56 protein-coding genes (1 of these 56 cut by a window edge) are annotated in these 54,697 nt (G+C 69.5%); 34 read left to right on the forward strand and 22 right to left on the reverse strand.

Features of this window, described 5'->3' with window-relative positions; genetic code table 11:
* A partial coding sequence (locus FMQ63_RS16265; protein WP_228556435.1) for a putative Ig domain-containing protein occupies positions 1-1,492 on the reverse strand: 1,492 nt, incomplete at its 3' end.
* Between the two features lie 216 nt (positions 1,493-1,708).
* Between FMQ63_RS16265 and FMQ63_RS16270 the strand changes: the two genes are divergently transcribed.
* The 5 genes from FMQ63_RS16270 (at position 1,709) to FMQ63_RS16290 (ending at position 6,941) form a co-directional block, all read left to right on the forward strand.
* A complete protein-coding gene (locus FMQ63_RS16270; protein WP_225909578.1) occupies positions 1,709-2,218 on the forward strand; it encodes a transcriptional regulator in 510 nt (169 codons plus the stop codon).
* A 92-nt stretch (positions 2,219-2,310) separates the two neighbouring features.
* A complete protein-coding gene (gene grpE / locus FMQ63_RS16275; protein WP_020478204.1) occupies positions 2,311-3,192 on the forward strand; it encodes a nucleotide exchange factor GrpE in 882 nt (293 codons plus the stop codon).
* A gap of 5 nt (positions 3,193-3,197) precedes the next feature.
* Complete coding sequence (dnaK, locus tag FMQ63_RS16280) at positions 3,198-5,021, forward strand: molecular chaperone DnaK (RefSeq protein ID WP_011556596.1); 1,824 nt, start codon at positions 3,198-3,200, stop codon at positions 5,019-5,021.
* A 70-nt stretch (positions 5,022-5,091) separates the two neighbouring features.
* Complete coding sequence (locus tag FMQ63_RS16285) at positions 5,092-5,388, forward strand: hypothetical protein (protein ID WP_011556595.1); 297 nt, start codon at positions 5,092-5,094, stop codon at positions 5,386-5,388.
* A 119-nt stretch (positions 5,389-5,507) separates the two neighbouring features.
* A complete protein-coding gene (locus FMQ63_RS16290) occupies positions 5,508-6,941 on the forward strand; it encodes a serine/threonine-protein kinase (RefSeq protein WP_216608709.1) in 1,434 nt (477 codons plus the stop codon).
* 58 nt (positions 6,942-6,999) lie between these two features.
* On the opposite strand, the gene FMQ63_RS16295 is transcribed toward FMQ63_RS16290, so the two are convergent.
* Positions 7,000-7,905 carry a YsnF/AvaK domain-containing protein gene (locus FMQ63_RS16295; protein WP_171452233.1) on the reverse strand — a complete coding sequence of 302 codons (906 nt, stop codon included), beginning with the start codon at positions 7,903-7,905 and terminating at the stop codon, positions 7,000-7,002.
* A gap of 338 nt (positions 7,906-8,243) precedes the next feature.
* Between FMQ63_RS16295 and FMQ63_RS16300 the strand changes: the two genes are divergently transcribed.
* The 9 genes from FMQ63_RS16300 (at position 8,244) to FMQ63_RS16340 (ending at position 16,096) form a co-directional block, all read left to right on the forward strand.
* A complete protein-coding gene (locus FMQ63_RS16300) occupies positions 8,244-8,630 on the forward strand; it encodes a hypothetical protein (RefSeq protein WP_216608708.1) in 387 nt (128 codons plus the stop codon).
* Between the two features lie 34 nt (positions 8,631-8,664).
* Positions 8,665-9,384 carry a YsnF/AvaK domain-containing protein gene (locus FMQ63_RS16305; protein ID WP_225909577.1) on the forward strand — a complete coding sequence of 240 codons (720 nt, stop codon included), beginning with the start codon at positions 8,665-8,667 and terminating at the stop codon, positions 9,382-9,384.
* Positions 9,385-9,507: 123 nt separating this feature from the next.
* The gene (locus FMQ63_RS16310) at positions 9,508-10,713 is read left to right on the forward strand and encodes an ABC transporter substrate-binding protein (protein WP_011556590.1); all 1,206 of its coding nucleotides are present in this window, start codon (positions 9,508-9,510) and stop codon (positions 10,711-10,713) included.
* Positions 10,713-11,633: a branched-chain amino acid ABC transporter permease gene (locus FMQ63_RS16315; protein ID WP_011556589.1), complete on the forward strand. Its 921-nt coding sequence runs from the start codon at positions 10,713-10,715 to the stop codon at positions 11,631-11,633. Before FMQ63_RS16310 ends, FMQ63_RS16315 begins: the two co-directional genes overlap by 1 nt.
* Positions 11,633-12,697: a branched-chain amino acid ABC transporter permease gene (locus FMQ63_RS16320; protein WP_020478201.1), complete on the forward strand. Its 1,065-nt coding sequence runs from the start codon at positions 11,633-11,635 to the stop codon at positions 12,695-12,697. The genes FMQ63_RS16315 and FMQ63_RS16320 overlap by 1 nt, the downstream gene beginning before the upstream one ends.
* Positions 12,694-13,578, forward strand: a complete 885-nt coding sequence (locus FMQ63_RS16325; RefSeq protein WP_011556587.1) for an ABC transporter ATP-binding protein — start codon at positions 12,694-12,696, stop codon at positions 13,576-13,578. Before FMQ63_RS16320 ends, FMQ63_RS16325 begins: the two co-directional genes overlap by 4 nt.
* The gene (locus FMQ63_RS16330; RefSeq protein WP_020478199.1) at positions 13,575-14,330 is read left to right on the forward strand and encodes an ABC transporter ATP-binding protein; all 756 of its coding nucleotides are present in this window, start codon (positions 13,575-13,577) and stop codon (positions 14,328-14,330) included. The genes FMQ63_RS16325 and FMQ63_RS16330 overlap by 4 nt, the downstream gene beginning before the upstream one ends.
* 151 nt (positions 14,331-14,481) lie before the next feature.
* Positions 14,482-15,228 carry a hypothetical protein gene (locus tag FMQ63_RS16335; protein WP_043611845.1) on the forward strand — a complete coding sequence of 249 codons (747 nt, stop codon included), beginning with the start codon at positions 14,482-14,484 and terminating at the stop codon, positions 15,226-15,228.
* Positions 15,229-15,328: 100 nt separating this feature from the next.
* Positions 15,329-16,096 carry a methyltransferase domain-containing protein gene (locus FMQ63_RS16340; protein WP_011556584.1) on the forward strand — a complete coding sequence of 256 codons (768 nt, stop codon included), beginning with the start codon at positions 15,329-15,331 and terminating at the stop codon, positions 16,094-16,096.
* A 6-nt stretch (positions 16,097-16,102) separates the two neighbouring features.
* Here FMQ63_RS16340 and FMQ63_RS16345 read toward each other — a convergent pair whose 3' ends face one another.
* The 4 genes from FMQ63_RS16345 to proS form a co-directional block, all read right to left on the reverse strand.
* On the reverse strand, positions 16,103-18,166 hold the full coding sequence (locus FMQ63_RS16345) for a putative metal-binding motif-containing protein (RefSeq protein WP_011556583.1): 2,064 nt from the start codon (positions 18,164-18,166) through the stop codon (positions 16,103-16,105).
* A gap of 53 nt (positions 18,167-18,219) precedes the next feature.
* The gene (locus tag FMQ63_RS16350) at positions 18,220-18,837 is read right to left on the reverse strand and encodes a YiiX family permuted papain-like enzyme (protein ID WP_011556582.1); all 618 of its coding nucleotides are present in this window, start codon (positions 18,835-18,837) and stop codon (positions 18,220-18,222) included.
* A 79-nt stretch (positions 18,838-18,916) separates the two neighbouring features.
* Positions 18,917-19,474 (reverse strand): RNA 2',3'-cyclic phosphodiesterase, encoded by a 558-nt coding sequence (gene thpR / locus FMQ63_RS16355; RefSeq protein ID WP_011556581.1) that lies wholly within the window; start codon positions 19,472-19,474, stop codon positions 18,917-18,919.
* Positions 19,475-19,654: 180 nt separating this feature from the next.
* Positions 19,655-21,106 (reverse strand): proline--tRNA ligase, encoded by a 1,452-nt coding sequence (gene proS / locus FMQ63_RS16360; protein ID WP_011556580.1) that lies wholly within the window; start codon positions 21,104-21,106, stop codon positions 19,655-19,657.
* A 159-nt stretch (positions 21,107-21,265) separates the two neighbouring features.
* Between proS and FMQ63_RS16365 the strand changes: the two genes are divergently transcribed.
* The 3 genes from FMQ63_RS16365 to FMQ63_RS16375 all read left to right on the forward strand — a co-directional run bounded on the left by FMQ63_RS16365 (position 21,266) and on the right by FMQ63_RS16375 (position 23,357).
* A complete protein-coding gene (locus FMQ63_RS16365) occupies positions 21,266-21,940 on the forward strand; it encodes a DUF4336 domain-containing protein (RefSeq protein ID WP_011556579.1) in 675 nt (224 codons plus the stop codon).
* Entirely contained in the window at positions 21,921-22,658 is a 738-nt protein-coding gene (locus tag FMQ63_RS38415) for a TetR/AcrR family transcriptional regulator (RefSeq protein ID WP_020478198.1), read from the forward strand. Before FMQ63_RS16365 ends, FMQ63_RS38415 begins: the two co-directional genes overlap by 20 nt.
* Positions 22,659-22,730: 72 nt before the next feature.
* Entirely contained in the window at positions 22,731-23,357 is a 627-nt protein-coding gene (locus FMQ63_RS16375) for an MXAN_6652 family MXYO-CTERM-anchored protein (RefSeq protein ID WP_011556577.1), read from the forward strand.
* A 38-nt stretch (positions 23,358-23,395) separates the two neighbouring features.
* Here the strand turns inward: FMQ63_RS16375 and FMQ63_RS16380 are convergent, their stop codons facing one another.
* Positions 23,396-23,677 carry a hypothetical protein gene (locus tag FMQ63_RS16380; RefSeq protein WP_228556436.1) on the reverse strand — a complete coding sequence of 94 codons (282 nt, stop codon included), beginning with the start codon at positions 23,675-23,677 and terminating at the stop codon, positions 23,396-23,398.
* 213 nt (positions 23,678-23,890) lie between these two features.
* Here FMQ63_RS16380 and FMQ63_RS16390 point away from each other — a divergent pair, with 213 nt between their 5' ends.
* Entirely contained in the window at positions 23,891-24,754 is an 864-nt protein-coding gene (locus FMQ63_RS16390; protein WP_011556576.1) for an endonuclease/exonuclease/phosphatase family protein, read from the forward strand.
* A 24-nt stretch (positions 24,755-24,778) separates the two neighbouring features.
* Here FMQ63_RS16390 and FMQ63_RS16395 read toward each other — a convergent pair whose 3' ends face one another.
* Both FMQ63_RS16395 and FMQ63_RS16400 read right to left on the reverse strand, forming a co-directional pair.
* Positions 24,779-25,330: a hypothetical protein gene (locus tag FMQ63_RS16395; protein WP_011556575.1), complete on the reverse strand. Its 552-nt coding sequence runs from the start codon at positions 25,328-25,330 to the stop codon at positions 24,779-24,781.
* Positions 25,331-25,446: 116 nt separating this feature from the next.
* Positions 25,447-25,833, reverse strand: coding sequence for a hypothetical protein (locus FMQ63_RS16400; protein WP_026113864.1), 387 nt, complete (start codon positions 25,831-25,833; stop codon positions 25,447-25,449).
* 292 nt (positions 25,834-26,125) lie between these two features.
* Here FMQ63_RS16400 and FMQ63_RS16405 point away from each other — a divergent pair, with 292 nt between their 5' ends.
* Complete coding sequence (locus FMQ63_RS16405; RefSeq protein WP_020478195.1) at positions 26,126-26,767, forward strand: YdcF family protein; 642 nt, start codon at positions 26,126-26,128, stop codon at positions 26,765-26,767.
* Here the strand turns inward: FMQ63_RS16405 and FMQ63_RS16410 are convergent.
* Together FMQ63_RS16410 and FMQ63_RS16415 are read right to left on the reverse strand one after the other, a co-directional pair.
* Entirely contained in the window at positions 26,748-28,286 is a 1,539-nt protein-coding gene (locus tag FMQ63_RS16410; protein WP_216608707.1) for a trypsin-like peptidase domain-containing protein, read from the reverse strand. The two genes, FMQ63_RS16405 and FMQ63_RS16410, sit on opposite strands and share 20 nt — an antisense overlap.
* A gap of 116 nt (positions 28,287-28,402) precedes the next feature.
* Complete coding sequence (locus FMQ63_RS16415; RefSeq protein ID WP_011556571.1) at positions 28,403-28,912, reverse strand: MarR family winged helix-turn-helix transcriptional regulator; 510 nt, start codon at positions 28,910-28,912, stop codon at positions 28,403-28,405.
* A 96-nt stretch (positions 28,913-29,008) separates the two neighbouring features.
* Here FMQ63_RS16415 and modA point away from each other — a divergent pair, with 96 nt between their 5' ends.
* The 3 genes from modA to modC are packed head-to-tail and all read left to right on the forward strand — an operon-like array spanning position 29,009 to position 31,508.
* Positions 29,009-29,767, forward strand: a complete 759-nt coding sequence (gene modA / locus FMQ63_RS16420) for a molybdate ABC transporter substrate-binding protein (RefSeq protein WP_011556570.1) — start codon at positions 29,009-29,011, stop codon at positions 29,765-29,767.
* Between the two features lie 20 nt (positions 29,768-29,787).
* Positions 29,788-30,441 carry a molybdate ABC transporter permease subunit gene (gene modB / locus FMQ63_RS16425; protein ID WP_225909576.1) on the forward strand — a complete coding sequence of 218 codons (654 nt, stop codon included), beginning with the start codon at positions 29,788-29,790 and terminating at the stop codon, positions 30,439-30,441.
* Positions 30,438-31,508 (forward strand): molybdenum ABC transporter ATP-binding protein, encoded by a 1,071-nt coding sequence (modC, locus tag FMQ63_RS16430; RefSeq protein ID WP_011556568.1) that lies wholly within the window; start codon positions 30,438-30,440, stop codon positions 31,506-31,508. Before modB ends, modC begins: the two co-directional genes overlap by 4 nt.
* Positions 31,509-32,107: 599 nt before the next feature.
* On the opposite strand, the gene FMQ63_RS38420 is transcribed toward modC, so the two are convergent.
* A complete protein-coding gene (locus tag FMQ63_RS38420) occupies positions 32,108-32,230 on the reverse strand; it encodes a hypothetical protein (RefSeq protein WP_020478194.1) in 123 nt (40 codons plus the stop codon).
* 415 nt (positions 32,231-32,645) lie between these two features.
* On the opposite strand from FMQ63_RS38420, the gene FMQ63_RS16435 reads away from it, so the two are divergent.
* The 8 genes from FMQ63_RS16435 (at position 32,646) to FMQ63_RS16470 (ending at position 41,509) form a co-directional block, all read left to right on the forward strand.
* The gene (locus tag FMQ63_RS16435; protein ID WP_225909575.1) at positions 32,646-33,566 is read left to right on the forward strand and encodes an HmuY family protein; all 921 of its coding nucleotides are present in this window, start codon (positions 32,646-32,648) and stop codon (positions 33,564-33,566) included.
* Positions 33,563-35,119, forward strand: a complete 1,557-nt coding sequence (locus tag FMQ63_RS16440) for an MXAN_6640 family putative metalloprotease (RefSeq protein WP_225909574.1) — start codon at positions 33,563-33,565, stop codon at positions 35,117-35,119. Before FMQ63_RS16435 ends, FMQ63_RS16440 begins: the two co-directional genes overlap by 4 nt.
* 239 nt (positions 35,120-35,358) lie before the next feature.
* The gene (locus tag FMQ63_RS16445; RefSeq protein WP_011556564.1) at positions 35,359-36,441 is read left to right on the forward strand and encodes a type III polyketide synthase; all 1,083 of its coding nucleotides are present in this window, start codon (positions 35,359-35,361) and stop codon (positions 36,439-36,441) included.
* Positions 36,435-37,010, forward strand: coding sequence for an isoprenylcysteine carboxyl methyltransferase family protein (locus FMQ63_RS16450; protein WP_020478193.1), 576 nt, complete (start codon positions 36,435-36,437; stop codon positions 37,008-37,010). The genes FMQ63_RS16445 and FMQ63_RS16450 overlap by 7 nt, the downstream gene beginning before the upstream one ends.
* Complete coding sequence (locus tag FMQ63_RS16455) at positions 37,003-37,284, forward strand: acyl carrier protein (RefSeq protein WP_020478192.1); 282 nt, start codon at positions 37,003-37,005, stop codon at positions 37,282-37,284. The genes FMQ63_RS16450 and FMQ63_RS16455 overlap by 8 nt, the downstream gene beginning before the upstream one ends.
* Positions 37,281-39,059 (forward strand): fatty acyl-AMP ligase, encoded by a 1,779-nt coding sequence (locus tag FMQ63_RS16460; RefSeq protein WP_011556561.1) that lies wholly within the window; start codon positions 37,281-37,283, stop codon positions 39,057-39,059. Before FMQ63_RS16455 ends, FMQ63_RS16460 begins: the two co-directional genes overlap by 4 nt.
* 81 nt (positions 39,060-39,140) lie before the next feature.
* Complete coding sequence (locus FMQ63_RS16465) at positions 39,141-40,238, forward strand: NAD(P)/FAD-dependent oxidoreductase (RefSeq protein WP_011556560.1); 1,098 nt, start codon at positions 39,141-39,143, stop codon at positions 40,236-40,238.
* A gap of 233 nt (positions 40,239-40,471) precedes the next feature.
* The gene (locus FMQ63_RS16470) at positions 40,472-41,509 is read left to right on the forward strand and encodes an MBL fold metallo-hydrolase (protein ID WP_225909573.1); all 1,038 of its coding nucleotides are present in this window, start codon (positions 40,472-40,474) and stop codon (positions 41,507-41,509) included.
* 1 nt (position 41,510) lies between these two features.
* Here the strand turns inward: FMQ63_RS16470 and FMQ63_RS16475 are convergent, their stop codons facing one another.
* From FMQ63_RS16475 to FMQ63_RS16500, 6 genes are all read right to left on the reverse strand, one after another.
* The gene (locus FMQ63_RS16475; RefSeq protein ID WP_011556558.1) at positions 41,511-42,866 is read right to left on the reverse strand and encodes a DoxX family membrane protein; all 1,356 of its coding nucleotides are present in this window, start codon (positions 42,864-42,866) and stop codon (positions 41,511-41,513) included.
* A 118-nt stretch (positions 42,867-42,984) separates the two neighbouring features.
* Positions 42,985-43,722, reverse strand: a complete 738-nt coding sequence (locus FMQ63_RS16480) for an SDR family oxidoreductase (RefSeq protein ID WP_011556557.1) — start codon at positions 43,720-43,722, stop codon at positions 42,985-42,987.
* A 24-nt stretch (positions 43,723-43,746) separates the two neighbouring features.
* Positions 43,747-45,141 carry an FAD-binding oxidoreductase gene (locus FMQ63_RS16485; protein ID WP_011556556.1) on the reverse strand — a complete coding sequence of 465 codons (1,395 nt, stop codon included), beginning with the start codon at positions 45,139-45,141 and terminating at the stop codon, positions 43,747-43,749.
* A 13-nt stretch (positions 45,142-45,154) separates the two neighbouring features.
* Complete coding sequence (locus FMQ63_RS16490) at positions 45,155-46,600, reverse strand: UbiA family prenyltransferase (protein WP_171452232.1); 1,446 nt, start codon at positions 46,598-46,600, stop codon at positions 45,155-45,157.
* A 111-nt stretch (positions 46,601-46,711) separates the two neighbouring features.
* Entirely contained in the window at positions 46,712-47,755 is a 1,044-nt protein-coding gene (locus tag FMQ63_RS16495; RefSeq protein WP_020480681.1) for a class I SAM-dependent methyltransferase, read from the reverse strand.
* A 10-nt stretch (positions 47,756-47,765) separates the two neighbouring features.
* On the reverse strand, positions 47,766-48,155 hold the full coding sequence (locus tag FMQ63_RS16500) for an MXAN_6627.5 family MYXO-CTERM protein (protein ID WP_338424002.1): 390 nt from the start codon (positions 48,153-48,155) through the stop codon (positions 47,766-47,768).
* Between the two features lie 75 nt (positions 48,156-48,230).
* Between FMQ63_RS16500 and FMQ63_RS16505 the strand changes: the two genes are divergently transcribed.
* On the forward strand, positions 48,231-49,550 hold the full coding sequence (locus FMQ63_RS16505; protein WP_026113861.1) for a response regulator: 1,320 nt from the start codon (positions 48,231-48,233) through the stop codon (positions 49,548-49,550).
* A gap of 51 nt (positions 49,551-49,601) precedes the next feature.
* Here the strand turns inward: FMQ63_RS16505 and FMQ63_RS16510 are convergent, their stop codons facing one another.
* Positions 49,602-50,249, reverse strand: coding sequence for a hypothetical protein (locus FMQ63_RS16510; protein ID WP_026113860.1), 648 nt, complete (start codon positions 50,247-50,249; stop codon positions 49,602-49,604).
* A 67-nt stretch (positions 50,250-50,316) separates the two neighbouring features.
* Here FMQ63_RS16510 and FMQ63_RS16515 point away from each other — a divergent pair, with 67 nt between their 5' ends.
* The 3 genes from FMQ63_RS16515 to FMQ63_RS16525 all read left to right on the forward strand — a co-directional run bounded on the left by FMQ63_RS16515 (position 50,317) and on the right by FMQ63_RS16525 (position 52,492).
* Positions 50,317-50,817: a hypothetical protein gene (locus FMQ63_RS16515; RefSeq protein WP_011556551.1), complete on the forward strand. Its 501-nt coding sequence runs from the start codon at positions 50,317-50,319 to the stop codon at positions 50,815-50,817.
* Positions 50,818-50,878: 61 nt separating this feature from the next.
* Complete coding sequence (gene bcp / locus FMQ63_RS16520; RefSeq protein ID WP_225909570.1) at positions 50,879-51,697, forward strand: thioredoxin-dependent thiol peroxidase; 819 nt, start codon at positions 50,879-50,881, stop codon at positions 51,695-51,697.
* Between the two features lie 303 nt (positions 51,698-52,000).
* Complete coding sequence (locus FMQ63_RS16525) at positions 52,001-52,492, forward strand: hypothetical protein (protein ID WP_011556548.1); 492 nt, start codon at positions 52,001-52,003, stop codon at positions 52,490-52,492.
* Positions 52,493-52,585: 93 nt separating this feature from the next.
* Here the strand turns inward: FMQ63_RS16525 and nagZ are convergent, their stop codons facing one another.
* From nagZ to FMQ63_RS16540, 3 genes are all read right to left on the reverse strand, one after another.
* A complete protein-coding gene (gene nagZ, locus FMQ63_RS16530; protein ID WP_011556547.1) occupies positions 52,586-53,695 on the reverse strand; it encodes a beta-N-acetylhexosaminidase in 1,110 nt (369 codons plus the stop codon).
* A 100-nt stretch (positions 53,696-53,795) separates the two neighbouring features.
* Positions 53,796-54,161, reverse strand: a complete 366-nt coding sequence (locus FMQ63_RS16535; protein ID WP_011556546.1) for a two-component system response regulator — start codon at positions 54,159-54,161, stop codon at positions 53,796-53,798.
* Positions 54,162-54,163: 2 nt separating this feature from the next.
* On the reverse strand, positions 54,164-54,697 hold the end of the coding sequence (locus tag FMQ63_RS16540; protein ID WP_011556545.1) for an ATPase domain-containing protein. The gene runs 969 nt beyond the window's last position; the window shows 534 of its 1,503 coding nt (coding positions 970-1,503); the start codon falls outside the window, past its right edge; its stop codon occupies positions 54,164-54,166.

Genomic DNA, 54,697 nt, shown 5'->3' on the forward strand with positions numbered 1-54,697 from the left:
TCCCCGTTCCCCCGCCTCCCGCATTGCCGAAGTTGAAGCGGCTGATGATGGGGTAGTGGTCGGACGTGTTGTCCCGGTAGCCCGTGATGCTCGGTCGGATCACCTGGGTCGAGTTGGGGACGTAGCTGGCCCAGAGTTCGTTGGTGACGAGCTGATGGTCGATGAACGTGCTGCGGCTCACCGTGCTGCCAATGCCTGCCTCGGACAGGGCCTGGGTGGTGAATCTGTAGTTGGCTGAGTCGCTCACGAAGTTGCGGTACGGCGTGTCGTACTTCACCCCAGTGCTGGGATTGGTCGCGATGGACACATCCACGTCGTCATTCCAGTCACCCACCACCATGGCCCGCTGTGTGGGCAGGCGAAGGTCCACGTAGTCCTTGATCCACCCGGAGGCCGACAGGCGCCGCGCGTATTCGTCCGGACCGGCGAACGCCTTCATGTGGATGACCAACGCCGTCACGTCCACGCTGGCACCACCGCGCTGGATGCGCAGGTCCACGCGCAGCGGAGGGCGCCCGCCGAAGTCGTACTCGTGGTTCCCCAGCACCACGTCCGCCCGCAGCACCTGCACCACGTCCGACTTGAACAGCACGCCCACCTTCTGTTCGTTGGCCGAGTAGTCGCTCGTTCCCGACGACACCCGCGAGCTGTCATCCGCCAGGAAGCCGTCGTAGCCCGGCAGCCGCGCCTTCAGCTCGTTGAACTGCGCCGTGCTGACAATCTCCGCCAGCCCCCAGAAGTCCACGCCCGCGTCGGCGATGACGGCCTGGGCATTGGTCAACTGCAACAGCTCGTCGTTGGGCCCATTGAGCGGGTCCCCGAACCACTCGATGTTCCAGTTCCCCACCGACAGCGGGAAGCTCCCATCCGGCGCTCCCCCGTCCGGCGTCTGCCCGGGACCCACCACTTCCAGCCCCAACTGGACCTCGGCCTCGGCGCCGTGGGCGTCGTGGACCCGCAGGGTGATGGGATAGGTCCCCTGTCCCTGGGCCTGCCCCGTCAGCAATCCTTCGGGGCTCAACGCGATGCCCGTGGGCAGCGAGCCCGCCACCAACTCCCATTGAAGGGGAGGGCGCCCACCGGTGGCGACCAGGACGTGCTCGTAGTTGTCCCCCGCCGTGGCGGCGGGGAGCCCGTCACTGGTGACCTCAGGGCGTGGATAGATTTTCAGCGCGTACGTGCGCACGTTCTCCAGGCCGTCCGCGTCCCGCACCGTCACGGTGATGGAGAAGTCACCGGCCTCGCTGCCCGGGCCCAGCAGCCGCCCCTCTCCCGTATAGAAGGAGAAACCCGCCGGCGGCGGTGACACCGTGTAGCGCAGGGGCGGCTCGCCCCCGGACGCGGTGAACATGGCTTCGTAGGCAAGGCCCACCGTCGTCGGAGACAGCTCGACCGCGGGCAGACGGGGCGCTCCGGAGGTTCCACGTCCATCGGAGCAGGCGCACAGCAGGGTGAGGACGGCGAGCATCCCCGCCATTCGGAAAAGCGGCATGTCGGCGGGCTCCAGCGCGGGCCTCGAGGAGTGGGGCACGCGACGCGCCCACTCTAGCCTCGACGGACGCCCGCATGCACGAGGCGCGTGGCACGAAAGGCAATGGCCGCCGACATCGTTCGTGTTTCAAGCAAGCGCTGGAAGGTTTTGCGCTCCGGGCAGCCGTGGAGTGGAATGGTTTTCGGGGGGATGACTGCCCCATGGAGGAGACAGCACATGGCCAGCAAGTGGGACAAGCAGCTGATGGACTTCCTCAAGCGCACCGGTGACGAGCTCAAGCGCACCACCGATGACCTGCGCGGCGAGGCTGAGCGCCTCCTCAAGGAAGTGAAGGACCCTCAGAACCAGGCCAAGGTGAAGGAAGGCCTGGAGCAGCTGCGCACCTGGGCCGCCAGCACCAGCAAGGTGGCGGCGGAGAAGATTGAAGTCGCTGTGCGTCAGGTCGAGGGCGCCGTCGAGCGCGCCTTCACGAACGAGGAGGGCGGCGAGCGGACCCCTCCCTCGCGCCCCGCCAAGGCGCCAGCCGAGCCCGCGGCCGAGGCCAAGGCCCCCAAGGCCAGCGCCTCCCGCCCCGCCGCGAAGAAGGCCGGGGGAAAGTCCATTGGCCGCAAGAAGCCCGCCGCCAAGGGCGCCGCCACGAAGACGGCGAAGAAGGCTGTTTCGGGTTCCAAGAAGACGATTGGCCGGCCCAAGAAGCCCGTCGCCAAGACCACCGCCGGAGCGTGAAGTTCCGCTGGGTGTGAAGCCTGCCTGCCCGGGGGCAGGCCGGTTTCCTTTGTCCTTCTCGCCATTTGGAAGGTCCCGCGGCGCGTGAGATAGTGCGCGCCGTGGCCGGCTCGAACGACAAGAGCAGAATCCAGACAGACATCGGGCAGGACGTCATTGACGCGGCGGTTCGCAGCGTCGAGCGTCACATGGACGAAGAGGACGAGGTGACCGTCATCGAGGTGGAGGCTTCAGGCCCGTCCACCCCGGTGGAGGCCGAAGCGTCCGCGTCCCCCGCCGACACGACTTCTCCGCCGTCTGACGCCGAGGCGACCCCGTCCGAGGACGTGGCGGCGCTCCGCCAGGAGGTGGAGTCCCTCAAGGCCCAGCTCGAATTCAGCCAGGCCAAGGGGCGCGAGACGATGGAGCGCCTGCGCGAGGCCCACGAGCGTGCGAAGGAGGCGCAGGAGCGCACCGTGCGTCACGCCGCGGACCTGGAGAACTACCGCAAGCGCGCGCAGAAGGAGAAGGAGGAGGTCCAGCGCTTCGGCTCGGAGAAGCTGCTCAAGGACCTGCTCCCGGTGATGGACAACCTGGACCGCGCGATTGACGCCGCGGCCAAGTCGCCGGACCTGGACAGCTTCGAGAAGGGCGTGGCCATGACGCGCAAGTCCTTCGAGGACGCGCTGGGCCGCCACGGGGTGAAGGGCTTCAGCGCCAAGGGGCAGGTGTTCGACCCGCGCGTGCACGAGGCCATCCAGCAGGTGGAGACGGCGGACGTCCCCGCCGGCCACGTTGCCTACGAAGTCGTGCGCGGCTTCTACCTCAATGAACGGCTGGTGCGTCCGGCCATGGTCGTCGTCGCGCGTGCACCCGCCGAGCCTGTGGCCGCCGCGGAGCCGCCGGCCGTCGCCGAGCCCGCCACCGCCACGACCGACACCGAGGCGCCCGCCGCGCCCGCGCAGTCCGAGAACTCTTCCGGGGGGAGTCAGTAACCAACATGGGCAAGGTGATTGGAATCGACCTTGGGACGACCAACTCGTGCGTCGCCGTCATGGAGGGCGGCGAGCCGGTGGTCATCCCCAACAGCGAAGGCAGCCGGACCACGCCTTCCATGGTGGGCTTCACTGACTCCGGCGAGCGCCTGGTGGGGCAGATTGCCAAGCGGCAGGCCATCACCAACCCGGAGAACACCGTCTTCGCGGCGAAGCGGCTCATCGGCCGCAAGTTCGACTCGCCCGAAGGCAAGAAGGCCATTGGCGTGTCGCCCTTCAAGGTGGCCTCCAGCCCCAACGGCGACGCGTGGGTGGAGATTCGCGGCAAGGGCTACAGCCCGCCGGAGGTCTCCGCCATCGTCCTGATGAAGATGAAGCAGACGGCGGAGGACTATCTCGGTGAGCAGGTCTCCGAGGCGGTCATCACCGTCCCCGCCTACTTCAACGACAGCCAGCGTCAGGCCACCAAGGACGCCGGCCGCATCGCCGGGCTCAGTGTCCTGCGCATCATCAACGAGCCCACCGCCGCGGCCCTGGCCTACGGCCTGGACAAGGTGCAGGACGGTGGCACCGAGCGCATCGCCGTCTACGACCTGGGCGGCGGCACCTTCGATATCTCCATCCTGGAGCTGAACGCCGGCGTGTTCGAAGTGAAGAGCACCAACGGCGACACGTTCCTGGGCGGCGAGGACTTCGACCAGCGCCTCATCGACTACCTGGCCAAGCGCTTCGCGGAATCCAACAACGGGCTGGACCTGCGCAAGGACCGCATGGCGCTGCAGCGCCTGAAGGAAGCCGCCGAGCGCGCCAAGCACGAGCTGTCCAGCGCGCCCGAGACGGAGGTGAACCTGCCGTTCATCACCGCCGATGCCTCCGGTCCCAAGCACCTCACGGAGACCGTGGACCGCGCCACCTTCGAGGCGCTGGTGACGGACCTCATCGACCGCACCATCGAGCCGTGCCGGATTGCCCTGAAGGACGCGGGCATTCCCGCGCAGCAGATCAACCAGGTGCTGCTGGTGGGCGGCATGACGCGCATGCCGCGCGTGCAGCAGAAGGTGAAGGAGTTCTTCGGCAGGGAGCCTCACAAGGGCATCAACCCGGACGAGGTCGTCGCCGTGGGCGCGGCCATCCAGGGCGGTGTGCTCAAGGGCGAGGTGAAGGACGTCCTCCTGCTGGACGTGACGCCGCTGTCGCTCGGTGTCGAGACGGCCGGCGGTGTCTTCACGAAAATCATCGACAAGAACACCACCATCCCCTGCAAGAAGAGCCAGGTGTTCTCCACCGCCGTGGACAACCAGCCGCTGGTGAGCGTGCACGTGCTCCAGGGCGAGCGTGAGATGGCGGCGGACAACAAGACGCTGGCGCGCTTCGAACTGGTGGGCATTCCCCCGGCGCCGCGCGGCGTGCCGCAAATCGAGGTGTCGTTCGACATCGACGCCAACGGCATCGTCCACGTCAGCGCCAAGGACCTGGGCACCGGCAAGGTTCAGCAGGTGCGCGTGGTGAGCAACTCCGGCCTGTCCGAGGCGGAAATCCAGGCGATGATTTCCGACGCCCAGTCGCACGCCTCCGACGACAAGAAGAAGAAGGAGCTGGCGGAGCTGCGCAACAACGCCGACGGCCTCATCTACACGACGGAGAAGAGCCTGGAGGAGTACGCGAGCCTCCTGTCGGAGAAGGACCGCGAGGAAATCAAGGCGGACCTGGAGCGCCTCAAGGAGGTGCTCAACACCTCCGACGCGGCGGTGCTCAAGGAATCCTTCCAGCGCCTGGAAGGCAGCGCCTACCGCATCGCGGACGCCATCTACACGGGCCAGGCGAGCTGAACGCTCGCAATCGCCTCCGCGCTCCAGCGTAGACTGCCTGCCGCGCAGTCAGTCCCCCTGGAGCGCATACATGGACGTCACCGAAGGCATCGTCATCTCCCTCATCACCGCCATGGTGGTGGGGGTGCCCCTGTTCGGGCTCACGCTTCGCTTCTCCCTCAAGCCCCTGGTGGAAGCCTTCATCCGGCTGAAGGAAACCCAGCACGGCGGCATGGAGGTGCGGCTGCTCCGCGAGCGCATCGCGCACCTGGAGCGCGTGCTGGAGGCGCACGGCCTCATGGATGACCACCTGTCCCTGTCCCTTCGCCCCGGCGCGCCCGAGCGCCTTCCGGCCGTGGCGCCGCTGAAGGATCGGGAGCGCGTGTAGTCGTCCCGGCGGCTCAGGGTTTCGTGAAAAGGGCGTCCCGGGTATTGAATGGGCCCGTGGATTTTCCCTCTTTAGAGGAAGAGGTCGTTTTTCTCCGGGGTCTGGTCTCCGTGCATCGGATGGCCGACGTCATCCTGGAGGACTGCCTGGAGCGGGGCCTGTCCCTGGACTCCGGGCTCGACGTGTTTCTCACGCAGTGTGCCCGGCTGGTGCATGCGCGCGCGGGCTTCGTGTCCCTGCGAGGGACGCGAGGCCCAGTGCTGACGCGGGTGCTGGGCGAGCCCGGGGTGGACGTCCTGGAGGCGGCGCACTGGCAAGGTGTCCGCAAGCTGGATGACGGCCGGACGCTCTTCTGCACGCGGCTGGCCCTGGGCAGCCTGGAGCTGGGGGGCCTGGGGCTGGTGGTGGAGGGCGCCTTCGACGGCGGCGGCGGGCTGGTGATGCAGCTGGTGGAGGCCATTGGCGAGCAGCTCGACAGCGCCGTGCTGGGCTTCCTCGCGCTGACGGACGGCAAGGGCGCGCTGGAGCGACTGGACGCGCTCAGCGGGGAGCCGCCTGCGGCCTCGCGGGGCCACATTGGCCGCTATGAGGTGGTGACGCCCCTGGGCACCGGGGGCATGGCGCAGGTGCTGGTGGCGCGGACCCGAGGCCCGGAGGGCCTGGGGCGGCTGGTGGCCCTCAAGCGCATCCTCCCGCACCTGTCCTCGGACCCTTCCATCGTCCAGCAGTTCCTGGACGAGGCCCGCATCGGCCTGCGGCTCTCCCACCCCAACCTGGTGCACTTCTACGACTTCGGCGAGGCGGAGGGCGCGTACTACATCGCCATGGAGTTGGTGCGCGGCGTGGACCTGGAGCGGCTCCTCCGCGCGGCCAAGGGCCCGCTGGAGACGGCGCACGCGGTGGCCATGGTGTGCCAGGGCCTGGCGGGGCTGCATGCGGCGCACGTGCTGCAGGGCGAGGACGGCGCGCCGCTCGAGCTGGTGCACCGGGATTTGTCCCCGCACAACCTCATGGTGGGGTTCGACGGGCGGGTGAAGGTGCTGGACTTCGGGGTGGCCAAGGCCCGCGCCCAGCGCACGGTGACGCTGCCGGGCATCGTGAAGGGCAAGCCGCTGTACATGTCCCCCGAGCAGGCGCGCGGCATGCGGCTGGATGCGCGCAGCGACCTGTTCGCCATGGGGCTCGTCCTCTACCAGTCGCTCATCGGCGCGCGGGCCTTCGAGAAACCCGAAGAACTGGCCACCATGCACGCCATCTGCGACGAGGCCCTTCCGCCGCGGCCTTCGCACATCTCCCGGGCGCTCTGGGACGTGCTGGAGACGGCACTGGCCAAGCGCCCCGAGGCACGCTTCGGCAGCGCGCGGGAGATGGCGGACCGGCTGGCGGATGCCTGCCGTCCGGCGAACGACTCGGAGCTGGTGCGGCTCATGGCGAAGCACTTCCCTGACCGGCATCGCGAGTTCATGCAGTTGGACCGCTCTGCCTCCGCGGGAGGGCGGGCCCTGGACGAAACGCCCATCATGCGACCGCGGCTCCGGAAGTCCTCACCCTGACGAAGCGGGGAGGAGACCCGGTCCCTCCCGGGAGGAGAGAGGGGCCGGGAAGGCGCGCTCAGTACCCGCGCTTGAGCGGGTCGTCGGAGGGCGCGTTCAGCGTACGCGCCCGCTCGTCGCTGCCCTCGGTGCGGATGTCCACCTCTTCCCGGCGTACGTGCTCGGAGATGTGGCGCTCCTCGTCCACCTCGTCCTTGTGGATGACGACCTCCTCGTCGACGACGGCGCGCTTCTGGACTTCGACTTCCTCGGCGCGCAGCGGGACGACGACGGTCTCCTCCTGGAACGAGGCATTCATCGCCGGGCGGCCCGGGCTCACGTCCCGGCGCTCCACGCGGACGCGCTCGCGGCGCACCGGCACGTCCATCTCCCGGTCCTCCTCCACCACGTCCTTGTGGACGCGGACCTCACCGGCCTGGACGTCCCGCTTGAGCACGTCCACCTCCTCCTTGTGCAGGGGGATGGTGATGTCCTCCTCGCGGCCGTGGATGTCCCGCGCGCCCACCGTGGTGTCCGTGGCTTTCAGTCCCGCGGTGTCCGTGTCCACGCCGGTGCCGTGGCGGGCGTCCGCGCCCAGGCGTGTGTCGTAGCCCGTGTCGTAGGTGCCCTTGCGGCCCACCGTGTCCGTGGTGGCGTCCATGCCCGTGCTGGCGCGGGCCGCGGCCTGGTCGGCGCCCAGTCCCACCGCGCCCGGACCCACGCCCGCGCCGCCACCCGTGCCGGCGACGGCGCCCGTGCGGTCCTCACCCGTCAGCCGGCTCAGCATCTCCTTGCCGTGGCTGAGGATGATTTCCGAGCCGTCGATGCGACTGATTTCCGAGTACCGGACCAGGTAGTCCTTCGGGAAGAAGAGGCCCTTCTCGATGTGGAATTCGCCGTCGCCGATGGCGAAGACCTTGCCGAGCTTCTCGCCGTCGATGCTGCGGACGACCATCCCTTCGTTGACGTCGCTGCGTTGGTACATGGCTGGCTCCTCGTGACCGGGGCGGGCTGACCTGCTGGCCACACCTTGGACCCCGGCGCTGGTGGAGGCCCCGCGTGCGAGCGCGAGGCCCTGGGGTTTCCACCCCGGTCATCATGGAAGGTGTGAGCGTTCGGTCTTGGTGTCAGGGGCCGAGGACGCAGTGCCAGTTGGCTTGGCACCGTGCCTGCCCGCCCGAACGCCCGCCTGTCCTTTCGCCTGCTCTGGCGACACCGCGCCGGCGGCCATGGTCCGGGGCTTCTCAGGGCGCGGCGGTCCACCCCATCTTCAAACGAGGTGCGTCCGGACCGCGTGCCGTGAGCACCCAACGGGAGACCGTCATGAGAAGCAGGCAGGGAACCTGGGAGCCGTGGCGCTGGAGTGACTCGTGGGTGGGCGGCGCGGCCGCGGGTGTGGGGGCGCACCTGGTGGTGCGTGGCATCCACCGGCTGCTCCGCCCGGACCTGCGAGGCCCCGTGGTGGGCGTGGCCTGCGCCTCCGGGATGCTGGGCGCCCTGGTGGCGGGCCGGCTCGCGCGCCATCGGCTCCGGCCGCTTCCTGGCCTGGCCCTGGTGCCCGCCCCGCCGCCCGCTGCCCGCGAGCCCGCGGCGCTGGAGACGGACACGGACCCGGAGCGCCCCAGCACGCCCCTGGAGCGGGTGCGCCGGCGCGGGCCGAATGGCCGGGAGCATCCCTGGAGCGAGCCCGGATTGCCCACGCTGGCGTGAGCCTCGAACCACACCACAGGAGAGGAGTCCTCCGATGCGCACGGACGTACGGGAAGGGATGCGGGTCTTCACGGCGGATGGGACCCGGTTGGGCACCGTGGTGGGGTGTGGCGGGGAGACCTTCGCCATCGAAGGAGGGCTGCTGCGGCTGAAGTCCTTCACCGCGCGCTACGGTGACGTGGTGGACGTGCGCGGAGAAGACGTGCACCTGGGGCTGACGCGGGACGAGGTGTCACCGGAGCACGACAGCCCGACGCAGGCGCGGTCAGGTCACCCCGAGTCCGTGCTCTCCGCCGGGTTCGCGACGCCCGGCGAACTCGTGGTGCCCCTGGCCCGCGAGGAGGCCCATCCTCACCTGGTGGTGCGCGAGGCGGGACAGGTGCGCATCCACAAGGTGGTGCGGACGGAGGTGCGGCACTTCTCCGTGCCCGTGCGCCGCGAGGAGCTGGTGGTGGAGCGGGTGTCCGAACAGACCGTGGACGCCGAGGGCCCGCCGGCGCCGGAGGCCATGGCCTCCGCCCGGCCGGTGCTGGAGGGGCTGGTACCCTTCGAGGCGGGCACCTTCGTCATCCCCCTGCGCGAGGAGCGGGTGGAGGTCACCAGGTCCGTGCATGTCTGGCAGGAGGTTGCGGTTTCCCGGTACACCGACGAGGTGCTCCGGCAGGTTCACGCCACCGTTCGGAAAGAGACGGCGGAGGTGGAGGAGCGGGGCGAGGTGCTCCACGACGGCCCGTTGGACGGGCTGCACTCCTGACTGACGCGCCGCACAGGGGGTGTGTGACGGGGGCTCGGGACGGCTGCACGCTTGACCCATGGAGAGGTGTCCCCTAGAAAACCAGGGCTTTGCCGTGTCAGTTTCCGAGAAGGGAAGCCCTGCATGCGACGACTTGCCCCGATGCTCCTCGCCGCGCTCGCCGTCATGGTGGCCGCTTGCGAGAAGAAGACGCAGCCAGCTCCTTCGGGTGAAGGAGGTACTCAGGCCGCGCAGGGGCAGGGGGCGGCGCCCGGGGGCGCTCCGGTGGACGCGAACACCATCCTGCTGGGCCAGGTGGGTTCGCTCACCGGTGGCCAGGCCACCTTCGGCATCTCCACGCGCAACGGCATCGAGCTGGCCCTCAAGGAGGCCAACGCCGCCGGCGGGGTGAAGGGCAAGAAGCTGTCCATCCGCGTCTACGACAACCAGAGCAAGCCCGAGGAGGCCGCCCAGGCCGCCACGCGGCTGATTACGCAGGACAAGGTCGCGCTCATCCTCGGGGACGTGGCGTCGTCCAACTCGCTGGCCATGGCGGAGAAGGCGCAGGCGGCGGGCGTGCCGATGATTACGCCGTCCTCCACCAACCCCACCGTCACCGACAAGGGTGACTACATCTTCCGCGTCTGCTTCATCGATCCGTTCCAGGGCTTCGTGATGGCGAAGTTCGCGCGGGAGAACCTGAAGCTGAACACGGTGGCGGTGCTCCAGGACAACAAGAGCGCGTACTCCATTGGCCTGGCGGACGTCTTCACGCGCAAGTTCACGGAGATGGGCGGCAAGGTGACGGCCGTGGAGAGCTACAGCCAGGGCGACACGGATTACCGCGCCCAGCTCACCGCCATCCGCAAGTCGCAGCCGGAAGGCATCTACGTGCCGGGCTACTACAGCGAGGTGGGCATCATCGCCCGCCAGGCGCGCGAGGTGGGCCTCAAGGTTCCGCTGATGGGCGGCGACGGCTGGGACTCCGAGAAGCTCTTCGAGCTGGGCGGCAGCGCCATCGAGGGCAGCTACTTCTCCAACCACTACTCGCCGGACAACCCGGATCCGCGCGTGCAGAAGTTCATCGCGGACTACAAGGCCGCGTACGGCGCGGTGCCGGACGCCCTGGCCGCGCTGGGCTACGATTCGGCCCGCGTGGCGGTGGACGCCCTGGAGCGCGCCAAGGACCTGAGCGGCCCGTCCGTGCGTGACGCCATTGCCCAGACGAAGGACTTCCCGGGCGTGGCGGGCACCGTGACACTGGATGCCCAGCGCAATGCCGTGAAGTCCGCCGTCGTCCTCAAGGTCGAGGATGGCAAGACGCAGTACGTCACGACCATCAATCCCTAATGGCGCAGCTCCTCCAGCACCTCATCAACGGCCTGGCCGCCGGCACCATCTACGCGCTCGTCGCGCTTGGCTACACGATGGTGTACGGCGTCCTGAAGCTCATCAACTTCGCCCACGGCGACGTCATGATGGTCGGCGTCTACATGGGCTACGCCACCGCGTTCGCGCTCGGGCGCGACATGCGCAGCTCCCTGCTGGGCGTGGCCGTCGTGTTCGCGGTGGCCATGCTGGGCTGCGCGCTGCTCGGGTTCCTCATCGAGCGCTTCGCGTACCGCCCCCTGCGGGAGAAGCCGCGCCTCACCGCGCTCATCACCGCCATCGGCATCTCCTTCGCGCTGTCCTACGGCTTCCAACTGGACCTCGGCTTCTTGCCGGGCGCGGCGCCGCGGGCCTTCCCGGAGGTCATCGAGCCGGTGGAGTGGCTCGTCATCGGTGACCGGGACGTGGTGGTGTGGAACTGGCAGGTCATCAGCTTCGGCATCGCCGTGGCGCTGATGGTGGGCCTGCAGTACCTGGTGTTCCGCACGCGCTTCGGCCGGGCCATGCGCGCGGTGTCCTGGGACCACCGCGTGGCGGCGCTGATGGGCATCCCCACCGACCGCGTCATCGCGCTGACGTTCATGCTGAGCAGCGCGCTGGCGGCGGGCGCCGGCCTGCTCTACGCCATCAAGGACACGTCGGTGAGCCCGCTGATGGGCCTGTACGTGGGCCTCAAGGCCTTCGTGGCGGCGGTGATTGGTGGCATCGGCCATGTGCCGGGCGCCGTGGTGGGCGGCCTGGTGCTGGGCCTGGTGGAGGAGTTCGTGGTGGGCTACGCGGCCAGCACCTGGCGTGACGCGGTGGCCTTCGGCTTCCTCATCCTGGTGCTGCTGGTGAAGCCGGGCGGCCTCTTCGGCCGCGTCGCCGCGGAGAAGGTCTGATGGAGACGCCGGCGATTCCCGCCCCCGAGGCCCGCTCCGCCGTCCCCGCGTCGCTGCGCGGCCTGCTGCCCGTGCTGCTGGCGCTGCCAGTGCTGGTGCTGTTCCAGTGGCTGATGAGCGACGCGCCCTTCGCCTCCTACCTGCTGTCGGTGGTGGGGGTGAACATCATCCTCGCGGTCAGCCTCAACATCGTGAACGGGATGACGGGGCAGTTCTCCATCGGCCATGCGGGCTTCATGGCGGTGGGGGCCTACATCTCCGGCGTCCTGTCGCTGAACCTCAAGGACGTGGCGCTCTCCTTCCTGCCGGTGGCGGTCAGCGACCAGGTGTTCTTCGTCGTGTCGCTGCTGGTGGGCGGCCTGGCGGCGGCGCTGTGCGGCTTCCTGGTGGGCCTGCCCTCGCTGCGGCTGCGCGGGGACTACCTGGCCATCGTCACGCTGGGCTTCGGCGAAATCATCCGCGTGGTGGTGCAGAACACGGACGCGTTCGGCCGGGCGCTGGGCCTGTCCGGCATCCCCCAGACGTCGTCGCCGGCCATGGTGTACTTCTTCGTGTTCCTCACGGTGCTGGTGGCCCGGCGCATCACCGGCTCCAGCCACGGCCGCAGCCTGTGGGCCATCCGCGAGGACGAGGTGGCCGCCGAGGCCATGGGCGTGGACACCACGGGCTACAAGGTCCGCGCCTTTGTCATCTCGTCGTTCTTCGCGGGCATCGCCGGCGCACTGTTTGCGCACTTCGTTCCCATCATCAACCCCGGCTCCTTCACCTTCGTGAAGTCGATGGAAATCGTCGTCATGGTGGTGCTGGGCGGCCTGGGCTCCACGACGGGCGCCATCGTCGCGGCCACGTTCCTCACGCTGCTGCCCGAAGGCATGCGCTCGCTGTTCACCCTGCTGGGGGCCGAAGGCAGCCTGGCGCAGAAGGTGGACCAGATTCGCATGCCCGTTTACGGCCTGCTGCTGGTGGCGCTGATGCTGGCGCGGCCCCAGGGCTTGTTCGGGACGAAGGAGATCTGGGACGTGCTGCCGCGGTGGATTCCGCGCAAGCGCAGGGGGCTGGCGTGAGCGCGGCCGTACAGGAGACGAAGGCGGAGGCCGGAGCGCCATTGCTCCAGGCGGACGGGGTGAGCATCCAGTTCGGCGGCCTCAAGGCGCTGACGGACTTCAACCTCTCCGTGCGGCAGGGCGACCTGCAGGGGCTCATCGGCCCCAACGGCGCCGGCAAGTCCACGGCGTTCAACGTGCTGACCGGCGTGTACCAGCCCACCCAGGGCGAGGTCCGCGTGGGCGGGCAGCGGGTGAACGGGTGGCTGCCGCATCAAATCAACCACCTGGGGCTGGCGCGCACCTTCCAGAACATCCGCCTGTTCCGCGCGCTCACCGCGTTGGACAACGTGAAGGTGGCGTGCCGGGCGCAAGGCGCGCTGCACCCTGAAGGCGTGGGGTTGGGCGCGAAGATGAAGGGCGCCTTCATCAACTACCGCGACTGGTGGCGCGCGCTGCTGCTGACGCCGCGCTTCCAGCAGGAGGAGCGGGAGTTGACGCAGCAGGCGGAGCACCTGCTGGAGGTCATGGGCCTGTCGCACCGCCGCGACGAGGAGGCTCGCAACCTGCCTTATGGTGAGCAGCGTCGGCTGGAAATCGCGCGCGCGCTGGGCACGCAGCCCAAGGTGCTGCTGCTGGACGAGCCCGCGGCGGGCATGAACACCCGTGAGAAGGCGGACCTGATGGTGCTCATCCGCAAGCTCCGGGACGACTTCAAGCTGGGGGTGCTCGTCATCGAGCACGACATGAAGCTGGTCATGGGCATCTGCGAATGCATCACCGTGCTGGACCACGGCGAGACGATTGCCCGGGGCGCGCCGGCGCAGGTGCGCAGCGACCGGAAGGTTATCGAGGCGTACCTGGGCGACAGCTATCTGGAGAGCCAGGGAGGGGCGGCGTGAGCGACGCGCAGGTGAAGACGCTGGGGGAGCGCCAGGCCTTCCCGCCGCTGCTGTCGGTGGACGGCATCAAGGTGCACTACGGCGCCATCCAGGCGCTGAAGGGTGTGTCGCTGACGGTGGGCAAGGGCGAGGTGGTGGCCCTCATCGGCGCCAACGGTGCGGGCAAGACGAGCACCCTGCGCGCGGTGAGCGGCATGCTCAAGCCCAGCGCCGGACGCATCCAGTTCAACGGGCACGACACCACGAGCATGAAGGCGCACCAGTTGGTGCCGCGCGGCATGGCGCACGCGCCGGAAGGCCGGGGCGTGTTCCCCAACATGTCCGTCCAGGAGAACCTGGAGCTGGGCGCGTACCTGCGCACGGACACCTCCGGCATCCAGCAGGACCTGGAGAAGAGCTTCACGCTCTTCCCGGTGCTCAAGGAGCGTCGCAAGCAGATGGCCGGGACGCTGTCGGGCGGCGAGCAGCAGATGCTGGCCATTGCTCGCGCGCTGCTGAGCAAGCCGCAGTTGCTGCTGTTGGATGAGCCTTCGCTGGGGCTGGCTCCGCAGGTGACGGAGGCCATCTTCCGCACCCTGCGCGAGGTGAATGCCACGGGCGTGAGCGTGCTGTTGGTGGAGCAGAACGCCCATCTGGCGCTCAACGCCGCGCACTACGGCTATGTGTTGGAGACGGGCGAGGTCGTGATGGCGGGGCCGGGCAAGGCGCTCCTGGAGAGCGCGGAGGTCCGGCGTGCGTATCTCGGCGAGTAGTGGAGGGTGCTACGTCCTCTCGCCGACGCTCCGGTAGAGTCCGGCGCGCAATGAAACTGGCTCCCCTCCCAAAGTCGGGTAGTCAGCAACCAGGAAGTTCGTCTAGCGTCCGTCGACGCACTGCGTTCAACCACACTCAGGAAGTGTGCCCATGTCCCCGTTGTCCCGTCTTGTCGCCAGCCTCGCCACCCTGTCGCTGATTGCCGCCGCGTGCGCCGGTCAGCAGAAGCCCGATAACCGGGAAGCCTCCTCGACCATCGAGGAGGTCGCCAACGAGGGTGGAGAGGAGACCCCCACCGTCGCGTTCAACGTCCTGGATGCTCCCGAGGGCTTCACCGTGAAGCTGCCGGGGCCCCCGCCGCAGGCGCAGCGCAGCGAGGCCGCCCTGCCGAAGCGGACGGACAAGGCCACGCTCGTCACGTACGCGGCCAATGAGGGCGGTGTCAGCTACATCGTCAACGCGGTGGACTACCCGGAGGCGTTCGTCGCCACGGTGCCCGCCGAGGCGCTCATCAACGGCGGCATCCAGGGCATTGCCGGGCAGGTGGGTGGCGAGCTGAAGAGCTCCGAGGACATCACCCTGGATGGCTACCCGGGCAAGGCGTACATGCTGGCGTCGCCCAGCGGCGAGGTGAAGGGCCGCAGCTTCCTGGTGGGGCCGCGCGTCTACAACCTCATCACCGTCTACAACGCGGGCATCGGCGCGCCGGGTGCGGACGAGTTCCTCACCTCGCTCACGCTGGTGAACCCGCCGCCGAAGATTGAGATCCCGGAGGCCGACGCGGGCACGGACGCCGGGACGGCCGGTGCGGCCGACGGCACCGCGGCCGCCGTGGAGGGTGGCGAGGACGCTGGGAGCGCGCCGGACGCGGGCGCCCGTCGCCGCCGCGCCAAGTAGACCGTTGTCCCTGGGACACGCTTCCTTCCTGGGGAGCGTGTCCCGCGATGCCGCGCTGAAGGACCCTGGGCGTTAGGCTCTCCCGTGACAGGAGGCCGCCATGTGGGACCCGGCGCAGTACTCACGCTTTCGCGACGAGCGAAAGCGTCCCTTTTTCGATTTGCTGTCGCGGGTGGACGCGGCGTCGCCCTCCCAGGTCGCGGACCTGGGGTGTGGCACCGGGGACCTCACGCGCGTGTTGGCCGAGCGCTGGCCGTCCGCCCAGGTGTCCGGTGTGGATGCGTCCTCGGAGATGATTGAGGCGGCCCGTCGCGGTGCGCCCGTGGGCTCGGTGCGCTTCGAGGTGGCGGACCTCGCGGACTGGGCGCCCTCCGCGCCGCTGGACGTGCTCGTGTCCAATGCGGCGCTGCATTGGCTGCCGGACCATGAGGTGTTGCTCGGGCGGTTGGTGGCGAAGCTGGCGCCCGGCGGGGTGCTGGCCTTCCAGGTGCCGGCCAACTTCGATGCGCCTTCGCATCGGCGTGTCGACGAGGTGCGAGCCTTGCCACGCTTCGCTTCTGTCCTGGCGCCCGTGCGGCGCAGGCCGGTGGAGTCCCTGCCTGTGTACGCGTCCTGGCTGTTCGGCCTGGGGCTGACGGTGGAGGCCTGGGAGACGACGTACCTGCACGTGCTCCCGGGCGAGGACGCGGTGCTGGAGTGGCTGCTGGGGACGACGCTGCGGCCCGTGCTCGCGGCGCTCGGGGAGGAGGAGGCGCGCGCCTTCGTTGAGACGCTGCGCCCGTTGCTGCGCGAGTCCTATCCCGCGCAGCCGTACGGGACGCCGTTCCCGTTCACCCGCCGCTTCGTGGTGGCGCGGCGGGTGGCGTGAGCCGGTTTACTGGGGCCAGTGGAGAATCTTGCCGTTGTCGCCCGCCACCCAGAGGTCCGCGGGACTGGTGCCGGCGATGTCGTTGAAGGCAAAGGCAGAGTTGTCGAAGAGGATCTGCCACCCCGTGCCGTCGTACCGGTAAATGCGACCGCTCTTCGCGGTGACGTAGACGGACCTGGCACCAAAGGCGACGACAGAAGTCAGCGTCTCACTGTTTGTGTTGGGGAAGGGCATCCTGCTCCAGGTGCTTCCGTTCCACTGGAGGACGGTGTTCGCACCGCCCATTCTTTCGCCCACGGCGAAGGCGACCTTGTCGTTCACTACCCAGACGCCGCGGAGGCGGCCCATGCCTGGGATGGAGGTTTCCACGCTTTCTGATTGCCACTGCCCGGAGGAGGGGTTGAACCGGTGGATGCGTCCCCTGTTGCCTCCATTGTCGGTGCCGCCTACCGCGAACATCACTGCACGGGAACGGCCGTGGATGTCGAATAGCGGCGCGACTGCTGCGGGGCCGAAGCTCAACGCGCTGGGGCCGATACCTCCAGTCCACTTGAACGTCAGTCCCTGATTTACCGTTCCGGAGTTCTGGGTGACTCCATGAAGCTCCAGGGTTCCTTCGTGTCGGAAACCGACGAGCCCTTGTGTAGAGCGGACCAGGTTGCCGTGGGTTTCGGTGCACGCAACCTGAGATCTGTCCACGAACGAGAGGTGGCCTCCGGAGGAGCCGAGATAGCCGCGGCCCTGGTTGGCCATGTCCGCCCAGACGGCGTTCCAGCCTCTGCTGAGGTCGCCGCAATTGGTCGCGTTGGTCTGGAATGTGGTTGAGCCCACGGTGAGTATCGCGACGCCTCCCTGATTGCCCACGACAGTCACATCACCGGGGACCTCAGTGAAGATGGAGCGCCACTCCTGATCCATTGCGCCCACGTCCTGCGCTACCCAGTTGGCACCGCCGCTCGGGCAGACCTCGGGGCCTTCGACATTCCCGTCGCAGTTGTTGTCCAGGCCGTCGCACAGCTCCGTCGCGCCAGGGTAGGTGAACGGGTTTCCGTCATTGCAGTCACCACCAGCCTGGACGTAGCCCGCGCCGGGCGAGACGCAGGACGTCACGGCCGTGCCATCACCAAAGGTGTCTCCGTCGCCGTCCAAGAACCAGTCGTTGGGCGTCGTCGTGGCCTGGCAGGTGGTGGCGATGCCCGAGGCGTCGCAGACGTAGACGCCGGCACACTGGGCCTCCGCGGTGCACGCCGTGCCGAGGTCGGTGAACGTCTCGTCAATCTCGTCGTTGCAGTTGTCGTCGACGCCGTTGCAGAGCTCCGTCGCACCTGGCCGGATGCTGGCGTTGTTGTCGTTGCAGTCGCTCGCGGGACCCGTGACATAGCCCTGCGGGATACCGGCGCAGAAGGCGACGGGAGCGGCGTTCCGGTCGCCGTGTCCGTCCTGGTCCACGTCAGGATAGGCATACACAGCCAGCGGCATGTTGCAGAGGACCTCGCCGTTCCCACCGCACGCACGGACGCCCTCGCAGCCTTCGCCCTCCGTGCAGCTCTGGCCCAGGCGCAGCTCCACCGTGTCCGACTGCCCGTTGCAGTTGTCGTCGACGTCGTTGCAGAGCTCCGTCGCGCCCGGGTGGATGTCCGGGTTGTTGTCTTGGCAGTCCGTGCCGCCCGTGAGCACGGAGACGTACCCGTCGCCGTCCCCATCCGTGGCCTGGAGGGACAGGGCCACCGGGACGGGGGTTCCTGGCGTCAGCGTCACCGACGTGGACCGCGTCACCACGGGGCTCGCAGCCTCACATGTCTGCTCGAAGGCGCGCGCCTCCACCTGGATGGTCGAGCCCCAGCCGCTGGGCGCAATCACCGCGACCGTCAGCGAGCCTCCGGTGCGCTCGCCCTTGCCGGCAACGGTGGTGGAGAGCTCCTTGCCGCTGCCCTCGTCGCGTGCGTTCACCTGCACGCAGCCAGGCAGAAAGCCCGAGTAGTCCACCGTGACTTTGGCCGCGCCAGGGCTTTCGTCCTTCTTACAACTGGCCAGCGCGAGGAGAGGGAGAAGCACCAGAACGCGTCGCATGCGGACATTCTATCGCGTCCGTGCCCCGCCGCTGCATCCTCTCGAGCCCGCACCTACCTCACGGACGGGAAGTCGGAGTGGACCACTTCCAGGCGTACATCCGCGGCGATGCTAGCGGGCGTCACCAGCTCCAAATCCAGGGGAACCCGCTTCCCGTAACGTTCGCGGAGCTGCTGCTCCAGGCCTTTCACGCGGAGCGAGTCCAGCCGCTCCATTTTCCCATATTCCAAGCCCGCACCCTGGGCGTAGGCCTTGCGCACCAGCTCCGAGCAGTACATCGCGTCGTCCCCCCAACCGAAGAGCCAGTCATACGGCTTGCCCAGATGCGCCTTGGCCGCCGCCACCGCCTGCTGGCGCTGCGCATCGCTCAGTTCACGAGGGCGTAGGACGAGGATGCCGCCCTTCGCGCCTCGGGCCTTCCACTTCGAGAACCGGATTCGCTGCACCGGCTGCACGGCCTCCACGACCCACGCGCCCTGTTCGGTCACCTCCACCATGCCCACATGGGACAGGGGGCTCTGCGTGGCCTTCTGGATGGCCTGTGACTGCGAGGAGCGCGAGGTGTGCAGGACGATGTCTCCCGTCTGCAACCGGGCCTCCAGTCCTTCATGCGGCGCCGCGACCGCGTTGTGGGCGCCGAACCACACCATCAGCATGACCATCCACCGCATTGACGAGTCCTTTCAGGTGCTTGGCTGCTTCCGGAGTGCGGAGAGTGCAGCCGGGATGCCAGCCGTCACGAGGGTGTCGCTACCCCAGCGTGCGGGTGAGGGGCACCTCCACTCGGGGCAGGTAATGGCCGCCCTTGCTCTCGAAAAGCACCAGTTGGTCCACGCGCCCCTCGCCCAGTGACGTGTCCTTCAGCGCCTGGACGCATGCGAGGAGGGCGGCGTCTCCGCGCGGGTGTTTCGCGCGGGCCAGCGTGAGGTGCGCGGTGTACTCGCGATGCTCGGGCTCGAAGCCGAGCGGCCGGAGCACCTGGGCGGCATCCGCCTGCAAGGCCTTCAGCGCGTCCGTGGCGCCGCACACATCCGCCCAGAGCACGCGTGGGTGGGTGGGCGCGCCAAAAGCGCCGCCACCAACGACAGACAGCACGAAGGGGGAGTGCCGAGCTCCAATCGGCGCCAGGGCTTCGCGAATGGCGGGCAGGCGTGCGTCATCCACGTCCCCCAGGAACACGAGCGTGAGGTGGAGGCCCTCCAGCTTCACCCAGCGGGCCTGAGGGGCCAGGGGGCGCAGCCGGTGCAACTCCTCGGTGGTGCGCGCTTCAATGGCGGGCCCCAGGGTGACGGCGGTGAACAGGCGCATGGCTCACGGCTCCTGACCTCATGAGGGAGACACAGTCCTTCGATTCCCTTCAGCATCGGAGCCGGTGGGTGTCGCCCTGCTCGTGACCGGTGCCACCAGGCGCGCTGCGGGGGCGCCTGCCAGTTCGAGCCGGCGGCGGGCGGTGTCGTGCCCTGCCGCCGGCCCTGACGTGACTGGGGCTCAGTACGCCTTGGAGAACACGATGCGGCCCGGCGAAGGCTCGCCGGTGACGACGCACTTGCCCGGCTCCTGCTTGAGGTCGAAGGGACGGCAGCGCGTCGTCAGGCCCGTCTCTTCCTTGATGCGCGCCTCCACCTTGGGGTCCAGGTTCCAGTGCGCCAGCAGGAAGCCCTGGTCCGCCTTCTCCTTCAGCTCCTCGTAGGAGTTGACCTCGAAGGTGTGCGAGTCGCGGAAGGACTTCGCTTTGGTGAACAGGTCCTTCTGCATCGCGTCCAGCATGGCCTGCGCCTTGGACACGGCCTCGTCCAGCGACACGAACTCCTTCTGGCGCACGTCACGGCGGACCATGACGCAGGAGTTCTTGGCCAGGTCCTTGGGTCCCAGCTCGATGCGCAGACACGTGCCGATGAGCTCGTGCTCGTTGTACTTGAAGCCCGGGCTCTTGGTGTCGTCGTCGTCCAGCACCACGCCCAGGCCCGCCTTGCGCAGGTCCGCGGCCAGCGCGTTCGTCTTCTCCAGCACCTGCGCCTTCTCCGCGTCGGAGGCCTTGCCGAAGATGGGGATGATGACCACGTGCGTGGCCGCCAGCTTCGGCGGGACGATGAGGCCGGCGTCATCCGAGTGGGTCATGATGAGGCCGCCGATGAGGCGCGTGGACACGCCCCAGGACGTCTGCCACACGTGGTGCATCTTGCCGTCGCGGCCCTGGAACTGGGTGTCGAAGGCCTTGGCGAAGTTCTGTCCCAGGTTGTGGCTGGTGCCCGCCTGGAGCGCCTTCTTGTCCTGCATCATCGCTTCGATGCTGTAGGTGCGCAGCGCGCCGGCGAAGCGCTCGGACTCCGACTTCTGGCCGGTCATCACCGGCATCGCCATGTAGTCCTCGGCGAAGGTCCGGTAGACCTCCAGCATCTGCCGGGTCTCCTTCTCCGCGTCCTCCTCCGTCTCGTGACAGGTGTGGCCCTCCTGCCAGAGGAACTCGGTGGTGCGCAGGAACAGGCGCGTGCGCATCTCCCAGCGCATCACGTTCGCCCACTGGTTCAGCAGCAGCGGGAGGTCCCGGTAGCTCTGGATCCACTTGGCGAAGCTGCGGTTGATGATGGTCTCACTGGTGGGCCGGATGACGTAGGGCTCCTCCAGCTTGGACCCACCCGCGTGGGTGACGACGGCCAGCTGCGGGTTGAAGCCCTCGACGTGCTCGGCTTCCTTCTTCAGGTAGCTCTCGGGGATGAGCAGCGGGAAGTAGGCGTTCTTGTGGCCCAGGTCCTTGAACATCTTGTCCAGGACGCGCTGCATGTTCTCCCACAGCGCATAGCCATTGGGCCGGATGACCATGCAGCCCTTCACGTCCGAGTAGTCGGCGAGCTTCGCCTTCTGGACCAGGTCGACGTACCACTCGGAAAAGCCCTTCTCGCGGGGCGTGAGCTTCTCGGCCATGTGCGGAGCACCCTTCAAAAGTCGTGGAAAGAGGACGGTTGCCTACGCCGGGCCCACCCGGAAATCAACGGCCCCGTCGCCCGGACGGGCGCTGGGTCCCTTCCTGGACGGGATTGTGTTTTTCGACCAACGGTCAGAATAATGAGCACCGGTTGAATCCGCATCCAGGAGGCAGTCATGTTTCGCCAGGTGGCTGACGACGTGCACGTGCTCGCGGTGGAGTTCCGCATCGGGGGAATGGATTTGGGGGGCCGGATGACGGCTGTCCGCCTGCCGGATGGGGGGCTATGGCTCCACTCGCCCGTCCGCTTCAGTCCGGAGGTACGGGCGGCGGTGGATGCGCTCGGGCCAGTGCGCTTCCTGGTGGCGCCCAACTTGATGCACCACCTGTACGTGCAGGAGTGGGCTGCGGCCTATCCCGACGCGAAGGTGGCCGCGCCCGCTGCGCTGCGGCGCAAGCGGCCGGACCTGCGCATCGACCTGGAGTTGGGTGACACGGCCGAGGCCGGCTGGGCCGGCGTCCTGGACCAGGTGCTCGTCCAGGGGATGCCCAAGGTGGACGAGCTGCTCTTCTTCCACCGCCCCAGTCAGACGCTGTTCGTCACCGACCTGGCGTTCAACGTGCACCGGACGGGTTCGTGGTTCACCCGCATGTACTTGAAGCTGAGCGGCGCGTGGCAGCGGCTCGCGCCGACCATGCTGGTTCGCTCCGTCATCAAGGACCGGGAGGCCGTGCGCGCGTCGCTGGCGCGGACCCAGGCCTGGGACGTGGAGCGAGTGGTGGTGTGCCACGGTGACGTGGTGGAGCAGGGCGGCCGGGAGGCGGTGCGGAATGCCTTCGCCCGGTTCTAGCGGCGGTGGCCGCAAGCCCGCGCCGGGCCGCCGTCGCGGCGCCGCGTCACTGGCCGCGCCCACCCCTGCGTCGGCTCCCACCGCGGAGCCCTCCGAGCGCGAGGCACGCAAGGCGCGGCGTCAGGAGGGGCGCCGTCAGGCCATCCTCGTCGCCGCACGGGCGGTGCTGGTTCGGGGCGGGGTGTTGGGACTGACCCTGGAGGCCGTAGCGGCGGAGGCGGACCTGAGCAAGCCTTCCTTGTTCTACTACTTCCGCTCCAAGGAGGACCTCGTGGGGGCGCTGGCGGTGGAGGGACTGGAGCGCGAGGTGAAGGTGCTGGAGGCGGCGGTGACGGCCGCGGCCAGCGGCGTGGAGGCCCTGGCCGCGCTGGTTCGTGCCCGGGTGGATTTGTACGCGGAGGACCTGGACGGCTTTCGCGTCGTCTATCTGTGGCCGCAGTTGACCGGGCGGCAATCCGAGGCGCACCAATCGCGGGTGCTGGCGCTGAGTGGACAGCTGAATGACGTGCTGGAGGCGCGGCTCCAGGCGGATGCGCGCGCGGGCCGGCTGGCCCCAGGGCTCCAGCCGCGTCGGCTGGCCAACCTGGCCTGGACCGTGGCGCACGGGGTGCTTTCCCTGGGGGCTGGGCTGGAGCACTCTGGTGTGGGAACGCGCTTCACCTTGTCTCAACTTCGTGACGAGGCCTGTGCGGTATTGCTGCGCAGTAGCGGCCGTTAGGGTGGCTGTGAAGGGTGGGAGGGGCGCGCTATGTAGAGAGCCTCCTTCCCGTCGTTCCTTTTTGGAGGCTTCATGCGGTCGTACCTTGCATCACTCGGAGTTGCCGGCGTTGTGTCGGCGTGCCTTGTCTCCGGTTCCGCGTTCGCCAATTCCATGGGCATCAGTGGCCGAAGCGGCAAGCAGGGCTCGGGCTTCACTTGTGCAGAGTGCCACTCCGGCGGCAGCACGCCCACGGTGACCATCGAAGGGCCCACCACGCTGGCGCCGGGCGCCACCGGCAACTACACGCTCGTCATCCGGGGCGGTCCGGCCGCCGGCGCGGGCTACAACGTGGCGGTGAGCGACAACGGCGGCACGCTCAACCCGGGTTCGGCCTCGTACAAGCTGAGCGGGGAAGTCACCCACAAGAACATCCAGGCGTTCTCCGGCGGCGCGGCCCGCTTCGACTTCACCCTGGTGGCGCCGTCCACTCCCGGCACTGTCACCCTGTACGGCGCGGGCAACTCGGTGAACGAGAACGGCACCGACCAGGGAGACGCCTCCGCGGCCACCACGCTCAACGTCACCGTGGCGACTGGCGGCGGCAACGGCGGTGACGGCGATGGTGATGACGGCGGTGGCTGCGCCGCCGCGGGCGGTATCCCGTTGCTGGGCGCGGCCCTGGTGCTGCTCGGCACCCGCCTGCGCCGTCGTCGCTAGGCCTCGTTGAAAGGAGGCCTCCGTGCGCGACAGCGCCGTCAGTGACCGGAGGCCACCGAGGCGGTGAACTCGTCGGGCAGGAAGGCGGAGAAGGACGGCACCCGTCGAACCTTCCGCCGGGAGTTGCCCGCCAGCCGCAGGATGGCCAGGGACACCAGCCCCAGGCCCACGGCGCTGCGCAGGGGCGCCGGACGACGTGACCGGCGCCGGGCGCGGTAGTGCAGGAGTCCCACGGGCAGCAGGGCGGCGGGAATGGCCATCAGCGCCCATGAGCGCCAGCGGGACCGGCCAGACGAATCGGATGCCAGTGTCGTTTTCATGAAGAAACAGGTTGGGCGTGGGATGGAGCAGGGGGAAGGGTGGCCCGAACCGGACGCAGGTCGGCCCCTGGGTCGGGCCCCTCCCGTGGAGGGCGGACACGGCCTCGCCAGGCTGCTTGCTGATGGCCCGCCAGGCCGGCCGCCTTCCGGACGAGCCTGGGGGGCAGGGCGACAGGTCCGCGGAGGGGGCTTAACATCGCGCCCCTTCCGCCCATGAGCCTTCGCCGCCTCCTCCCCATCCTGTTCCTGATGGGGCCGCTCGCGTGTGCGACCGGCCCTGGCTACCTCGCCTCCACCGAGTCCGTCGCCGCCGTGCGGCGCGCCCCGGGAGAGCTGCGGGTGATGACCTTCAACATTCAATCCGGCGCCCGCGGGTTGGAGCGCGTGGCGCACGTGATTCGCGCCGCGGTGCCGGACGTCGTCGCCTTGCAGGAGGTGGACGCGAAGTCCACCCGCGCGCGCGGCCTGGACCAGACGGAGGAGTTGTCCCGCCTCACCGGCCTGAAGTACCGCGCCCACTTTCGCACCACGGATTTGTTCGGCGGGGCCTACGGCATCGCCGTGCTGTCGCGTTTCCCGCTGGAGGCACTGGCGCAGTATCCGCTGCCGGGGCCGCGCGGCGCGGAGCCTCGCACCGTGGCGCATGCGGTGGTGGACGTGGATGGGCGCGAGGTGAGCGTCTACCTCACGCACCTCGTCCGCCGGCCCTTCAACAGCGACACCCGCGTGCGGCAGAGCGCGTACGTGGCGCGGCTGATGGCGCAGGATTCGCGGCCCAAGGTGTTGATGGGGGACCTCAACGACGGACCGGATTCACGCTCCACGCGGCTGCTGCGGCGGGCCCTGCATGACGTCGCCGCGGCGACCGGAGGCACGGGGGGCACGTATCCGCTGCCGCTCTTCCTGCCCACGCTGCGCATCGACTACGTGCTGGCGTGTGATGCCTTCACGTTCGTGGCGAGCCGGGTGCTGCGCGTGGACGTGTCCGACCACTACCCCGTGGTGGCGGACCTGCGGCTGAAGCCGGAAGCCGTGACCGTGGTCGCCGAGCGCGCGGCCACCGGCACCGCGCCTTGAACGAGGCGCGGGCCAGCGCGGGCATCAGCCGACGTTGAAGCGGTACAGCACTTCGTTGTCGTTGCGCGTGAAGCCCTTGAGTACCTGGTGCTTGAGGTTCTGCGCGCCCAGGTACGCCAGTCCGCCGGAGGCGAAGCCCATGACGGACAGCTCGAAGTAGGGGTGCGGCCGGGGAACGTGGGTGATGTGCAGGTCGGTGTGGTCCTGACCGGGGAGCACGTTGAGGTCGCCCTCGGTGAAGTAGCCCTTCCAGATGCCGGGGGTGAACAGCAGGAAGCGCCGGAAGTCACCCTGGCTGAACATCGCCTTGAGCTGGCCCTGGCCCAGGGCGTACTCGGCGGACTTCACGCCGAACTGCCAATAGGCGCTCGGGTTGTTGTTGTAGAAGCGCGCCAGCAGTTCGTCGTTGAGCCGGAGGAAAGCATCCGCCGGCATGCGCGACACCGGCATCACGGGCTTGGAGAAGAAGGGCTCCTTCTTCGCGAAGTCGGTGAGGAACGCCTTCCAGGCCGCCTCCCCATGAGTCTGCACCATCAACTGTTGCCGGGCCAGGAAAGCGACGCCTTTGACTTCCATTCACGCTCTCCGCGGGGGCGCGGACGCCCCGTGTTTGGGTTTGCAGGCAACAGTGTGCTGTAGATGTTTCATGAGACGAAGCGGTGATGTGACAACCGCTCGCGTCCGCCCGTCCCTCAATCGAGCTGGAGTCCGCAGTCGCTACAGGCGCCTTCCAGCAGCGGCGCGGCGGTGCCACAGGCCGGGCAGGGCGGCTCGCCGTCCTCGGAGAGGGGGGCTGCCGGAGCGGCGGTGCGTCCCATGGGCACCAGGCCTTCGCGCTCGATGCTGTCCATCCACCGCTGCTGGAGCAGGGCGGCCACGCGAGGGCCGTCCTCGGGGCGCACCAGCACCTGGAACTTCGGGCTGCATCCCGGTTTGCTGCAGGCCTCGCGATGCACGAGCGCCGGCACGTCAGCGCCCAGGCAGGCGTCCACCAGCCGCCGCGCGTCCATCAGCGCCATCTCCGCGCAGGGCACCAGCTCCACTTCCGACAGGGCCTTCGTTGCGTCTTCAGGAGTCATCACCCGGGGGATTGGAGCGCACCCATGGGGCCACGTCCAGTCCGCCCGGGCCCGCGTGTCATGCCGCGCACGCGCCGGGTCACGACGCGCCGCGGCCGAGAGGCGGTTCATTCCCCGGGCCTTCCCATTTCCCGTTGGGACATGCGCTCAGGCGACGCGCCAGCGCTGGCAGGGCTCGCCACCCCGGCAGTTCTTGCCAGCCGTCGCAGCAACGCGCGCCGGTGTGCGGCCTCCAGGCATCGGCGTGGATTGCGCGGTGGCGGAGGGACGACTTCAGGCTAGCGTGCGGAGGGTGCCGCCCACGTCACTCACGCCGCGCACCGCGCGCCTCTTCCGGCTCCTGATGGTGGGCGCGGGCGTGCTGACGTGTGGCGTCTTCGGCCTCGCCTGGGTGGTGGACCGCTTCGGTCAGCGCGAGCAGGCCGCGCCCGCGGACGTGCTGGTTGTGCTGGGCGCGCGCGTGTTGCCCGGGGGCGTGCCTTCCGGGGCGCTGCGCGCGCGCACCGAGCACGCGGTGGCGCTGTACCACCGCGGCGTGGCTCCCCGGCTCGTCTTCTCCGGCGGCGTGGGCGTGAATCCACCCTCCGAGGCGCGCGCCATGCTGGCGCTGGCGACGCGGATGGGCGTCCCGGCGGAGGCGTGTGTCCTGGAGGAGGGCAGTCACTCCACCGACGACAACGCCCGGCTCACGGCCGAGGTGCTACGCGGGCTGGGGGCTCGGCGCGTGGTGGTGGTGTCGGACCCGTATCACCTGCTGCGCGCGCGCAACTACTTCCGGCTGTATGGCTGGGAGGTGGCCACCAGTCCGGCGCTGGAGACCGAGCGCAACCTGGACACGTTCGACCGCATCTATTGGACGGTGCGCGAGGCCGTCGCGCTGCTCCTGCATCCCCGCGTGCTGCTGGCGCGCGCACCTACTCCTTCGGCACCGTGAGCGCGCGCAGCTCCAGCGCGCCTCCCGGCAGGGCCACGCGGAGCAGCACGGACTCGCCGGGCTTCGTCTTCCGCAGCGCCGTCACCACATCCTTCGCGCCGCGCACGGGCTTGTTCGCGGCCTCCACCACCACCATGCCCGGCAGCAGGCCGGCGTGTTCGGCCATGGAGGCGGGGGCCACCTCCGTCACCAAGGCGCCGGAGGGTGGAAGCTCCTGGGACTCCGCCAGCGCCGGGTCCATGTCCATCAGGCTCAGCCCCACGCGATGCTCGGCGGGGCGCTGCGAGCCGCCGACGGCCGGCTCCTTCTCGGCGACGCCTTCCAGGTCGGGCCGCGTGCCCAGCTTCGCCTTCACGTCGCGCTTCTTCGCGTCCCGGTAGAGGGCGAGCGTGAGCTCCGCGCCCGGTGGCTTCTGCGCCACCAGCCGCGTGAGCGCGCCCGCAGAGTCGATGGGCTGCCCATCCGCGGCGACGATGATGTCGTCCGGCCGCAGCCCGGCTCGGGCCGCCGCAGTCTCCGCCGTGACGTCGGTGACGACCGCGCCCTCCTTCACGGGCGCGCCCAGCGCCTCGCCCAAATCGGGCGTCATGTCCTGCACCATCAGCCCCAGCCAGCCCCGGGTGACGGCGCCCTTCTTCTCCAACTGGGGCAGCAGCGATTTGACGAGGTTGCTGGGCACCGCGAAGCCAATGCCCGAGCCCTCGCCGGCGATGGCGGTATTGATGCCCACCACCTCGCCATTCAGGTTGAACAGCGGACCGCCGGAGTTGCCCGGGTTGATGGCGGCGTCCGTCTGGAGGAAGTCGTCGAAGGGGCCCGCCGCGATGTCGCGCTCCTTCGCGGCGAGGATGCCCAGGCTGGTGCTCGACGTCAGGCCGAAGGGATTGCCAATGGCCAGCACCCAGTCCCCCACACGCAGCGCATCCGAGTCTCCCAGCCGCACCACCGGCAAGGGCTTGCCGCCGTCCAGGCGTTCGAGCTGGAGCACCGCCACGTCGGTGAGCGGGTCCGAGCCCAGCACGCGCGCCTCCAGGTCGCGCCCGTCGGCGAGCTGTACCTGAATCGCCTCCGCGTCTTCCACGAGGTGGTGGTTGGTCAGCACCAGTCCCCTGGCGTCGATGATGAAGCCGGAGCCGATGCCCTCGCGCACCGGCGGGGCGAAGGGCGAGGGAGCCTCGAAGGGAGACAGCGGGTCCTCGGGGGCGTCGTCGAACGGGGGACCGTCGAACGGCAAGCCTCCGAAAGGCGAGGGACCGTCACCACCCCAGGGCGTGTCCTTCGTCTCGCCGGGCGTGGGCGCGCCCAGCCGCACCTCCACGTTGACGACGGCCGGACTCACGGAGGCCACCAGGGGCGCGACGGAGGCGAGCGCCACGGCGCGTCCGGTGGGCAGCGGGGGAGGCTCGGTCGGCTTCGGTGCGGAGGTCGCCGTGGAAGGAGGCGGCTCCTCCGCGTCCTTCCGGCAGGCCATCAGGCCCAGCAGCACCCCTACCGCCACCCCGCGCGCGTGTACCCTCATCGCCTTCCTCCCCTGTCGCAAGCTGCGACCGCCGCGCGACGCAGGGGGGCTGACCACCCGGGCATGAAGCCTGTCAGGCCGCCTGGAGGACTGGGGCCCCGTCGGGGGCCTGGCTGTCAGCCCGCGCGCTCACGCGGCGTGGGCGTGGCCGGGGCGCTCATGCGCTTCACCAACTTCTCCAGGATGCGGAAGAGGGCCTTGCGGTCTCCCACGTCGAGGATGCCCAGGAACTGGTGCATGCCATGGACGACCACGCGGTTGAGCCGCTCCCAGGTCGACTGGCCGTCCTCCGTCAGGCGGCAGTGCACGACGCGGCGGTCGGTGGCGCTGCGCTCGCGCAGCAGGTGCCCCTGGCGCTCCAGCCGGTCCACCACACCCGTGACGGTCTTCTCCGTGACACCCAGCCGGCGCGCCAGCTCACCCATGGTGAGCGGACCGTCCTGACCCAGCCAGAGGATGGCGTGAACCTGAGGTGGCGTGAACTGGAGCTGCTCGCACATGCTGGCGATGGGGTCACGGAGCGAACTGCGCCGGCCCAGCGCGAGGAGCAGGTTCTGGAGCTTCTCCAGGTCCTCGGTAACGTCTTCATCCTCTTTGTGGAATTTCCGTGACACGGAGTATCCCATAGCGGCCCCGCATGGGCGGGTCAATCTGTTGTCCAGATGGGCGCTGACCTGACGACAATGCAACGCGGGTTGTCCGGATATGCGAGGTGCTACGCCATGCGTCATCTGTTCCTGCTTTGTGCCGTCTCCACGCTGTTGTCGGGGGTGTCTGCCCAGGCCGACACGGTACTGGTGTTCGCGGCCGTGAGCACCTCGGACGCGCTCCAGGAGCTGGCGCCGGCCTTCACCCGGACCACGGGCCACGCGGTGGAGTTCTCCCTGGGGGCCTCGAGCGACCTCGCACGTCAGGCCGTGGCCGGAGCGCCCGCGGACGTCTTCCTCTCCGCCGACACGGCGCAGATGGACGCGGTGGAGAAGGCGGGCCTGGTCGCGCCCTCGACGCGCGTGGACCTGCTGTCCAACCGGCTGGTGGTGGTGGTGCCGGTGGACGCGAAGTCGGCGCCGTCCTCACCCGCTGGGTTGCGTGGGTTGAAGCGGCTGTCGCTGGCGGACCCGGAGGCGGTGCCCGCGGGCGTGTATGCGAAAGCGTGGCTGGTGAAGGCGGGGCTCTGGAAGGCGCTGGCGCCGAATCTCGTGCCGGCGCTCAATGTGCGCGCCGCGCTGGCGGCGGTGGAGACGGGGCGCGTGGACGCAGGCGTCGTGTATTCCACGGATGCGGCACATTCGAAGCGCGTGCGCGTCGCCTTCCAGGTGCCTGAGCAGGACGTGCCGCGCATCGTGTATCCGGCGGCGGCGCTGACGAAGGGCGCCGCGCCAGAGGCCGGGCGGGCATTCGTGCGCTTCCTTCAGTCCGACGCGGCTCGGAAGGTCTTCACACGCCACGGCTTCGGCGTTCCCAGCGCGCGGGCTCCCTGATGGAGGGCGTCGCGGCATTGGTGTCCTTCACAATCTGGGTGGCGACGCTGGCCACGCTGCTCATCCTGCCACCAGGGCTCGCGGTGGCGTACGCACTGGCGCGGTGGGAGGGTCCAGGCAAGGGCGTGGTGGAGACGGTGCTGACGCTGCCACTGGTGCTGCCGCCCACGGCGGTGGGACTGGTGCTGCTGGAGTTGCTCGGGCGCAACGGCCCGTTGGGGCGCGTGCTGGACGCGTGGGGCATGGAGGTCGTCTTCACGCCCAAGGCCGTGGTGCTGGCGAGCGCGGTGATGGCGTTCCCGCTGCTGGTGCGCTCGGCGCGCTCGGGCTTCGAGGAGGTGGACCCGCGGCTGGTGGCGGTGGCGCGCACGCTGGGCGATTCGCGCACGCGCGCCTTCTTCCGGGTGACGTTGCCGCTGGCCTGGCGCGGTGTGCTGGTGGGCACGCTGCTGGCGTTCTCCCGCGCGCTGGGTGAGTTCGGCGCCACGGTGCTGGTGGCGGGCAACATTCCAGGCCGTACACAGACGCTCTCCCTGGCCATCTTCCAGCGCACGCAGCTCGGGCGGGACGCGGAGGCGCTGCGGCTGGCGGGCGTGGCGGCGCTGCTCGCCTTCGTGGCGGTGTTCGCGACCGAGGCGGTGACGCGGCGGCGTGGGCGGAGGGTGCGCGCGTGAGCCTGGAGCTGGACATCCGGTTGCCACTGGCGCGCTTCACGCTGGAGGTGGGCACGCGGCTGGATGGCGCGTCAGTGGCGGTGATGGGGCGCTCGGGCTCCGGGAAGACGTCGCTGCTGGAGGTGCTCGCGGGACTGCGGCGCGGCGCCCGGGGCCGGGTGGTACTGGATGGCCGCGTGTTGTTGGACAGCGTTGCCCGAAGCGACGTGCCGCCCGAACAGCGCCGCATGGGCTACGTGCCCCAGGATGCGCTGCTCTTCCCGCATCTCACGGCGGAGCAGAACGTGCGCTATGGCGTGCGGCCGGGGCGGGCCTCTCGCGTGGACGAGGCCGTGGAGATTCTGGAGCTGGCGCCGCTGCTGCGCCGCTACCCGGCCACGCTGTCCGGGGGCGAGAAGCAGCGCGTGGCGTTGGCGCGCGCGCTGGCCACGGACCCGGCGTTGTTGTTGCTCGATGAGCCGCTCGCCGCGCTGGACGTGGCGCTGAAGGAACGCGTGCTGCCGTACCTGCTGCGCGTGCGCGACGAGGCCCGGGTTCCGATGCTGTACGTGACGCATCAGTTGGGCGAGGCGCGCGTGCTGGCGCGAGAGGCGCTGCTGCTGGACCAGGGGCAGGTCCGCGCGGCCGGGCCTGCGGCCGAAGTGCTGGGCGCGGCGGCGCGAGGCCTGCTCGCCGGTGAAGGGGATGGGGAGGAGAACATCCTCGAAGGAGTCCTGGAGCGTCCGGACGACGGCGGGTTGCGGCTTCGGATGCAGGGCGGGTTGTCGTTGTGGGTGCCGGACTCGCCCGCGTTGGCGCCGGGCACGCGCGCGGCCTATGCCGTGCCGGCCGCGGACATCCTGCTGTCCATCCAACCGCTGACGGGGGTCTCCGCGCGCAACGTCATGACGGGCACGGTGGTGAACGTGGAGTCCGTGGCGACGGGCGAGGACGCGGCCACCGTGGATGTGGCGGGTGTGCGCTGGGTGGTGTGGCTCACGTCCGCGTCGGTGCGTGAGTTGGGCGTGGTGCCCGGCGCGCGGGTGTCCCTGGCGGTGAAGACGTCCGCGTGCCGGCGGCTGCGCTGACTCATCGCGCAGCTCAGATGAGCTGCGCGACGGAGCCGCCGCGATGGGCGAACCCTCCGCGACGTGTCGTCCATGGACCGCGCGAGCGCCAGGCAGAGCAGGACGAGCGACAGCAGGACGGAGCGGTTCGCGCAAGGAGTGGTGCATGCGCGGGGACGCCTCGTGAGCGCACGGCGCGCGCGGATGCCATCACCTCCGTGGTGGATTTCATGCTGAACGGACCGCGCGCTCCCCCGGAGGCCCCTCGCGCCGGGGGGAGCCGGAGTCACTCCCGTAGCTCGCTGTTCGGAAATGTCGGGGGTTTTGCGCCGCGAAATCTCCCGACATTTCCGAACAGCGAGCTGCCGAGGTGCGCCCCGGCCCTCGGGGCGGCTCGCCTCATGGCGCGCTTCAAAAGGGCTGGGCGATTGCGTCGCCGCAGTGGGCCAACCCACCGGCTGCATCGCGCGGAGAAATGGCCGCCAGGAGGGGTGGGGTACTCTCTTGCCAGGCTGCGATGGACCGCTCGCGCAGGTCGAGCGAATGCGTACCGGACATGGCAGGCGGTACCTCCTCGCACTCAGCAGTCTCCGCCTGCTTGCTTCATCCGTACGCCGCGATCAGAGGCCCCGCTCGCCGTCCGCCCAGTAGGCCTTGCTGCGCACGTCGCGCTTCGCGAAGCCGCGCCAGTCGAGCAACTCCTTGCACAGCATGACGACAGGTGCTGCCGGGGCCGTGGCCATGGAGGAAGAAGACGACCTCAAGCGCCCCACGCGCTGGGTCCCCCAGTGACGGCGTGTCGTGCCGGAATGCCGTCGGGCCAACACGGAACTCCACTTCGTGGCCGGGCTCGCCGCGGACACCCTTGAGCGACTCGCCCTCGACGCACACGCGGCGCAGCCGAGGGGCCAGCGTCTCCACCGAAGTGACGCGGGTGGGCTTCGCGAATCACGGCACGAGGGTGTTTGCGAGGACTGCGGGCATTTCCGACATGGGCGCTCCAGAAGGCCGATGATTCCATGGGTCGAATATTGAATATGAGAATCGTTATCAATTATGGTGCCGCGCGTGGAGGCCGGAATGGCACAGCGCCGTGTGCGCCTTGTCCTGGCCATGGGTGGTCTCCGGCTCCGCACCATCCGAGGGAGAGGGCCGTTGATGAAGACTCACACCGAAGAAACGATGCACACGAAGGCCAGCAAGCAGGGCCTGTGGGTGCTGGCCGCCGTGGCGATGGCGCTGGCCCTGTTGGTGAACTGTGGTTCGTCTGATGAAGACCCCACCCCGGTGCCCGACGCCGGACAGACGGACTCCGGGACGAACCCGATGCCGGACTCTGGAACGGAGCCCGAGCCGGACGCGGGCACGGAGCCTGAGCCAGACGCGGGCACGGAGCCCGAGCCGGATGCGGGCACGGAGCCGCTGTGCCAGAGCGACGTACCTTGCCGAGAGCAGAGCATCGACCGGCTGAACCTGCTCACGACGCCGTCGACGACGGCGATGTACGAGGAGGAGGCGCCGGCGGGCGAGTTCCGTTCGTACATCGACGCCCGAGCGGGTGGCCTCACGGTGAACCAGTCCTACACCTACGCTCGCTTCACGCCCGAGGGCCTGGCGCGGGTCAACATCGACGACCAGACGTCGCTGGGCGACCACGGCTGGGACATCGCGTTCCGTCGCTACTACATCCGGCTGAACGGCGGCACGTCCGGCCCGTCCTGCATTGGCGTGGCGCGGCTGCCCACGGGCACCCGCTTCGAGACCGTGACGTCCGTACCCGCGGACCTGACCTTCCAGTCCGACGCCTGGTACACCGACACGTGTGAGTTCATCCCGGACAACTCGGGGCTCGCCGGGCCGACGATGGCGCTGAGCAGCTTCTGGTCCTACCAGGGCTGCGTGAAGATGTCGGGGGATGTCTTCATCATCCGCCTGGCGGATGGGCGCCACGTGAAGTTCGAGGTGACGTCCTACTACGAGCTGGCCGTGCAGGAGCATTGCAACGCGACGAACGAGCTGCCGTCGGGGACGCCGAGCGGCTCGGGGCAGCTCCGCGTGAAGTGGGCCTTCCTGCCATGAAGCTCCGGGCGCTGCTCCTGCTCATCCCTTTCGGGTGTGGACCTGTCCAGCAGGCTTCGCGTGAACCGCACGAACGGCACGATTCGTTCGTGACGTGGGAAGCGGGACTGCAAGCGGGAGCGCGCCCCACCTCGCCCTCGGCGATGCCTCCGCGCTTCGACGAGGGCGAGGCGGTGGAATCGGTCGTGTCCCCTGGGGGGCTCTTCCGCATCCACTTCTCCCGTTCGGGTTCCAACGCCGTGCCGTCGGCGGACGCGGACGGGAGTGGTGTTCCGGACGCGGTGGAGACCGTCGCGTCCGCGTATGACCGCGTCGCCGTCTTCTATGAAGGGCTGGGCTTCCGTCTGCCGCCGGATGACGGCTGGGTGGGGAGCGACAACGGCGGCGACGGCCGCTTCGATGTGTACCTGGTGGACTTCGGTGGCATCGCGGACGGAGCCTTCCGGCTGGACGGCTGTCTGGAGGCGTCGTCGCGCTGCACGGGGCACATGCTCCAGGAGAACGACTTCGCGGGCTACAACTACCCGTCCCATGACGAGGCGGTGGACATCCTCGCCAGCCACGAGTTCTTCCACGCGGTGCAGGCGGCCTATCACCCGGGCCTGGGCAGCGTGGCATCGGAGGGCACCGCGGTCTGGGCCAGTGAGCGCTACCGGCCCGCGCTGGACGACCTGGAGCGATTCACCGCCGCGTACCTGTCGCGTCCGGACCGCACCCTGGTGCTGGACCCGGAAGGGCCGGCGGTGTCCTTCAGCTATGGCACGAGCGTCTACTTCCAGTTCCTGGGCGAGCGTTTCGGGGATGGGGTGGTGCGCTCGCTGTGGGAGGAAAGCGTAGTGACGCCGTCGGTCCGCTGGCCGGTGCTGGTGGAGACGGCGCTACAGCGCGACTGGGGCGCTGACTTCGACACCGCCTTCGCGGAGTTCGCCCTGTGGAACCTGGCCACCGGACCGCGCCGGGCACAGGGCGAGGGTTATGTGAGCGGTGAGGACTATGCGCCGCTGACCGTCGCGCCACGCACGCTGCCGGTGGCGGAGCCGTCCGTGCGGGTGGCGGCCGCGTCGGCGCGCTACTTCGAGGTGGAAGGTGGAGCGTCTTCTGTCACCGCCTCCTTCGAGCCCACCGAGGGCGAGGACTCTTCTGCCATCCACCTGCTGGCGGCCGCGGTGACGCCGACGCAGGTGCTGCGCGTCGCGCGCGCGGACGGCGTGGGGACCCTGTCCGCTCACGTGGACGCCGAGGACGCCACGCACGTTATCGTCGCCGTGGTGGATGGACGGCGCGAAGGCCTGGGCCGGTATGGGCGGCTGTGCATCTCCGGGGAGGACTCCGGCGCGCCCTGCACCACCGTGCCACCGCCCGACCCGGACGGTGGGGGCGACCTGGACGGTGGCGTGGGCGGTGAGCCGGATGGGGGCGTCGACGCGGGTGTGCCAGGTGAGCCTCCGCCTCCGCCTCCGCGTGACGAGGGTGGCTGTGGCTGTTCGTCGGCACCGGGCGGGCTGACGTGGGCGCTGCTCCTGTTCCTGGTGGCGGCCTTCATCCGGCGTTGAGCAAGGTTCGTTCAACGCTTGTGTATGGAGCGGGACGGATTTCTCCGACGCCACCGCCCAGGGGGTTCCCGGCACGTGTTGTTGATGCGCCGGCCGCGACGGCCGTGTGCGTCATCCGCGTGACAGTCGGACATGGGAGGTGCGTGCGGGAGACGGAAGCGGGAACATCCCGTATCGCGTTGGACGCTATCTCCGATTAAGCGTCACCTCTCCACCGACGCGAATGACCCGGGAACGCCATGCTCAGTGCCTCAGGCCAGGACCGCTCGCCCTCCATCCGTGCCGTGGGGCGAGCACTCCCGCCGCACTACGCCAGTCAGGAGGAGCTCATCGCCGCGTTCCGCGAGCTGTGGGCCACGCGCCACTTCAACCTGGAGCGGCTGGAGGACCTGCACCGCGCCGTCCAGGTGGGAGGACGGCATCTGGCGTTGCCCCTGGAGGCTTATCCGCCGCTGCTGACATTCCAACAGCGCAATGACGCCTGGATTCGCTCGGCCACGGAGCTGGGCGAAACGGTGGTGCGCAAGGCCTTGGACGCGGCGGAGCTCACGCCCGGGGAGGTGGACCACGTCTTCTTCGTCACCGTGACGGGCATCGCCACGCCGAGCATCGACGCGCGGCTGGCCAACCGCATGCGCTTCCGGGAGGACTTCAAGCGCACGCCGCTCTTCGGACTGGGATGCGTGGCGGGCGCGGCGGGCGTGGCCCGGGCGGCGGACTACCTGCGCGGCTTTCCGGAGCACACAGCGGTCGTCATCGCCGTGGAGTTGTGTTCGCTCACGTTGCAGCGCGAGGACCTGTCCATACCGAACATCATCGCGTCCGGCCTCTTTGGCGACGGCGCGGCGTGCGCGGTGCTCCGCGGCGCGGCGGCCCCAGGTGCGCGAGGGCCGCGGGTGGTGGCGTCGCGCTCCGTGTTCTACCCGGACACCGAGCGCATCATGGGCTGGGACGTGGTGGACACCGGCTTCAAGGTGGTGCTGTCCGCGAAGGTGCCGGGGCTCGTGAAGGACCACATCCGGGGCAACGTGGATGGCTTCCTCGCGCAGCATGGACTGAAGCGCGGGGACATCCGGCACTGGGTGGCGCACACCGGCGGGCCCAAGGTGCTGGAGGCCTTCGAGGAGGCGCTGGAGCTGGCACCCTCGGCGCTGGAGCGCTCGTGGGCCTCCCTGCGCGAGGTGGGCAATCTCTCCTCCGCGTCGGTGCTCTTCGTGCTCGGAGAGACGCTGGAGTCCGTTCGCGCGCAGCCGGGGGAGTGGGGCGTGATGATGGCCATGGGGCCGGGCTTCGGCGCGGAGATGGTGTTGCTGCGATGGTGACCTCCACGCATGCCCTCTTCCTGGGCTTCATGGCCGCGCTCGTCGTGGAGCGGCTGGTGGAGCTGGTTCTCTCCAAGCGCAACGCCGCCCGGGCCTTCGCGCGCGGCGGGGTGGAGACGGGGCAGCGGCACTACCGCTTCATGGTCGTGTTCCACACGCTGTTCCTGGTGGCGTGCGTGGCGGAGGTGTTCCTGCTGCGGCGCGGCTTCCCGGGGGCGTGGGGCTGGGCGGCGCTGGCGGGCGCGGTGCTGGCGCAGGGGCTGCGGTACTGGGCCATCGCCACGTTGGGCGACCGGTGGAACTCGCGCATCATCGTGGTGCCGGGGCTGGCGCCGGTGACGGGCGGGCCCTATCGCTTCCTGCGCCACCCCAACTATGTCGCGGTGGTGTTGGAACTGGCGTGCGTGCCGCTCATCCACGGTGCATGGTGGACGGCGCTGGTCTTCTCAGTGGGCAATGCGGCGCTGCTCTACGTGCGAATCCGCGCGGAGGAGGCGGCGCTGGGCGAGGTGTACGCGCAGGCGTTCTCCCATCGCCCTCGTTTCATTCCGGAGGTGCCACGTGGCTGAACGCGAACTGGAGGTCATGACGGAGATTCATCGCATCGTCACCGAGGAGCTGGAGTGGAAGGGCGCGGTGGAGCCCTCGCAGGACCTGGTGCGGGACCTCCAGTTGGACAGCCTGGGCCTCACGGTGCTGGCGGTGGGGCTGGAGAACCGCTTCCGCATCCGCCTGTCCGAAGAGGACGCGCAGGGCGTGCGCACGGTGGGAGACCTGGCGAAGCTGGTGGCGCAGCGGGTCGCGGCTCCGGTGGAACCCAGGCCGGAGGAGGCCCTGCCGTGAAGGGCGCTGGTTCGCGACTGGTGGGCCCGGCGTTGCCTCCGCCCAGGCATCTGACGGTGAACGCGGCGCTCGCGGACACCGGGCGCACGTCGCCGCTGGGGCTCACCTTCGTGGACGCGGCCGAGCGCGAGGTGTCCATGCCCTGGGCGGACGTGTACCGCCGGGCGAAGCGCACCGCCGCGGGGCTGGCCCGGCTGGGCGTGAGCGAGGGTGACCGGGTGGCGTTGCTGCTGCCCACGTCGCCGGCCTTCATGGATGCCTTCTTCGGCACGTTGCTCGCGGGCGCGGTGCCGGTGCCGCTGTACCCGCCGGTGCGGCTGGGGCGACTGGACGAGTACCACCGCGCGACCTCGCGGATGCTCCACGTGACGGGCTCGGTGATGGTCTTGACGGACGTTCGCGTGCGCCTGCTGCTGGGGCCCAGCGTGGAGCGCGCGCGTCCCCGGCTGGGGTGCCACACGGTGGACGAGGTGTCCCGGGGGGATGACGTGCTGGAGGTCCCGGTGAGGCCGGACGCACTGGGGCTCATCCAGTTCTCGTCCGGTTCCACGGTGGATCCGAAGCCGGTGACGCTGACGCACGAAGCCCTGCTGGCGCAGGTCGCGGCGCTGGAGATGGCGATGCCGCTGGGGGCGGGGGTGCCCCGGGTGGGCGTGAGCTGGCTGCCGCTGTACCACGACATGGGGCTCATCGGCTGTCTGCTGTCCGCGCTGTACTACCCGGGAAGCCTGGTGCTGATTCCCCCCGAGGCCTTCCTCGCACGGCCCGCGTTGTGGCTCCGCGCGCTGTCTCGCCACCGGGGCTACATCTCTCCCGCGCCGAACTTCGCCTATGGCCTGTGTTTGAAGCGGGTGAAGGACGCGGAGCTGGACGGGGTGGACCTGTCGTCGTGGCGGCACGCGCTCAACGGCGCGGAGCCGGTGTCCGTGGACACGCTGCGCCGCTTTTCGGTGCGTTTCGAGCGGTGGGGCTTCTCCGCGCGGGCGTTGCGGCCGGTGTACGGGCTGTCCGAGGCGTCGCTCGCCGTCACCTTCCCGCCGGAAGGGCGGGGGCCGCGCGCGCTGGGCGTGGACGCGGGGCTGCTGGCCCGGGAGGGCCGGGTGGCGGAGGGTTCGCGTGAGTTGGTGAGCGTGGGCATGCCCGTGGCGGGCTTCGAGGTGGAGGTGCGCGGCGAGACGGGCGAGGCGCTCGCGGAGCGGTGCGTGGGCCGGGTCTTCGCGCGGGGGCCGTCCCTGATGGCCGGCTACTTCGCGGATGCGCAGGCCACGGACCGGACGCTGACGCGGGACGGGTGGCTGGACACGGGCGACCTGGGCTTCATCGCGGAGGGCGAGCTGTTCCTCACGGGCCGGGCGAAGGACGTGGTCATCATCCGAGGCGCGAACCACGCGCCGCAGGCGTTCGAGGAGCCGCTGCAGAGCGTGGCGGGCGTGCGCGCGGGCTGCGCGGTGGCGCTGGGCTTCACGCCCGAAGGGGGCGAGGACGAGGCGCTGCTCATCCTCGCGGAGCGTTCGGGGCAGGAGGCGGATGACGTGGTCGAGGAGCGCATCCGCGCGGCGGTGGTGGAGACCACGGGCGTGCGGCCTCACACTGTGCGGATGCTCGTGCCAGGCACGTTGCCGCGCACGTCCAGCGGCAAGCTGCGCCGCGCCGAGGCGCTGCGCCGTTACCTGGCCGAGGAACTGGCGCCGCCGAAGAAGGTGGGCGCGGTGGGGTTGGCGGTGGAGATGGCTCGGAGCGCGCTGGCGATGGTCCGCGCGGAGAGCGACACGTGAGGCATCAGGCCGTGGGGCCGAGCACGGCGTCAGCGTGAGACATGCCATCATGGGGATGCGAGTCCCGGAGGAGTCCACGCCGTGAAGCGGTACGACGTCGCCGTGGTGGGCGGAGGACCCGCGGGGCTGGCGGTGGCCATCACCACCACGCTGCGTGGGCTGAACACCGTGGTGCTGGAGCGCGGCACCTCGCCGGTGGACAAAGCCTGTGGCGAAGGGCTGCTGCCTCCCGGCATGGCGGTGCTGGAGCGGTTGGGCGTCCTGCCTCTGCTGGATGACCAGGGCAGCCATCCCTTCGTGGGCATCCGCTACGTCCAGGAAGATGGCAGCACGGCGGAGGGCAAGTTCCCAGGCAAGGGCGCGCTGGGCGTGCGGCGCGTGGCGCTGGCCACGGCGCTGGTGTCGCGGGCGCGCACGGTGGGCGTGGAGTTGCGCGAGCGCACGCAGGTGCTGTCCCACCAGCGGGATGGCAATGGCGTGGTGCTGCATACGGCCGAAGGCCCGGTGGAGGCCGCGATGCTGGTGGCCGCGGACGGGCTGGCTTCACCGCTGCGCCGCGCGGAAGGTCTGGAGGTGGAGCCGACGGGGCCGCGCCGTTTCGGCCTGCGACGACACTTCCAGGTCGCGCCGTGGACGCCCTATGTGGAGATTCACTTCGCGCATGGCGTGGAGGCCTACGTGACGCCCACGGGCGTGCGGCGCGTGGGCCTGGCCTTCCTCTGGGAGGACGGCGTGGTGGAAGGGCGGGTGAGCTTCGAGACGCTGCTGGCCTGCTTCCCCAAACTGTCGGAGCGGCTCTCTGGCTCGGAGCCGGACTCCCAGCCCCGCGGCGCGGGACCGCTGGCCCGGGTGGCCCGAGCGCGCATCGCCGACCGCTTCGCGCTGGTGGGAGACGCGGCGGGCTACGTGGACGCCATCACCGGAGAGGGCCTGTCGTTGGCCTTCGTGTGTGCGGAGTCGCTGGGGAACCTGCTACCGGAGGCGCTCGTCCATGGCGCCACGCGCGAGGCGCTGATGCCTTACGAGCAGTGTTTCCAGCGGGTCTTCCGCAAGTACTCCCGGTCGACAGGCGCGCTGCTCATGCTGGCGCGACGGCCCTGGCTTCGCCGTCCCGTGGTGCGGCTGCTGGGGAAGACGCCCTGGCTGTTCGAGCGCATCCTGCACGCCGTCGTGACGTGAGCGGGGGACTGAGGGGCGCGGAGGCGTTGGCGTTCTCCTCCGCCCGACGCCGGTGCGTGACACCCGCTGTGCAGTGGCGTCCCCAGACGGGAGTTGCCGGTTGCCGGACGGGCGCAAACCCGGTCCACTGTCGCGCCGAGACATGGACGTCGAGCCCGGGCCGCGCGGGCGTCTTCCCAGTCCTGTCTGAATGGAGCACCGCACCCATGTCCCTGGACCGTTCTTCCCGGCCCATGACGAAACTCCTGTCGCTGGTGCTGCTGCTGTCAGCACCGTGGCTTGGGGGCTGCCTCTTCGCGGGCCCCCGCCACCAGGGCCCGGTGACGGAGCACTTCGACGGTGAGCAGTTCCAGAACCTGGAGCCCATCAATCGCCTGAGTCCAGAGGAGGTCTTCAAGGCGCTGCGCAAGGGGCCTCGCGGCCCGTGGCGGGACTATGAGGAATTCGCTCCAGGCAAGCCGCCTCCGGAGCGCGTGGGGCCGGGACAGCTCCGGGTGACGTTCATCAACCACGCCACCGTGCTCGTCCAGGCGGACGGGCTCAACATGCTGACGGACCCCATCTATTCGGACCGTCCGAGCCCGGTGCCCTTCATCGGCCCCAGGCGCGTGCGGCCTCCGGGCATCCGTTTCGAGGACCTGCCGCCCATCGACGTGGTGGTGGTGAGTCACAACCACTACGACCACATGGACCTGCCGACGCTGCGGCGCCTGGAGGAGGCGCACCATCCGCGCTTCATCGTGGGCCTGGGCAACAAGGCGCTGCTGGACGGCGAGGGCTTCCGGCACGTGGTGGAGCTGGACTGGTGGAAGTCCACGGAGGTGGCGCCGGGCCGCACGGTGACGGCGGTGCCGGCGCAGCACCGCTCCAACCGCGGGCTCACCGACAGCGCGGCGACGCTCTGGGCGGGCTACGTCCTCGCCACATCCGGCGGGCCGGTCTTCTTCGCGGGCGACACGGGCTTCGGTCCCCACTTCGCGATGATGGCCGAGCGCTTCGGTCCCATGCGGCTGTCGGTGCTGCCCATTGGCGCCTACCGGCCCACCGCCTTCCGTCCGGTCCACATGGGGCCGGTGGAAGCCCTCCAGGCGCACAAGGTGCTGCGCTCGGCCACGTCGGTGGCCATGCACTACGGCACCTTCGCGCTCGCGCTGGATGGCCAGGACGAGGCGAAGTACCACCTGCTGTGGCTGCTGGCGCGCGAGCCCGTCCGGCCGCGCTTCTGGGCCCTGGGCTTCGGCGAGGGCCGCGACGTGCCCGCGCTGGACTGAGTCATCGGTTGAAGGGGTACTCCTGAATCCAGTTGAAGCCCCGGTTGAGCAAGAGGAACTTGGACTCATCCACCCGCGTGAGGCGGACCTCGATGGCGGCCTCCTGGAGCGTGCCCTGGAGGACGAGTTGGTTCGCGTCCGAGCGTGTGTAGGCGAGCACGAACTTCTTCGCGGTGTCGTCCTGGCCGTCGATGAGGGTGAGCGTCTTCTTCGGTGCGTCTTCCTCCAGTCCGAAGGACTTCACGGTGTCGTCCAGGTGCTTGATGTTCATCCGGCCGAAGCGGCTGACGGCCACCGCCTTCCACCGCCGGGCGTCTCCGGACGTGGCATCCAGGTGCTGCCCGTCTTGGGTGAAGGAGTCGACCGTGTAGTAGCCGTAGAATGGGGGACGCGGCGCGGAGTCCCCGTACTTGCGGATGAACTCCAGCCGCGAGCTCCCAAATCCGTAGGCGATGCCGCCCACCACCAGGACCTTCATCACGAGCCCGGCGCCACTCAGCCATCGCGAAGGTGGGAACGGCGGCTGGAGCGGGCGAGGCTGCGTGGCACGGTTGAGCACCAGCACGTCGAGCAGCCGCCGGGCATCGGGCAGCACCAGGAACAGCGACATCAGCAGCAGGTGGGACGAATAGAGTTTGACGGGGACGTCGTAGAAGAAGTTGAGCGCCACCACGTTGACCATGACGCCCGCGACGACGAGCGCGCCCAGCGTCGTTGTGCGCCGGAAGAGCAGCAGGCAGCCGCCCAGGAACTCCGCGCCGCCCGTGAAGACATTGTAGCCCTTCGAGTAGCCCATGAAGTTCCACAGCAGCCCCATGGGAGAGAAGTCCCCCAGTGGCTGCACCAGCCGCTCAGGGCTGGGGAAGGGGAACTGGGACTTGAAGAGCTTGGCCAGCCCGTAGGACAGCATGCTCATCGCGAGCACGTACCGGACATTCGTATGCAGCACGTCGTGGGCCTTCACGTACTCGGTGCGGCGCCGGTCGATGACGGACCAGACGCCCGTCACCGCCACGGCGACGACGAAGAACATCAGCACCTGCACGTAGTCGAACGTGGTGTCGCCGCTGCCGTTGGGCATCATGGTGATGTCCGTGGACAGCCGCAGCACGTGCTTGCCGACCCAGGGCACCACGGCCTTCCAGAGCCCCTCCTGGAACGAGGTGATGAAGTCACCCAGGACGGGGATGAGGTCCAAGGGGAACGGGAAGAAATAGAGGCCCAGGTAGGCGAAGGCGAAGCGGAAGGCCAGCCGCCGCGCGAGACTCCAGGCTTCGGGCGCGGAAGGTGTCACGCTCGCTTCGGACGCTGCAGGCTGGGGCTCGGGGACCGAGGACAGTGGGGCCGTGGCGCTCATGGTGGGCTGGCCCGACAGTCTATCCGGAATATCCCAGGTGCTTTCCAGTCGCCCCCGTTACTTCGGAGGCGCTCCCCTGACGGGCCTTGTCTCGGCGCCAGAGGGCGGCCCTGCCTGCTCAGAGCTTCATGCGCTTGAACACGGTCTCCGGAATCGTCCGGATGATGAGCATGATGAGCGCCCAGATGCCGGGCACGTAGACTTCGTTCTTCCTCGAGTCCGCGGCGCTCAGCAGTCCGCGCGCCACCTTCTCCGGTGAGGCGAACAGCTTGTTCTTCGGCAGGTGCGCCGTCATCGGCGTGTCGACGAAGCCCGGCTTCACTGTCACCACCGCGACATTGGATTTCGCCAGCCGGTTGCGCAGGCCCTGGAGGAAGACGTTGAGCGCGCCCTTCGACGCGCCGTACACGTAGTTGCTCTGCCGGCCGCGGTCACCCGCCACCGACGAAATCACCACCAGCGTGCCGGCCTTCTGCGCCTCGAAGCGGTTGGCCAGCACTGTGAGCAGCGACACCGCGCTCAGGAAGTTGGTGCGCAGCACCGCCTCCGTCGCCGCCCACGAGCGCTGCGCCTCCGCCTGGTCACCCAGCACGCCGTGCGCCAGCACCACGCCGTCCAGCCCGTCCAGCGCCGTGTACGCGGCCTCCACCAGCGCCTCGTGGGTGTCGAAGTCGTTCAGGTCCACCACCTGCGACGCGACCTTCGCCGCGCCACGCGTGGCGGCGTCCTTCGTCACCGCGTCGAGGTTCGCCGCGTTGCGGCCAGTGAGGTACAGCGAGGCCCCGCGCGCGGCCAGGAGCCGCACCGTCGCCTGGGCAATGGCGCTGGTGGCGCCGAGGACGAGCACTTTCTTCATGGGGAGCGAATCTCGGAAAGAAGGTCAGCGGATGGCAAGCAGGGACCGCGGCGGCGGGGATGCCGTCTCGCCTCGCTCCGCGGCCAGGGAAAAGGGCAGGGACACCGGATTCACCCGCCGCCAGAACGACGAGGAGAACGACGGGTCCACGTACTGCATGAAGCGCTCCCGCTGCGGAAAGTACGCCGCGAAGTTCTCCGGGCTCATCCGCGCGTCCTTCGCCGGGTACACCGCGCCGCCCGCCTGCCGCGTCAGTTGGTCCAGGTCCTCCACCAGCTTCCACGTCTTCTCGCCGCGGTTTGCGAAGTCCATGGCCAGCGTCACGCCCTCGCGCGGGAAGGACAGCCACCCCGGCGAGGGAATGTCACCGAACGTCTTCAGCACGGAGAGGAAGCTGGGCAGTCCGCCGCGCGAGCTGCGCTCCAGGATTTCCTTCAGCGCGTCCCGCGCGGTGGAGTAGGGCACCACGCATTGGAACTGGAGGAAGCCGCGCCGGCCATAGATGCGGTTCCACGCGTAGATGGCGTCCAGCGGGTAGAAGAACGGGTCGTAGTGCGTCAGCCGCTGCTTCGGCTTGCCGTTCTGCCGGTGGTAGTAGAGCCAGTTGAAGGCGGACACCGACAGGCGGTTGAGGCAGAAGGCCGGCATGTCCATGGGCACCGCCAGCCCCACGCCGTGCGACAGGTGGCTCCTGGCCAACGGCAGCCCGTCGAACTGTGGCGGCGCGAAGTTGCCCCGGTACAGGAGCCCCCGTCCCAGCTTCTTGCCCCGGGCCAGGCAGTCCACCCACGCCATGGTGAACTCGTAGTCCTTCTCCGACGCGCGGGCGACGTCGAGGAACCCATCCAGGTTCCCGAAGGGCACCGTCTCCTGGAGCACGTACGGGTTGCTGATGGGCGTGAGCTGCACCTCGGCCCACGTGACGAGCCCGGTGAGGCCCAGGCCGCCAATCGTCGCGCCGTACCAGTCCGGATTCTCATCCGGCGCGCACACCCGACGGCTGCCGTCCGAGCGCAGCAATTCGAAGCGCCGCACGTAGCGGCCGAAGGTGCCACCCCGGTGGTGGTTCTTCCCGTGCACGTCGTTGGCGATGGCGCCGCCCACCGTCACGAACTTGGTGCCCGGTGTCACCGGCAGGAACCAGCCGCGCGGAGCGGCCAGGCGCAGAATCGTGTCCAGCGACACGCCCGTTTCGCAGCGGACCACGCCGGTGGCCGGGTCGAAGGCGATGAAGCGGTCGAGCCCCGAGGTGAGCAGCAGCGTGCCCCCCGCGTTGAGGCATGAGTCGCCGTAGCTGCGCCCCAGCCCGTGGGGCAGCAGGCTACCGTCCTTCCGGGGCAGCGCATCCGTGCGCCACACCAGGGCGTGCGTCTGCTGCTCGACTTGGGGATAACGCCCCCAGGACTCCCGTGGCTTCATCGCGCCAGACCTCTCACGTGGCGGCCCATAGCACCAGCGCGCACACGAGCCCCACGGCGTAGCTCACCCGGTCCCTCAGGGCGAAGACGAGCGGGTCCTCGTTCACCAGCCCGCGGTGAGCCAGCAGCCACACCCGGCCCACCCAGTACAGCATCACCGGGCAGATGAGCCACAGCCGCTCTGGGTGTCCGTACAGCGCCGTCACTTCATCGGAGGTGATGTAGAGCGCCAGCACCAGCACGGACACCTGTCCCGAAGCCGCGCCCAGGCTGGCGAGCTGCTCGTAGTCCTGGGCCAGGTAGCCACGGCCATGCGCGGACGTCTCATTGGACTGCCGCAGGCGCCGGACCTCGCTCAGTCGCTTCACCAGCGCGAGCGAGAGGAAGAGGAACATGCTGAACATCATCAGCCAGCTGGACGTGGGCACGTCCACCGCGAGCGCGCCGCCGAAGATGCGCACCGTGTACAGCCCGGCCAGCACCAGCACGTCCAACATCACCACCTGCTTCAGCCGCAGTGAGTAGGCCAGCGTCAGCACGTAGTAGGTGCCCAGCAGGGCGGAGAAGGCGGGCGGCAACAGCAGGCACACCGCGGCGCCAGCCAGCAGCAGCACGGGGGCCAGCATGACGCCAGTGCTCACCGAGAGCGTGCACGCCGCGAACGGACGCTGCTTCTTCGTCGGGTGTCGCCGGTCGGAGTCCAGGTCCAGCAGGTCATTCAGCACGTACACGCTGGAGGCGCACAGGCTGAAGGCCGTAAACGCCAGCAGTGCCTGAATCAGCTTGTCCGGCTCGGTGCCCTTGTGGGCGGCCAGTAGCGGCACGAACACGAGCGCGTTCTTCGCCCACTGGTGCACGCGCAGCGCCTTCACCCAGGTGCGGAGTCGGGTGGCTGGGCGCTCGAAGACGCGGTGGACGTCGCGGCCCAGGCCTTGTGCTTGTTTCAGCACTCCGGCTGGCGCGTGGACCACGACGATGCGGCGGCATTCACGCCACAAGGGCAGGTCCACCGCGTCGTTGCCCGCATAGTCGAAGGTGCCCAGCAGCTCCTTCAGCTTCGCCAGCTTGCGCTCGCCGGACAGGTTCACCGTCGCTTCGCTGGCGACGACGTCAGAGAAGAGACCCAGGTGCGCGGCCACGGCTTCGGCGATGCGCCGGTCCGCCGCGGTGGCCAGCACCAGCCGGCGTCCTCGGGCCTTCTCCTCGTGCAGGTATGTCAGGAACTCCTCGTGGTAGGGCAGGCTGGCTGCGTCCAGGGCGGCGCGCCGGGCCACTTCCGCCTTGAAGAAGGCCTTGCCCTTGAGCACCCACAGCGGCGCCAGAAACAGCAGCCAGGGCGCGCGTTTGAAGAGGACGAGCAGGTTCTCGTGCAGCGTGTCCGTGCGTACCAGCGTCCCGTCGAGGTCGACAGCGAGAGGGACGTCCGGAGGGTCCTCGGGAAGTGGTGTTTGCGGAAGCATGGGCAACGGTGTGACGGGAGCCGTCAAAAGGACGGGCAGGGTAGCGCAGGCGTCTCCCGGGTGGGCAGGCCTCCGCGGGCAGGCACGCCAGTTCAGCGGTCGGGTGGACGCTCAGTCCAGTCGGGCCACCAGGAGCGTCTGCAAGGGCAGGTGCCGGATGGGGCGGCTGTTCTCGATGCGGAAGCCCGCGTCGTCCAGGAAGCCTTCCACCTCGGCGGGCGTATAGGCAGCCGCGCCAGAGGTGAGGAAGTAGTGCAAGCCAATCAACGGCGCCGCACTGGTGGGCGTGTCGGCGTTCTCGCGCAGATACTCCAGCACCGCCAGCGTCCCTCGGGGCGCCAGTGAGGCGCGCACCCGTCGCAGCAGGGCCACGTTCTGGGCGGGGGTCAGGTGGTGCATCACCTGGAAGAGCATCACCCCGTCGTACGGGCCGCCCAGCTCCGCGGTGAGGATGTCGCCTTCGCGGTGGGTGACGAGGTGGCTCAGCCCCGCCGAGGCGATGATTTCCCGGCCCACGCGGGCGCTGCCTTCCAAATCCAACACCGTGGCCTTCAGTCCCCGGTTGCGCAGGCACAGCTCGGCGGCGAACCAGCCGTGCGCGCCGCCCAGGTCCAACACCTGCTTCGCACCCCGGGGCAGGGGGATGGCCGCCACGACCTCCGGCGCCGCCAGCCGCGCCATCTGGTGCATGGCGTGGATGTAGTCCCGCCAGCGTGCGTCGTCGGGCGCGAAGCCGTGGATGTCCACCGCCTGGCCAGTGCGCACCACGCCCTCCAGCCCGGTCCACCAGTCCCACTGCGCGTAGTTGAACTCCAGGAAGGCGCCCACGTAGCGGGGCGAGCGTGGGTCCAACCATCGCCTGGCGCGAGGGGCCAGCCGGTAGCGTCCACCGCGCTGACGCTCCACGGCCTCGCACGCGATGAGGGCCTCCAGCAGCGTGCGAGTGCCCTCCTCGGACAGCTTCAGCCGCGCCGCCAGCGTCTCCGCCGACATGGGCCCGTCCGTCAGGGCTTCATAGACGCCCAGCCGCACGCCGGCCATCAGCGTCCGCGACGCCATCATCCCGAAGAAGGCATGGGCTACTGGCTGTGGGGCCAGGTTGAACCAGTCCGCCACGCGCTCCAGCAGGTTGTCCGCTTTGAGCCCCAGCCTCATGCGTGTGCTCCTAACGCCTGCGCCTGTAGCCGCCCACAGCGGCCAGGCCCACGACGAGGAGCGCGGCCTGTCCACCCAGCACGCAGCCTTGCTGGTCTGCCTGGCGCACGCCAGTGTACCGGCAGCGCCCGTCATCGCAGGAGAAGCGGGGGGAACAATCCCGGCTGCTACGGCAGGACGTATTCACCCTGCCTGTACTGTCGTCTCCCTCGGGGTTGTCCCGGTCCGCGCCGCCCTCTCCCACGGAGGCGTCGGGGAGGCCCGCGTCGAGCCCCCCGTCGGATTGGGCCATGGCCCCGAGGGGCATCAGGAGGGGAAGGCAGGCCAGCAAGTGACGCAGGTGGGAGCGGAAGGGGGACATCGAGGGCGTCACCCTAACCGCATGGAGGGTCGGATGCATCTTCCGCGGTGGCTGGAGCACCCGGGGGCAGATTGTCTGACCCTTCCCTTCGCATCTGGTACGGTACGCCCCGCGATGGCACCCCGAATCCTCGTCGTCGATGACAATCAGGAGCTGTTGTCCCTCCTCACGCAGCTCTTCGAGGAGGCGGGCTACGAGGTCATTGGTGCGAGCCGCGGCAAGCAGGCGGTGGAGCTGGCCAAGGCCCAGCCCCCGGCGGCGGCCGTGCTCGACATCCTGCTGCCCGACATGATGGGGTACCACCTCGCGGACGCGCTGCGTAAGGACAACCCCCAGCTCCCGCTCCTCTTCATCACCGGCGTCTTCAAGGGTGGCAAGCACGCCGTCGAGGCGCGCACCAAGTACCAGGCCGCCGGCTACTTCGAGAAACCCTTCGAGGCTCAGAAGCTGCTCGAGGCGATGACGAAGGTGCTGCCTCCGGAGAAGCCCGCTGCAGCGGCCGCGTCGCTCCAGGACGCCTTCGAGGTGGAGCTGGACATCGACGTGGAGGAGGAAGGCCCGCAGGACGCCATGGAGCTGACCGGCCGCATCAAGGTGACGGGCGGCGGCAACATCACGGCGGAGATTCGCGGCGCCAACCTCACGGCCAGCCCCATGCAGAAGGTGCCGGCGACGCAGGTGCGTCCGCCCACGCCGGGCCGTCCGCCGGACCCGCCGCCCGCGGGCGCACCGGGCAGCCGCCGTGGTGAAATCCGCGACAACCTGCCTTCGCTCCTCACCGCCTTCTACCTCTCCCGCGAGACGGGCGAGTTGGGCGTGCAGAAGGGCAAGGTGAAGAAGGTCGTCTACTTCGAGAAGGGCACGCCGGTGTTCGCCCTCTCCAACCTGCTCGCGGACCGCTTCGGTCAATTCCTCGTTCGCGTGGGGAAGATCAAGCCGGAGCAGCTCCAGGACGCGTCGGCGGTGGCCGCGCAGTCCAACCGCCGCACCGGTGACGTGCTGGTGGAGCGCGGGCTGCTCAAGGACACCGAGCGCCTCTACTACGTGGGCCAGCAGGTGAAGGCCGTCATCTACTCGCTCTTCGCGTGGGATGAAGGCACGTACGTGCTGAGCTTCCGGGAGAAGGCGAGCGCGGAGTCCATCAAGCTGGACGTGCACCCGGCCAACCTCATCGTCCGGGGCATCAAGAAGCTCTACAAGCCGGAGCGCCTGCGGCGCCTGCTCCAGCCGGAGGACCGCCTCATCCCCGCCGTGGCCCCGGCCTACCAGCTCAACGAAGTGGAGCTGGAGCGGTGGGAGGCGGAGCTGCTGCCGAAAATCGACGGCAATCGCACCGTGGCGGAGCTGCTGGCCTTCGCCAACCGCCCCGAGCACGTCGTCTACGGCTTCCTGGTGGCGATGATGTCGCTGGGCATCCTGGACAAGCGCGGGTAGCCGCCGCGCCGTCCGTCCCCGCCGTCATGGGCGGGGACACCACGCCGGGGCTCAGCCGCCGACCAGCCGCGAGCCAATCCAGAACAGCCCCAGCGCGCCGGAGCCCACGGCCACCACGCGCTGCACCCAGCGGGTGATTTGCGCGTTCAGCCGGGCGATGCCCTCCGCGAAAATCAACCCCACCACGCCCATGCCGATGAGGATGCCCAGCGCGAAGCCGGGCAGGTACATCCATGCGGCCGCGCTCATGCTGCCACCCACCAGCAGCGGAGGCAGTGCCAGTAGCAGCGAGCGCACGCCGCTGACGGCCATCAGCGCGCCAGCGGTGGTGCTCACCGTGTGCACGTGCTGGTGCGGCTCCTGGGTGTGGCCGGGCAGGTGCGGGTGTCCGTGGTCCAGGCTGCTGGGGAACAGCAGGGCGGCCACCGCGAGGGCCACCAGCACGGCGCCGCCGAAAATCTCGGCCCAGCGCTCGAAGGTTTCTGAAAGGCCCACGCCCGCCAGGATGCAGAGCGCGGCGATGCCGCCCAGCATGACGGCGTGTCCCAGCGCGAACCGTACGGCGGTGGCGATGGCGGCGCGGCGCCGGCCTCCCCCCAGGGTTCCGAGGGTGGCCATGGCGGCGCAGTGGTCCGGGCCCACGGCGTGGAGCATGCCTTGGGACAGGCCAAGCAGGAAGGCGAGGAGAATGGGCTGCACGACGCGGCACCCTAGCCGTGCTTCAATCGGGAGGCCAGCAGGAGAGGAGAACCGACCCTTCATGAGGATGATCACCCGACGGCTGTCCGCCGTCATGCCGCTCGCGCTCTGTCTGCTTCTGTCGCCTGGCTGCGACAAGGGCCCCGACCAGCTCCGGGACGCAGAGAAGTCCTACCGCGACCTGATTGACCGCCGCGTGTCCCCCCTGGACCCGGCATGGGACCCCGTCATCAACGCCTTCGAGGCGATTCCCAAGGACTCCAAGGTTCGCCCGGAAGCGGAGCAGCGGATCGCCGCCATCCGTCGCCTGCGGGGAAAGCTGCCGCCGCGCCCCCTGGCCACGCCGGGCGCCACGGGCCCCGGGACGTCGGAGGTGGACACCAAGCGCGCCGCGTGTGAGGCCCTGGCGATCCGGCTGGGCCAGACGCCGGAGGGCGCGGACCGGGAGCCGTTGCATCAGGCCCTGACGGACTGCCAGAAGGAGCTGGTCCGGTTGGAGGCCCACAGCCATCCGCCCGGGGAGCATGGTCATGACCATGGCGGTGAGCCGGGGCACCCCGCGCACTAGCGGGACGCTGTCGCTGGGCGTTGAGTGGCGCGGGCTTTGTGGTTAATGAGCCCGCATGCCCATGCCCCAAGCTGGTGACCAGGCCCCCGCCTTCCAACTCGCCGACCAGGATGGAAACGCGGTATCGCTCGCGCAGTTCGCGGGCCGGAGTGTCGTCCTCTACTTCTACCCGAAGGACGACACCCCCGGATGCACCGTGGAGGCGTGTGGCTTCCGTGACGAGCACTCGGCGCTGGAGGCCGCGGGCGCGGTGGTGCTGGGCGTGTCCGCGGACAGCACCGCGAGCCACCGGAAGTTCGCGACCAAGTTCAACCTGCCCTTCCCGCTGCTGGCCGACGTGGACCACACGTTGTCCGAGGCCTACGGCGTCTGGGGGGAGAAGTCGCTCTATGGCCGCAAGTTCCTGGGCATCACCCGGGCCACGTTCCTCATCGGCCCGGATGGCGTGCTGAAGCAGGTGTGGCCCAAGGTGAAGGTGAACGGCCACGTCGCCGAGGTGCTGGCCGTGCTGAAGGGTGAAGCTCCGGCGGCGGGCGGTGCTGTGAAGAAGTCCGCCGCGAAGAAGGCGCCCGCGGGGAAGAAGGTGGCCGCCGCGAAGAAGGCGCCGGCGGGCAAGACTGTCTCGGGGAAGTCCGCCGCGACCAGGAAGGCGACGGCGAAGAAGGCGGCTCCGGCCGCCAAGGCACCCCGTGCGGCGAAGAAGGCCGCGACCGCGAAGAAAGCCCCTGTGGCGAAGAAGCCCGCGGCTGCGAAGAAGGCCTCGGCCGGGAAGAAGCCCGCGGCTGCGAAGAAGGCCTCGGCCGGGAAGAAGCCGGCGCCCGCGAAGAAGTCCGCGGTGGCGAAGAAGTCCGCGGCGGCGAAGAAGGCCTCCAGGAAGTAGCGCGCTGGGAGGACGTCGGCCCAGGCGTCTTCCAGCAAGCAATCCGCCATGGGGACCGGCGGCTCCGGGTGGGGAAGCAGCCCGCGACCTCGAAGTGGGCTTCCTCGACGAAGAAGAAGCCCTCAGTGGAGCGGGCGCCGGGAGCGCCGAAGATGGCTGCTCCCGGTCGCCGCTGGGGCTATATGTGGGGTTCGGGCGGTCCGGCGTCATGCGGACATGGAGTCACCCCGTGGTCTCCATGCCCGGCGTGCCTCATCTTCGGGAAGTACGAGCAACAGATTGAAGGGACTCGGAGGAGTCGACATGCGCGAGCGGAATATTCGGCGGTGGGGTTCGGCGGCGGCATTGGTGGCGGGTGCGGTTCTGGCCGTAGGCTGCCGGGGGCTTCCGGAGACCGGTGGCAGTCAGCCTGATGAGCCACGGGGCAGCCTCGTCGCCCAGCGCGGTGACCAGCCCGATTCGATGAAGAACATCGAGGGCGGCAACACCAACAAGCCGCTGCCGCCTTGGACGCTGCCGGCGAACCGGGGCTACAACGGCACTATCGACCAGATTGGCTCCAGCATCGACCCGCGCACGCCGAAGAACGACGGCACCCAGGGTCGCTCCATCGTGGACGACGCCGGGAAGATGATGAACGACCGGTACCACGTGGAGGGCGGCGCCGCGTACTCGCCCGCGGCCCATGGCTTGGGTGGTGAGGACGGCGCCACGCTGGGCGGCAAGCGCGGCGGCCACCACAGCGGCTACAGCCCGCTGGGCTGGCAGGACCGCAGTGGCCCCTACCGCCGCTGAAGTCACACCGGGGCGGGCTTCTCGTGCCGCCCCTTCCAGCCGCTCCCGGTGCAGGGCGCCGGGAGCGTGCGTGGCACCCCGGCCCCCGCGCCTTCAGCGGGAGGCCAGCATCACCTCGGTCGGGTCGCGGCCGGTGAAGGTGCTGACGAGCCCCTCGGCCAGCGCGTGATGCTCTGGGCTCCCCAGCAGGGCGAGCCGGTCCTCCGCCGGGTGCGCGAAGCGGGCACTGAGCGCGTCCAGCCGCCGGTGCGCCTGCGCGATTCGCTCCCGTGACACGCGACCGGACTCCACCGCCTTCACCAGGGCTTCGATGGCGCGGCGTTGCACGTCCGCGTTGTGGCACACCAGGAACAGGTCCACGCCCGCTAGCGTGCCCTGCACCGTGGCCTCCTCCACGGAGTAGTGGCCGGCAATGGCCTTCATCTCCAGGTCGTCGCTGACGAGCACCCCGTCAAAGCCCAACTCCTCGCGCAGCACACCCTGGAGCACGCGCTGACTCATGGTGGCGGGCACCCCCGGGTCCAGCGCGTCGAAGAGGACGTGCGCCGTCATCAGGGATGCCAGCCCCGCCTGGGCGAAGGCGCGGAAAGGCACCAACTCCACGCTGCGCAGCCGCTCCAAGTCGTGCGGCAGCCGCGGCAACGTCAGGTGGCTGTCGGTGGTGGTGTCGCCGTGGCCGGGGAAGTGCTTGCCACACGAAGCCACGCCGCCCGCCTCCAGTCCCCGCGCGAGCGCTACGCCCAGCCGCGCCACTTCCTCCGCCTCGCGGCTGAAGCTGCGGTCGCCAATGACGGGGTTGGCCGGGTTGGTGTCCACGTCCAGCACCGGCGCGAAGTCCCAGTCGAAGCCCAGCGCGCGCAGCTCATACGCCAGCAGCCGGCCCACGCGCTCCACCTGGGCCGCGTCGCCGCGCTGCCCCAGCTCCCGCATGGGCGGCAGCGCGGTGAAGGGCGCGCCGCGAAGGCGGGCCACGCGGCCGCCCTCCTGGTCCACCGACAGGATGAAGGGCCGGCCTGCGCGTGTTTTCAACGCGTGGCACAACGCGGCCGTGTCCGCGGCGCTGCCCACGTTGCGCTTGAAGAGGATGGCGCCGTAGATGCCGTCATCCATCAGCGCGGCCAGCTCGCTGTCGATGTGAGTGCCGGGAAAGCCCACCATGAAGAGGCGGGCACAGTCGCGGTAGAGGCTGGAGGAGGTCGTCACGGCGCGCAGTCTGGCAGAAGCCAGGGGCTGGGCGCTCGGGAGGAACGCGGTTCTCCTGGAAGCGTCGGCTGCCTGTCAGGCCGCAGGGCGATGAGGCGCGCTACTGGAGGATGGCGCCCTGGGCGAAGCGCTTCACCATCACCAGCAGCTCGTCCAGGGAAAAGGGCTTGGGCAGGAAGGCCGCGCAACGCAGGTGCTTCCAGTAGTCCGGCGGGCTGGCGCTCATCATGACGACGGGGATGTCACGCAGCAGGGGATTGCGCTCCATGGCCTCCAGCAGGGCCGGGCCGTTCATCACCGGCATCATGTAATCGAGCAGCACCAGGCAGGGGTGCTCCTCGGCCATCCGCTCCAAGGCCTCCTTCCCGTTGAGCGCGATGGCGGTCCGGTAGCCTTCGTCGCTCAGGAGGTCGCGCATGGCCTCGACGATGCCGAACTCGTCATCGACGATGAGGATGGGGCCCATGCCTAAGGCTCCTGGCGCCCGCCGCCGGGAGGATGCCGGGGCTCGGACCACGTGGTCGACCGTGGCACGCCGGTCATCATCGCCTCGACATCCGTGAAGGCACCCTTCACCTCCATCCCCTTCGTGCTGATGCACAGCTCGCGCAGGGAGGTGTCATGCGGGCTGTTGCGCAGCTTCAGCACCGTGATGAAGCGGCGCAGCCGGGAGTCCAGCTCGGCCTGGCGAAGGAAGAGGATGTTCTCCGCCACCATGGAGATGCCCCTCATCGGGAAGGTCACCTCCGGGCCAAACGCGGAGACCGATTCGACGGAGTAGAGCAGCGTCACGCCGCGCATGCGGCACTCATTGACCAGCGCGGCCAGGAAGCGCGACACGCGGGACTGCCGGACGGCCGCCCTGCGGAGCGCGTCGTAGCCGTCCAGGAAGAGCCGACGCGCGCCGCGGGTCCGGATGATGTCCAGCAACTGCACGCCCAGCTTGTCCAGCAGGTTCTCCGTGGGCGGCCGGAAGCTGACCTCGAAGTCGCCCCGGTCGAT

Origin of the sequence: Myxococcus sp. CA005 (assembly GCF_006518205.1) — a bacterium.
Taxonomy (GTDB): domain Bacteria; phylum Myxococcota; class Myxococcia; order Myxococcales; family Myxococcaceae; genus Myxococcus; species Myxococcus xanthus.

Excerpts from the sequence above, each read along its gene's own strand:
- FMQ63_RS16305 (WP_225909577.1), top strand. The coding sequence starts at position 8,665 with ATGCGCACGGACGTACGGGAAGGGATGCGGGTCTTCACGGCGGATGGG.
- FMQ63_RS16300 (WP_216608708.1), top strand. The coding sequence starts at position 8,244 with ATGAGAAGCAGGCAGGGAACCTGGGAGCCGTGGCGCTGGAGTGACTCG.
- FMQ63_RS16320 (WP_020478201.1), top strand. The coding sequence starts at position 11,633 with ATGGAGACGCCGGCGATTCCCGCCCCCGAGGCCCGCTCCGCCGTCCCC.
- FMQ63_RS16340 (WP_011556584.1), top strand. The coding sequence starts at position 15,329 with ATGTGGGACCCGGCGCAGTACTCACGCTTTCGCGACGAGCGAAAGCGT.
- FMQ63_RS38420 (WP_020478194.1), bottom strand. The coding sequence starts at position 32,230 with ATGGCCACGGCCCCGGCAGCACCTGTCGTCATGCTGTGCAAGGAGTTG.
- thpR (WP_011556581.1), bottom strand. The coding sequence starts at position 19,474 with ATGCGCCTGTTCACCGCCGTCACCCTGGGGCCCGCCATTGAAGCGCGC.
- FMQ63_RS16310 (WP_011556590.1), top strand. The coding sequence starts at position 9,508 with ATGCGACGACTTGCCCCGATGCTCCTCGCCGCGCTCGCCGTCATGGTG.
- FMQ63_RS16290 (WP_216608709.1), top strand. The coding sequence starts at position 5,508 with ATGGCCGACGTCATCCTGGAGGACTGCCTGGAGCGGGGCCTGTCCCTG.
- FMQ63_RS16415 (WP_011556571.1), bottom strand. The coding sequence starts at position 28,912 with ATGGGATACTCCGTGTCACGGAAATTCCACAAAGAGGATGAAGACGTT.
- FMQ63_RS16390 (WP_011556576.1), top strand. The coding sequence starts at position 23,891 with ATGAGCCTTCGCCGCCTCCTCCCCATCCTGTTCCTGATGGGGCCGCTC.
- FMQ63_RS16400 (WP_026113864.1), bottom strand. The coding sequence starts at position 25,833 with ATGACTCCTGAAGACGCAACGAAGGCCCTGTCGGAAGTGGAGCTGGTG.
- FMQ63_RS16410 (WP_216608707.1), bottom strand. The coding sequence starts at position 28,286 with ATGAGGGTACACGCGCGCGGGGTGGCGGTAGGGGTGCTGCTGGGCCTG.
- FMQ63_RS16270 (WP_225909578.1), top strand. The coding sequence starts at position 1,709 with ATGGCCAGCAAGTGGGACAAGCAGCTGATGGACTTCCTCAAGCGCACC.
- FMQ63_RS16485 (WP_011556556.1), bottom strand. The coding sequence starts at position 45,141 with ATGAAGCCACGGGAGTCCTGGGGGCGTTATCCCCAAGTCGAGCAGCAG.
- FMQ63_RS16345 (WP_011556583.1), bottom strand. The coding sequence starts at position 18,166 with ATGCGACGCGTTCTGGTGCTTCTCCCTCTCCTCGCGCTGGCCAGTTGT.
- FMQ63_RS16470 (WP_225909573.1), top strand. The coding sequence starts at position 40,472 with ATGACGAAACTCCTGTCGCTGGTGCTGCTGCTGTCAGCACCGTGGCTT.
- dnaK (WP_011556596.1), top strand. The coding sequence starts at position 3,198 with ATGGGCAAGGTGATTGGAATCGACCTTGGGACGACCAACTCGTGCGTC.
- FMQ63_RS16380 (WP_228556436.1), bottom strand. The coding sequence starts at position 23,677 with ATGAAAACGACACTGGCATCCGATTCGTCTGGCCGGTCCCGCTGGCGC.
- FMQ63_RS16350 (WP_011556582.1), bottom strand. The coding sequence starts at position 18,837 with ATGCGGTGGATGGTCATGCTGATGGTGTGGTTCGGCGCCCACAACGCG.
- FMQ63_RS16535 (WP_011556546.1), bottom strand. The coding sequence starts at position 54,161 with ATGGGCCCCATCCTCATCGTCGATGACGAGTTCGGCATCGTCGAGGCC.
- FMQ63_RS16505 (WP_026113861.1), top strand. The coding sequence starts at position 48,231 with ATGGCACCCCGAATCCTCGTCGTCGATGACAATCAGGAGCTGTTGTCC.
- FMQ63_RS16395 (WP_011556575.1), bottom strand. The coding sequence starts at position 25,330 with ATGGAAGTCAAAGGCGTCGCTTTCCTGGCCCGGCAACAGTTGATGGTG.
- FMQ63_RS16475 (WP_011556558.1), bottom strand. The coding sequence starts at position 42,866 with ATGAGCGCCACGGCCCCACTGTCCTCGGTCCCCGAGCCCCAGCCTGCA.
- FMQ63_RS38415 (WP_020478198.1), top strand. The coding sequence starts at position 21,921 with ATGCCTTCGCCCGGTTCTAGCGGCGGTGGCCGCAAGCCCGCGCCGGGC.
- modA (WP_011556570.1), top strand. The coding sequence starts at position 29,009 with ATGCGTCATCTGTTCCTGCTTTGTGCCGTCTCCACGCTGTTGTCGGGG.
- FMQ63_RS16440 (WP_225909574.1), top strand. The coding sequence starts at position 33,563 with ATGAAGCTCCGGGCGCTGCTCCTGCTCATCCCTTTCGGGTGTGGACCT.
- FMQ63_RS16450 (WP_020478193.1), top strand. The coding sequence starts at position 36,435 with ATGGTGACCTCCACGCATGCCCTCTTCCTGGGCTTCATGGCCGCGCTC.
- FMQ63_RS16525 (WP_011556548.1), top strand. The coding sequence starts at position 52,001 with ATGCGCGAGCGGAATATTCGGCGGTGGGGTTCGGCGGCGGCATTGGTG.
- FMQ63_RS16375 (WP_011556577.1), top strand. The coding sequence starts at position 22,731 with ATGCGGTCGTACCTTGCATCACTCGGAGTTGCCGGCGTTGTGTCGGCG.
- FMQ63_RS16490 (WP_171452232.1), bottom strand. The coding sequence starts at position 46,600 with ATGCTTCCGCAAACACCACTTCCCGAGGACCCTCCGGACGTCCCTCTC.
- FMQ63_RS16315 (WP_011556589.1), top strand. The coding sequence starts at position 10,713 with ATGGCGCAGCTCCTCCAGCACCTCATCAACGGCCTGGCCGCCGGCACC.
- FMQ63_RS16365 (WP_011556579.1), top strand. The coding sequence starts at position 21,266 with ATGTTTCGCCAGGTGGCTGACGACGTGCACGTGCTCGCGGTGGAGTTC.
- FMQ63_RS16335 (WP_043611845.1), top strand. The coding sequence starts at position 14,482 with ATGTCCCCGTTGTCCCGTCTTGTCGCCAGCCTCGCCACCCTGTCGCTG.
- FMQ63_RS16445 (WP_011556564.1), top strand. The coding sequence starts at position 35,359 with ATGCTCAGTGCCTCAGGCCAGGACCGCTCGCCCTCCATCCGTGCCGTG.
- FMQ63_RS16495 (WP_020480681.1), bottom strand. The coding sequence starts at position 47,755 with ATGAGGCTGGGGCTCAAAGCGGACAACCTGCTGGAGCGCGTGGCGGAC.
- bcp (WP_225909570.1), top strand. The coding sequence starts at position 50,879 with ATGCCCCAAGCTGGTGACCAGGCCCCCGCCTTCCAACTCGCCGACCAG.
- FMQ63_RS16435 (WP_225909575.1), top strand. The coding sequence starts at position 32,646 with ATGAAGACTCACACCGAAGAAACGATGCACACGAAGGCCAGCAAGCAG.
- FMQ63_RS16500 (WP_338424002.1), bottom strand. The coding sequence starts at position 48,155 with ATGCATCCGACCCTCCATGCGGTTAGGGTGACGCCCTCGATGTCCCCC.
- FMQ63_RS16285 (WP_011556595.1), top strand. The coding sequence starts at position 5,092 with ATGGACGTCACCGAAGGCATCGTCATCTCCCTCATCACCGCCATGGTG.
- FMQ63_RS16480 (WP_011556557.1), bottom strand. The coding sequence starts at position 43,722 with ATGAAGAAAGTGCTCGTCCTCGGCGCCACCAGCGCCATTGCCCAGGCG.
- FMQ63_RS16295 (WP_171452233.1), bottom strand. The coding sequence starts at position 7,905 with ATGTACCAACGCAGCGACGTCAACGAAGGGATGGTCGTCCGCAGCATC.
- FMQ63_RS16515 (WP_011556551.1), top strand. The coding sequence starts at position 50,317 with ATGATCACCCGACGGCTGTCCGCCGTCATGCCGCTCGCGCTCTGTCTG.